Here is a 57,671-nt window from a genome sequence, read left to right as displayed (position 1 = left end):
CAGGTAACGCCAACCGATAAAACTTATTAAAGGAAATTTTTAGGGCCTTGGGGATGGGTTCAAAACTTGAAAGAACAGCATTTTGTTGTTTTGATGCAGAAAATTCATAGCTGATGCCAAAAAACATTTTCGGGACTTACGCACTAGAAATGGAAGAAACCAGGTTTTTTTACGAAAATATTCGCTGGGACTCTTTAATATCGGTAAAAACCCGGTTTCTGGGCCCCATGCGTAAGTCCTACTTTTTTTGCGTTCAAATCTTAGGAATTAGTTGTTACTGGTAATTCGATTCCCTCGGAGTTAAATAGGAGTTTGCCCTCGCAGGGAACTAAAGTCTGGCAAAAAAACTTTTTACACCGATTGTGTTCATCAGCAATCACCACTCGCGCCTCGTGCCCGGTGCGGAATACCTCAGCGCGATCGCATTCTTCATAGGCAGCAATAATCACAAAATCTCCCGGATCGCACAAATGAGATGCTGCACCGTTCAGACAAATGGTACCACTTCCCGGCTCTCCTGGCAACACATAGGTTGACAAGCGGTTCCCATTGCTAACATTCCAAATTTCCACCTCCTGTAAAGGCAGAATTCCCACCTTATCGATCAATTCATTGTCAATGGTGACGCTGCCTACATAATTAACATTTGCATCCGTTACGCGCACTCCATGTAGCTTAGCGTGCATCAGTCTAATTCTAGCCATTGTTTTTTTCCTGTATATCTCAATAGAATGACAATACGGTTCAGTTAACACTATTTACTGCCCGGATATCCTTGCAGCATCCCCCGAATCGTTGCGGGGACGAAAGACAATACTCTTGTCCCCCCCTTTTTAAGGGGGGCTAGGGGGGATCAGTCTTAACTGAACCGTCTTGAATACAATGATGGTTTTTACAGCACTTTTTCAAACAGCACAGCTTCTGTATGAGGAGCAGAAACATTAGAAAAAACGCGCCTGCCCTCAAATTCAAAAGACTCGTACTGCACGGCATATCTTCGTTGATATTCCAACTCTTGAGCAATATAGGCCGTAACCGAATGCGTACAAGTTGTGACAGCACGCTGGTAATTCAAACTTGCTGCTACTTCAAGTACCTTCTTTTCCAAAGCTAAGGCAATAGCAGTACCATCTACATCAGAAGACGTACCTGTCATAAATACATGGACAATCTCTCCTACTTGCATCTCCCCGTAACTTTTGATATACATTTTATCTAAAGAATCCAATAGCGCAAAAATTGGATTCAAGAACTCAGGTATTTCAAATTCCCCCGCCAGGGAACTAGCAAAATCTTCACTCAAACAAAATCCAATCACATTTCCAGAAAGCCGATGGAACGCGACAAAGGATAAACTTTCTGAGAGGCTGTTGCTACAAACTTTTTCCGAAAATATCTTGAACTCTTCTTTCTGAATACCCAAGCTAATTCCCAAGGGTTCTCTGGATGTGAAGGATTCGCTGACTAATGCCACAGTTTGTTCTAAATATTTCTCCTCAAACGGAACGATTTCAACATCACTCAAGCGCACCTCAACCACTGGAAAAGACTTGAACTGTTTTGATTTATCAAAAAGCCTTGCTAAAGATCCGAGGGATGGCTCATTGACAAAGTTGGAAAGGGGAATGCTTACCCCAAATTCTTGCTTCAGTTTTACGAGGAAAGATACAACAGACAAAGAGTCTCCACCTAGCTCAAAGAAATCATCGTCTCTGCTGACGGGAGAAATAAGAAACATCTGCTGCCAAATGTCTGCTAGTAACTTTTCTGTTTCGGTTTGAGGCAGCTTTTCCGAATCGATGACTCTGAAGCTCCACCCACTCATGCCAGATAAGGTTTGGCGATCGACTTTACCGTTGGGAGTCAGGGGTAGTTCATCTACAGCAACGATTCTCGCTGGCACCATATAATGGGGCAGCTTGGAGACGGCGTGCTGTTTCATTGCATCGACATTAACTGTGGAAGGAACAACAAACGCGACTAGCTGTTTTGTTTCCTGTGCCGCCTCGTTTTCTTGAACGATAACGGTGACATTGGAGATTTCTGAGTGGAAATGCGTCAAGACTTTTTCAATCTCCTCTAGTTCTACTCGAAATCCCCGAATTTTTACCTGGTTGTCAACCCGACCAACATAATACAGTAGGTCATTATTTTCTCTGGTTACTAAATCTCCTGTTTTAAATAGAATACCTTTGCCAGAAAACGGATTGGGGATGAATCGCGCTTTGGTTTCTTCAGGCTTGTTGTGATATCCGCGTGCTAGCACTGCACCTCCTATCCACAATTCGCCTACCTCGCCTGGGGCAACTGGCTGTAAATTTTCATCCAAGATATAAATCTCGGCATTGAGGATGGGTTGACCGATCGGCACATCCCGTTCTAAATTTCCTATATCTCCGGCAAACTCCGCCCAAGTAACGTCACCTGCTACCTCGGTACTCCCGTAGAGGTTCAGCAAAATCCCGTCAGGCACGCTGGCTCTGAATTTCTGCAACAGATTTCGTGTCAATCGCTCTCCGCTTACCGTCCAAATTTTGAGGCAGGGGAGAGCTTCTCCCAAATCTGGGCGCGTGTTGAGCAGCGCTTGTAGCAAGGATGGCACGAGGATGATGCGAGTCACTTTTGCATCCTGAAGGAAGCCAATCATTTCTTGAGGGTTGGCACTGCAAGACTGAGGAAGAATGACGACTTTTACTCCTCTGAGCAATGCCCCAAAAATCTCCCAAACCGAATCCACGAAGTTGAGGGTGGTTTTGTGGCAGCACACTTCGCCAGAGCTAAAAGGATACTGATTCCACATCCAAATACAGCGATTAACAGTGGCTCGGTGAATTCCACAAACGCCTTTGGGGGTGCCAGTGCTGCCGGAGGTGTACAAAATGTACATTAAGGCATCCGGGGTGACGGGAATGTCTGGGTTGCTGCTTTCTTGTTGCGATAGAGATTCGTCGTCTACCAGGAGAATCCGCCCGTCAAAAGGGGGAAGGGTATTCAGAAGAGACTTTTCTGTTATCAGAAATTCACACCCAGAATCTTCAATAATGTACTGTTTTCTGGCTTCTGGGAAGTCTGGATCTACGGGGACATAAGCCCCGCCTGCTTTTAAGATTCCCAGAATGGCGACTGCTGCTTTGGGCGATCGTTGCAAGCAGATGCCAACTGGGGTTTCTAAGCCCACCCCAAGCGATCGCAGCGCATTTGCCAATTGATTTGCTCGATCGTTCACTACTGAGTAGGTGAGCTTTGTCTCCTCCATTACAAGAGCGATTTTTTCCGGGGTTTTGGAAGCCTGTTCTTGGAAGAGATGGTGAATGCACTGGTTTAATAGATTGTCCATATTTTCTGTATTTTTCTAGCCTAATATAATTAGGATTAGGAGATTTTTATTTATGAAATTTCAGTTGAGTATATGTAGCAAGCGAAGCGATCGCAAATAATGCCATTACCTCAGACATGACATTAACGGTATGTCCATCAAAGAAAAAGCCAACCATGAAACTTGCCAACGCACCGCCTAACATATCTAGAAATCCGATTGCGGCGGCAGCACTACCTGCAATATCTTCTACTGAGTCAAGGGCAGCATGGATAGCATTGGGTGCAATTAACCCATAACAAAAGGTGTTAATTATGAGCAGAGGTAATAGTGTGAGTAACTGAGCAGCACCAGTCACCGAAACTAAGACAAGTGCCATAGCTGAAGTAGCAGCAATTACTAACCCAAAGCCCAGCAATTGTGCTGATCGTACACCACGAGAGTTCAATACTCCACTTAGGAAAGACCCAGCTAAAATACTAATAGCCGTTGATGCAAATAGCAACCCATAAGTTGTTGTTGAGATCCCCATAACATTGAGCATTACAAGTGATGAACCTGCAACGTAGGCAAACATACATCCAAAACTGAGCGCATTGACAAGAGCATATCCAATGCAAACTCGGTTACTAAGAACACGCAGATAATTTCCGATCAGTCGATGTGGTTTGAGAGCATTTACATCCAGACATTTAATTGACTCGTCAAATCCGATCGCAATAGCCAACATAAGTATCACTCCTACGACAGCTAATACCCCATAGATAGCTCGCCAATTAGCGATCGCCAATACTCCCCCACCAATTGTTGGTGCGATTATTGGTGCTATGTTGATTACTAGGTTAATGTAGGAGAGTTGGGTGCCAGCAGTAGCACCTTCAAACAGATCGTGAACCATTGCCAACATCAATGTCATACCAACACCAGCACCAGCACCCTGAAGGTAGCGCCAAGCCACGAGGGCATTAATTGATGGGGCGATCGCACAAGCAACACTAGCAAACGCAAAGAGTCCACAGCCGATTAGTAAGATGGGTTTACGCCCGTAGCGATCGGAAAGTGGACCAAAGACAAGTTGCGATGTAGCATAGCCAGCCATAAATAGACTGAGTGTTAGTCCTACAGCCGCAGGAGAGGCATTTAGCGAGATGCCAATTGCAGGAAATGCTGGTAATCCCATATCTATTGATAGCGGTAGCATTGCAGCCAGCACGCCAAGAATTATGGTGAAGCCTACAGAGTTAGGTTTAAACTCCATACATAACCTTTGTTGTTACCAAGTCAAGTATTTGCCAAATACTGTCTATCCAATCTAGATGTTCGGGTTTCATTAAACAAGACCGCAGACAGGTAATAGAGTCTCGATCCCAATTGATTCCTTCCCCAGTCTCTAAAAATAAATCTTTCGATACATTAGCTAAAGCTAGGTGGAGATTTTCCTCTCCTGCTACTTGAAAAATCTCCTTTGCTAGTCGTGAAGATTCACTCGCACTCTCAGATTTTACAGCCCAAACAACAATGTCCAGTTGCGGGCAGAAAGCCACGATAAATCGCGAATCATTTTGGATTTTCTCAAAAAGAGTAAGTGCTGCTTTGCGTGACTTACTCAAAGAAGTAGCAAACTCACCGCCTGGAATTAGAGGGAGTAAACGTTGAGTGGCCCAGAGTGCTACCGCCGATGAACCCGGCCTTGAACATTCGAGGCTAATTTCACCTAAATGGAATTCCTCAGAACTAAAGTAAGTGTAGGGTGAATCATGTTTATAAAGCTTCCCAACAGAGGTATCTTTGAAAAGAATGCACCCACAACCGTAAGGTTGGAGTCCATGTTTATGGGGATCGATCACAATGGAATCAACCTGTTTGAGACAGTCATAAGCCGCTCTGGTTTCGGCATCAAGATTATCTGCCAAGATAAAGTAACCGCCGTAGGCGGTATCTGCATGGATGCGGAACCCATATTCAGCCTGAAGTTCGAGAATCTCAGGTAGGGGATCGACAGCACCCATTCCCGTCGTCCCCATCGTCACAACCACCGTGCCAATATCATCTTGGAGGAGCAGTGTTTTCAAGGCTGCTACATCCATCCGGGCGCGACTGTCACACCTAACAGATTGAAAGGGAATGCGAAGTACACCGCAAATTCTGGAATGCGTGTAATGTGCCTGATTAGAGGCGACAACTTTTTTGTTTGGTTGTAAATTTCCTGCCGCCCATAATCCCTCTAAATTCGCCATTGTCCCGCCACCGCACAGATGTCCTAAATGGGTTTCCCAACCGAACATTTTGGCAATTTCTGCCACGGCTTCTTTTTCCATTGCCGAACTTGCCCGTCCACCATCAAGGGCATGATTGTTGGGATTGATCCAAAGGGATAACGTGTAAGCAAGACGGGCAATTTCTGTGGGTGGTTTGAGCATTTGCCCAGCGTAGAGGGGATGGGGATAGGGATAATTGTCTTGCATCCTCTCTGCGACTTCCAACAGCACGGTTCGCATAGCATCTAAGTTAGGAGAATGTTCAATTTCTGGCAATGTTTGAAATCCGAGTTCTAATCGTTCCAGTGCCTCTTGGAGTAAAACCCAGCTTTTCTTTTCTAAGGTCATTTTCCGCTCCTCTGGTTATATTTGAGTGCAACAGCTAACTTTAAAAAATAGTTGATTGTTGTTTTCTGCGCTCAATCCTAATGTTTGATTATACATACTTTTTTTGAAAAAGTATAGATTCTTTTGCGCTTATTTTAAGCTTGATGAAATGGACATTTTCCCGAAAAATGCTTCTGGGGATCTAGCAGCTTTAAACGACTTTGCTCAAATTTTTCTAAGTTGGCTACAGCATTATTACTATTTAAATGTGAAGCTGTCAGTGCTCCGATTTCACCTCCTCCAAATTTCGTACAAACGCTTTTATGTCCCGCTGAGAGACCTTGTTGATAAGCCCGGACAAATTCTGCGTACTCCGCCTCAAGGATGGCGGGCAGGGTGGGCAAGATGGGAGAGAGTTGTTTCTTCCAGATGACATTCACCAGATAATCGTGTTCCCACATCATTATTCCACTTAAAGGCTCTGACTCTACTAGGGACTGAGGGTTTCCCGGAGTCATGGTGGGGCGAACCTCACTTTCATATATCTGTCTGCTAAAACTTCCCGCGAGCTTCATCGCTGCTCCCGATGCCCACATTAAGTCAGCAGCAGTCTGCAATTCAATCTTGGCTGTGTCCATGTTTCCAGTTTGGACGGCATCTACAAAGCGCTTCAGGCAGACAATTAGGGCTTGACAAAAAACTAAAAATACCCAATGACTTTTCTGCCAAACTTCCAAGGGGCTCATGTTCTCGGGTCCCCGATAGTCAGCCGTTGAACAGTTGGTGTCACTCTTCTCAATTCCCTGAACAACGGGCAAGTTGAAAACCCTTAATAATAGGTCTGCATAAGTTTGAAAACCTACTTTCAGAAGTTTGACCTCTGTCGGATCGAGAGGCCAGATTTTGTCGATCTCCAAGAACCCCAAATAAGCTCGCAGCACGCTGGCAACAATTAACTTAGCTGGTTCCTTTGCCTCGACGTGGAATACTTCCATGTAACGATCAAATTCTTGGATTTTATGATGCTTGAGGGCAGTAGATGTTGGGAAGTCTTCCTCAATGAAAACTGTTTCGATTGGGCCGAGTTGCTGCCAAGCTGAATGAATAATAGCCATAGCCTGCTGCGAATTATCCACGACCAAAGTCTCTCCCAAGAGATGCAGTAGGAAGTGTAGCTGAGTTTTTACAGGTTGATTTAATTGATAATAATTTATTAGTTTAGGTGGGCAAAGTAAATAAAAATTTCCCCCAGATATTCCTGTTTCGGGGTAATTTTTACTGGGTTGCTTTTTGACAACGTGCTGGTCAAACTTCTGGGAGCTGTCTTGGGTTGACAAAGCACTCATGTTACCTACCTAATTATATTGATTTTTTTGAGGGAAAGCTGTTGATACTAATTATTTCCGGCGGCGCAACTTTCGTCCAGCAGCCAGCATAGCACCTCCCGCCATCAAACCTCCGACCGTCATCGGTTCTGGAACCGGCTCAGCTTCTACCGCCCCGACAGAATTGTTTTTCATCAATACAGCCACCGATTCGGGAACCGTATCAGTTTTTATCGTTCCCACAGAACCGCCTTTAATAAATACAGCAGAATCTAAATTACCGTCGCCGATATCTTTAATGCGGATGCTGAGAACATTCGTCTGATTTTGCTTCAGCAGACCCTCAAAACCTAAAATTTTAGTAAAACCGTCTAGCTTAATGATGTTAGCAGCAATACCTGTCAAACTTGGGTTGTTAATATAGTCTGAATGATCTGTAGAGCGATTATTTTGCTCGGGAACAAGATTATTAATCGTAACTTCTTTCCCGTCGCTCAATTTTGCCAAATTATGACCATTCAGTAACAGTTCAAAATCGTCATTGTATTCAGAACCGCCGAACTCAGGAAACTCCTCTGAACCAAATACATACTCAAAGAACAATTTTTCAGCAGTGTCGTCAGCAAAAAATCTGAGGTCTAGCTGAGTTAAATCCCCAGCTTCGCCCTTTACTCCAAAGTCCGTGTTTAAATCGCTGCCGTTGGTCATTACGTTATCTTTCCGATTCTGACCCGGTATATCGGTGACTTTGCCAGTGCTGAGAACAACGCCTGACTGCAAACCAAAAGGGTCATTAGTAAAAGTACCAAAAGCAGCCTGATTCCCCGTAACTGAAACAGAGAAATTACTCAATCCTGCTGTGTTATTTCCCAACAAATTCTTTTTCAAAGTCTCAGTGTTATTAGTTGCCCCTACGGAAAATGCCATTGCTGGGGCTGCCAACAAGCTCATAGCAGTAGTCAATGTAGCAGTTAAGGTAGCAATTTTGTGAGAAGTTATCATAATCTTTTTGTTGAAAACACAAAGCTGATTCAATGCACAACTTCAGTTTCACATGATATAAGCATCAATGTCTAGTGCCTTTACAATGACTTTACATATACGTAAACTTACGGCGTGGGTGGTTAATAGTTTTGGTATTTCTTAGCAATTAGTCAATCAATAAACCTCAGGGCAAAAATACCAATGCCAAAATACACGTACACAGACTAATAATTTCAGGACTTACGCACAGCATACCGAAGAAACCGGGTTTTTATACGGTTGGCGATCGCCCTTCACAAAAGATTTTGCGGAAAAACCCCGGTTTCTGCGTAAGTCCGCAATTTATATCAAGTCGGGTCGATCGACCTCACTTGATATCACAACTAATGACTGATGACAAAGTTCGCGAGCGGGGACAGCACTAATGACTAATGACCGATCGCTAAAACCCCCTTGCTTCTCCTTCCCCGCGCGGATCGGCAGCCCCTTCCAACCAACCGTCATCAGTCTGGACGATCGCATTCGCATTTCCCCAGCCGGATCGTTCGACAATCTGGTGTCCCCGCCTGCGCAACTCCTCAAGCGTCCCAGCCTCAAAACCTCCGCGTTCCACCATCAGGCGATCGGGCTCCCACTGATGGTGCACCCGAGGCGCAGACACAGCATCGCCGACATTCATGTCGTAAACCAACACGTTGAGGACAATTTGCAGCACCGTGGTAATAATCGTGCTGCCTCCAGGAGCCCCCGCAGCGAGGCGAAATTTGCCATTTTCCGAAACAATCACCGGTGTCATGCTCGATAAAGGAGTCTTCCCCGGGGCGATCGCATTTGCCTCACCGCCCACCAAACCAAACAAATTCGGCACTCCCGGCGCAGCAGCAAAATCGTCCATCTCGTTGTTGAGCAAAATTCCCGTACCCGCCGCCACAACCCCAGCCCCAAAACCGCCATTCACCGTAAACGTCAAACTAACAACATTGCGCTCTTTGTCAACTACCGTCAGGTGCGTAGTTTCCGGCGACTCCTGCACAAAGCGGCTCAAAGTTTCAGCGTCAACAGCTTTTACCTCGCCCGAAGGTTTGGCTTTTGACATTTGGATTTGCGATCGGCGCAATTTGGCATAGCTACGGCTAGTCAGAGCTTTGACGGGCACATTGACAAAATCTGGATCGCCCAAATGCTCAGCCCTGTCAGCGTATGCAATCCTCATCGATTCCGCCAGCAAGTGTAGCGCATCTGAACTTTGCCTCCCCAACTTTTTGAGATCCGTCTCTCCGAGAATATTTAAGATTTGCAATAAATGAACGCCGCCGGAAGAAGGAGGCGACATCGCACAAATTTCGTAAGCCCGAAAGTTACCGCAAACCGGATTTCGCCAAATCGGCGTATAGTTTTTGAGGTCTTCGAGAGTGATGATGCCGCCGTTTTTAGCCATGTCGGTGGCGATCGCCCGCGCAATATCCCCGGTATAAAAACTTTGGGGATTTTGTGCAATCTGCCGCAAAGTCCGCGCCAAATCCCGCTGAACCAGCAATTCCCCAGGCTGGTATAAAATGCCACCGCGAGTAAAAACCTCCCGCGCCGATCGGTTTTTGGCGATCGCATCCTTTCGTTGCAGGGTAGCCTTGGTGAAGCGCGAACTTACCGGAAAGCCTTTTTCTGCCAGGGCGATCGCCGGAGCCACCACAGCCGCCCAAGGCAACTTACCGTACTCGCGGTGCACCGTATAAAGTCCAGCCACAGTGCCCGGAATGCCAGCCGCCAAATGCCCGTCCAGACTTGCCCTTGGGCGCACCTTGCCTTGCTTGTCAAGGTACATATCGCGCGTGGCTCGTTTGGGCGATCGTTCCCGGAAATCTAAGGCTTGCACAGTACCAGTTTCAGCCCGCCGCAGCAGCAAAAAACCTCCGCCACCAATACCCGCCGAAAAAGGCTCCACCACCGAAATCGCCAAAGCCGTAGCAGCGGCTGCATCCACCGCATTGCCTCCGTGTTGCAGCACGCTCAGCCCCGCGGCGCTCGCTAGGGGGTGAGCCGAAACTGCCATAGCCTGTTTGCTGCGCTGCTGCAGCAAGTTTGGTTGTAGCTGCTGGCGGCACCCACCTAACAGTAATACTGTTAGGAAACAAGTATAAATTTGCACTTTTTTGCTTAACTTTGAAAACATTTTGCCCCTGTTCTGTGAGTTGCTATTACAGTAAAAATTAAATGACATCATCCTAAAGACATAGATTCAATTTAATTGCGCTCAGAATCATTAGCAGCCACAAGTTTAATCACCCTCAAATATTTTCAGTACGGTAATTGTTAAATACACTACATTCTAATTCCAATTATCAGAAATATTGACCATTATCAAAAAAACTTATAGCTGAAAGTGTTGCAGCTAAGCGGGAAGAGTGCTAGTATGGCTGGATTAATTATTAAATTTTTATTAATGAATACTCGGGACAAAATTTTGGCTGATTTTAAGGCTTAAAGCCCGATCGGGCGGACGGCTGAATCTTTTTTTCAAGTCAGGGCGTGTAGCTAACTTTCAAAAAAAGCCGAATCCTTGAACTTAAAGGCCAAAAAGCGTTAGTGAACTGTTCACCCCACTGTCCGGAGTGTTGGTTAATCGGAATCTATTGAAGCAAACAATCATCTCAAATAAAGATCTCCATCAAGCTTTATGAACGCAAACAATATCGGCGCATTCATCCCCGGATTTAACACCCAAAACCTCAAGACTAGAGATATCGCAGGTGCGATCGACAACAAGTTAAACACAGAAAAAGTCAAATTTGCTTCGCCCGCACTTGTCACACCCAGGATTGTCAGAAAAGCAGCAGCGCCTGCCATTAGCCCAAACTATTCCGCCGAAAAAGTTAGCATCATCATGCCGGCATTCAACGCCAAAGACACGATCGGCGAAGCGATCGCCTCCGCACTCCAGGGGACTCACCGGAATATAGAAATCCTAGTGATTGACGACGGTTCCACCGACGGCACCGACAAAATAGTTACTGACATGGCGGGGCAAGATCCGCGAATTAAGTATTACAAAAATCCGAAAAACCTAGGAGCTTACAAATCTAGAAATTTAATGCTCGAAGCAGCAAGCGGAAAATTTATCGCATTTTTAGACAGTGACGACACCTGGGAACCAAACAAACTAGAAGAATGTTTGAATCTCCTCAAAAAACACCCAGAAGTTAAATCAGTCGGTCACGCCCTCCGCTATCTCAACAAGGAAGGCGAGAAGGTCAGCTACATTCCCACATATCCCACAAATCGGGAAGAATTGCAGAATGTTCAAGAAAACGGCGCGCTTCCTTGGGTTTTTCCTACAGCTTTAGTAGTAGAACGAGAAGCTATCCTAGAAATCGGAGGATTTTTAGACGACTGGAAAGTAGGTGCAGATACCGAACTGATGGCCAGACTAGCTCAAAAGCACGGGATGCTAAGCACAAAGATGCCCTTAGGAAACTACCGAGTTTTGGGCAATTCGTTAACCGATAAATATTGGTTGAACAAGCGTCTAGCGATAGATTGCGTTAAAGAAAACCAGCAGCGCAGAATTCGCGGTCAATCAGAGTTAACCTTGACCCAATACCAAGAAATCTTTTTCCAAAATCTGTCGCCGTTGAAAAAACTCAATAAGTTAAGAGAGATTGTGGCAACTCGCTTCATGAGAAAAGCCGGAGAAAGCTGGTTAAATCGTGAGATTTTGCCTACTCTAATTTACGGAATTGCCACAACAGTGCTGAACCCTCAAGCCACCGTACACAAAATTCAGTGGATGAGATATCAGAAGCGATTAAATCAAGAATTTAACTAATTGGCTGTTGGCCTGCTACACATAGCCGACCGGACGCTGCCGCTTTCTGCGAGTAGCTAAACAGTTAACTGGACTAATGCATAAATTATGCTTGCAGGGTGGGCAATGCCCACCTATTGATTGACAACTCGACTCGCACAGATTCTGCTTGTCGTATAAAAAATTGGTTCTTTGCACAGGTCCTCTAAAAATGCGATCGCCCTGGCGAAAGCCCTCAGATGACGCAACAGAGGGCAATCAGTCAAAAAAATTAGCCGTCAAATCTGCTGCGATCCGCATCCTGACGGTTCTCCCCCCCTGGGGTCGATCGCACTCGGGCTTCCAGCCTGTTATATTGGCTGTACGTAGGTAAACGAGAGTGCAACTTTTAAATCAAGAGCCAAGCAAGTAGCGGAAAACACGGCAACAATCCCAATTCTCGCCCTATTCCCTACCCAACTCTGTCTCTCTTCTTTCCCCCCAAGGCAAGGAGTTTGATATAGGAAGTTAATTTGCTGAATTTCCTGTAACAAAAATTAATAAAGCTGTATCATGCTTTCCGTAAAGCATCTTTGATTATCTGTAGATGCATACGATCGGAAACAGCATCCCATTTTTGCCCTTGCTGGCATACCCGCCCGGGAGTGGAAGCTGGAATCATCCAAGCGATAACAACATTCTGCCTTGGAACTTAACAGCCCGCACATAGCCCGCTTTCATCGCACTCGATCGCAGTCGGTGCGTTTCACAGCCTGAAATTTTCAGTTTCAGCGTCCAACCTGTACTTTCTGAGTATTCCAATTCAGGGGTCATATGTGGCGAAGACTATACTTCGGCGAACAACTACTAAACCACACCTAATTCAAGTTATGAACAGCCCAAAAGTCAGTGTAATCATTCCTGCATTCAATGCAGCCGAAACTCTGGCCGAGGCCGTTGCTTCCGTAGTTAATGGCAGCCACAAGCATCTAGAAATTTTAATTGTTGATGACTGCTCTACTGACGCTACTGCCAAAGTTGGTGCTAGGCTGGCCAAGCAAGATTCGAGAATTAAGTTCTGTAGAAATACCCAAAATTATGGGGTTTCTAAGTCGAGAAATTTAATGATCAAGCGGGCAACCGGCAAGTATGTAGCGTTTCTAGACAGCGATGATACCTGGGAGCCCAACAAGCTAGAAGTTTGTTTGAAGATGCTCGCAGACAATCCTGAAGTCAAAGCTGTTGCTCATGCCTTGCGGTATTTAGACAAGCGCGGCAACAAGTTGAGTTACGTTCCCACCTATCCTACAACTAAAGCAGAAATGCAGGCGATTAAGGAGACAGGTGAAAGTCCTTGGGTTTTCCCATCTTCTGTGGTAGTTGAGCGCTTCATTCTTCTCAAAGAAGGCGGCTTTGCAGAAGATTGGCAGGTAGGAGAAGATACAGAGTTATTCACCAAAATTGCTCAAAAGCACGGCTTGCTAGCGACGACAGCACCTTTGGGAAATTATCGAATTAGAGAAAACTCTCTCACAGATAAGCACTGGCTGAAAAAGCGCATAGCTTCTGAGTGTGTCAAGGAAAACCAACTCCGGCGCTTGCGGGGAGAAAAAGAGTTATCGCTCAACGAGTACGAACAGTTGTGCTTTAACAATTTGCCCTTTTTGCCAAGGCTCAACAAATTCCGAGAAGTTTTGGCACTGCACTACATGAGAAAGGTGGGACAAAGTTGGTTAAATCGGGAGGTTTTGCAGACTCTGATTTATGGCATCGCTACCACAGCCCTCAACCCTCAAGCTACTCTGAACAAGTGGAAATGGATGAAGTCTCACGAGCATTTGAGTCATCAAACGACATCCGGCATCCGTCATTCGGCACCAGAATTCAACCCCCAGCGATCGTCTGAAGTCAGCGGGTTCTCCTAAAAAGTCTTGTATTTGTATGCAAGTTTTAGTCCATCCAATACGGTTCAGATCAGACCGTATTGGAGATAAAACCCTCTGAAAAATAGATACGGATTGCTCTCCCGTCGCGCCATCACAAAAAAGCGTTAACAATCGCCTATTGTGTTATATTAAACCGCCACCCTCAACCCGATCGAGCGGGAAATAGCAGCCTGCGTCCGCCGTGCTATTTGCTGCCAAAACACTTACAATAAATAAGGTGTAAGTAAAAAGTCAAGTTTTTTGAATAAAAAAATGGGTAGGAAACCTATTTGTTAGGCAGAAAGTAAAAGCAAAAATTTAACAAAAATTATGCTTTTTACCTTCTACCTGATACCTTCAGATAACGATCGCCTTTTTACTTTGTACTTGATTGAATTTATGGACTGGCAAGAAATTTCTGGTAACTGGGTATTAATTCCCTCGAAACCGCTCGCGATCGTACATTTTCTCGGCGGTGCATTTGTGGCGAGTGCACCGCAACTCACCTATCGCTGGCTGTTAGAGGCTTTGGGGAATCAAGGATATGTGGTAGTAGCAACGCCTTTTGTGAATACTTTGGATCACATGGCGATCGCCCGCGATGTCCTCAACAAATTTGAAAATGCCCTCGATAGGTTGCGCGCCACTAAATTGCTCAAATCTTCGTATCTCCCCGTCTACGGTATGGGGCACAGCATGGGATGCAAACTGCACTTGCTCATCGGTTCGGTGTTTGACGTAGAAAGGGCAGGCAATATTCTGATCTCTTTCAACAATTATGCAGCATCCGAAGCCATCCCGATCGTCGAGCAAATTTCCCCCGTCTTTAACGTAGAGTTTACCCCTTCCCCGCAAGACACCAATCGCCTCATCCAAGATAGCTATCAAATCCGGCGCAATCTGTTAGTCAAATTTAACGGCGACAACATCGACCAAACCCTGCTGTTGACCGGTCTGCTAAAACCGAGATTTCCCGACATGATTACAGTTCAGACTCTAGCCGGCAACCATCAAACGCCCTTAGGTCAAGATGTTAGCTGGCCTGTCGGTCAAATTTTTACACCCTTCGACGCTCTTGGCCAGTGGGTAAAACAAGAAGTGTATCGAGAATTAAATCAATTAAAACGGACAATCCTGCTGTGGCTCAACCCTCTGTCCCGCGTTTAAAAGCTGCGATCGCCCGTTAACCTGTAAGTTACTCCGGCCCTAGTTGCAAAATATCAGATGCATCGTTCGCCGTTGGGATAGGAGTATAATTTTTGATGATCGACAGACAGTTCCGACCAGCAGTTCTGGTATAACTGAGACTGTCTGCGATGTCTTTCATCAACTTGAGACCCCGCCCGCCCGAAGCTTCTGGATCGATTTCTGACATATCTCTAATTTTTTGGTCTAAATCAAAGGGAGGGCCCGAATCCCAAATTTTCATCTCTACAGATTCAGTACACACCACCACCTCAATGTCAACCGGCAAATCCGGCTGCTTTCCACCGTGGGCGTGACGCACCGCATTTGTAAAGCCCTCAGCCAAAGCCAACTGACAGCGTATCCACACACTTGTGGGAATTCGCTGTTCGTACAATTGTGCAAACCACGACAAAACTGGGTCTAAAGCACTCAGACCAGTATTGATTTGAATATCCGCTTTCTTGAGGACTCGCAACTTTTCGGAACCTTTTAATTCAATCACGCTCTGCCACTGAAATTATAGTTCCATAAAATAGAGGCAAATATTGTCTTGCCTGTACTTTACGTTTTTAACTTTTTTCCCAAAAAGCCGGGAACTGCTAGGGGCAACATCACCCATGGCAGTTATTCACCGGCAGCGTCATTTTCCACTAATAGGGGCAGCAGGCCATGTAAAAACAGCCAAAATTGAATGGGAGTTAGATTATACTAGCTTTTGCTGCTAGGAAAATAAATGTCAAATCGAGTAATTAGCTGTTTATGATACCAGAAGCGCCACCCCGATGTCAATTCGCGCCAGCAGTTCAAAAAAGTCCATAAAAGTTTATATTCTGAGTATAAACTGGGTGAGTTCGACTTCGCCAAAATTTGGCTCAAATTTAAAGGTAAATTGAACTCGATGGCTGGCAGGCAAAAGCATTTACCTGGCAAGCGATGTTATTAGACTATACTCAATCTCAGACAATCGCGCTGACAGGATATATTTTTAATGACCCCCAGACCTTGAAAGACTTGTACTACCTGAGTGCCCATGTTTCAAATTCTGGTTATTGACGATGATACGGCTGTTCAAGAACTACTGAGAAGAACCCTGAAAAAACAGGGTTACGAAGTGACAGTAGCAAGTAATGGCGAAGACGGCGTAGCCCAGGCGCAAAAAATGCGTCCGGCCTTGATAATTTGCGATTGGATCATGCCGCGCTTGACCGGCATAGATGTTTGTCGTCGAGTTAAGGCAGATCCGGAGCTGGCAACTACGCAATTCTTTTTGTTGACTTCTTTGGGTTCGATCGCCGATCGAGTCAAAGGGCTCGACGCCGGTGCCGACGATTTTATCTCCAAGCCGATCGAACTCAACGAGTTACAGGCGAGAGTACGCGCCGGATTGCGGCTGCACCAACTCAGCCGAGACTTAAAAATTGCCAAGCAAAGCCTGGAAGCAGAGCTAGCCGAAGCAGCCGAGTACGTGCAATCGCTGCTGCCAGATCCGATGACGGAACCTGTCAGCATCGAGGCAAAATTCATTCCCTCCCGGCAGTTGGGAGGAGATTGCTTCGACTACAACTGGCTGGATGCCGATTATTTGGCAATTTACTTGCTCGACGTAGCCGGTCACGGTTTGCGGGCGGCGCTGCCTTCTGTGGCGGTGCTGAATTTGCTGCGATCGCGCGCGCTCCCCAACATTGACTACTACAAACCCAGCGACGTTTTGCGGGCCCTCAACACCACCTTCCAGATGAGCTACCAAAATGACAAGTATTTCACCATCTGGTACGGCGTTTACAACCGCATTACTCGCCAGCTCACTTACGCCAGCGCCGGCCATCCCCCAGCGGTGTTGATTTCCCAGTCGCCTGCTTCCACTGCTAAAATCAAGCGATTAAAAACCCCCGGAATGCCGGTCGGGATGTTCCCCGACGCCCCCTATATGGATAATTGCTGCGATGTCGAGGATTTAAGCACTCTCTACATCTTTAGCGACGGGGTATACGAGATTCACCAACCTGACGGCAATATCTGGGGGCTAGACCCTTTCATCGACCTGCTAGCATCTTACAACGGTGCAACTGCCGACCAGTTAGAACTCGTTTTGAACTACATTCAAAAGTTGAACGCTAAAGCAGTTTTTGATGATGATTGGTCTTTACTCAAGATCAACTTTGGCTAGCTGACCTCTTGCATCACATTTGCAACCAAATGGCAAGAAGGCAGCAGCCAAAAGAGTTAGTTAGTTGAGAGAATTTTGCTATTAAAAGCATCCCGGGTCGGAAAGATCTCGAAAACTCGATCCATGCTGGTGAGTTCAAATAAAATGCGGATTTGCTCGTTGATAGAACAGACGACTAATTGACTCCCAGCGGCCCGGACTGTTTTGAGCGCCAATACTAAAGCGCCCAAACCAGAACTATCCATAAAAGTCACATCTTGGAAGTCGATCAATACCACATCGGCTCCCGCTTCCACTAGGTCGCTAATCTCTTGGCGGAATTGACTTGCCTTGGTGCCGTCTAAAATGCCAGAGGGCTGAATAATTTTAACTACAGGACTCATATTTTGCGGTGGGAATGTCAGAATTTCTAAGCCAGACTAGGCTAGTATAGCTGCGAGATGGACTCCGATCCAAATCAGAGAGGAGGAAAGCCCTCTGGGCGGAAAAATAGTTTTGAGTGCGCTCCCTTGTTTTCGGAGCCGATCGCAACACTTGCCTGACTCGCCGCGCACAGGGGCGAGTTATTTATGAGATGGGGAAAATATTTTTTGTGCCGAATGCCGAATGCTGAATGCCGAATGCCATTAATCAAACAGAGCTAACTTTGGCGCGGTAGAGGAGTTTGTCGCCTTGTCTGTAGCCTGTGTAGCGGACTTTGACGGGAGTTCCTGGCTGGGCTGTTCCTTCCAGGAGTTGATGTTGTTGCGGGTTGTAGGGAATCTCTGCTCCGACAGGGGCGATCGACTCTATCCCCCAATGCTCCAATAACTGCTCGACGGGGCGCAGCAACGGCAGCAGTTTCTGGGCCCGCAAGTTATGATTTTCCTGAGCTTTGCTCGCAGCAGTCGGCCACTGCAACATCCAAGATTCTAAAATTTGCACGCTGGAGAGCTGGAATTCCTGCATCAAAGATTCTCGCTGCTGTGCGATCGAAGCTTGGAGGCGCTGATATTCTTGTTCTAAGGCTGTGGGTGCTGCCTTTTCTAACTCTACAAAGTCGGGCGCCAAGGTTGCGAGCAGTTCGGTTAAGGAAATTTGCAAAGCTTGACTAATTTTGAGCAGGATGTCGGCTCGGGTTTTCAAAGCTAAGCCGCGACGCAGGCGGATGACCTGAATTTCGGGAACTCCTGCTTTTTGGCTGAGTTCTCGATCGCTCGAAATCCCGGCTTGTTGCATCAGGCGTTGCAGTTGAGAAGCATAATCTGGAATATTAGCTGCCACGAAAAATTGATCCAAATTAATAAATGGACATATTCTCGATCGTAAACTGTTGGGAGCTTTAAGGAAATACATCTTTGGGGCGGGCTAGGAGCAACGGCCCACAAAAGTTGTGGCACAGGCATCTTTGGGGCGGGCCCTCTTGGCCCACCCCACAAAAGTTGTGGCACAGGCCAGAAAGCCTGTGGCGGGCCAAGAGGGCCCACCCCACAAAAGTTGTGGCAGGGCCCACCCCACAAAAGTTGTGGCTATTTGAGGGCAACTTTCTGGGCGACGGCTGTTGCAGTTGTCGCAGAGCCTTGCAAATGCGCTTCTAGGAACCACAAACGCTTGTCAATAGCCCGCGAAATTTCGGTGTACAAGTCGGCTGTATCGGCGTCGCCGAGTTCTGCTGCTTTGTCGATCGCCACTCGCAGGTGTTGGGCGTAGGGTGCGTAGCGATCGGCCAAAGCCGTCACGTATTCTTTCCCCTCTAAAATGTCGAAGGGAAATTCTGGCAAAATCGAATCTGCGGCGGCTGTGCGGGCTGTTCCGACAGCCAAACCGCCCAAGGCTGTGGCTCGTTCGGCAACTAAATCAATGTATTCTTCTAGTTCCCCCGCCATTTCGTCAAACAGCAAGTGCAACTGGTAGAAGTCCATGCCTTTGACGTTCCAGTGAGCTTGCTTGACTTGAGTTTTTAAGTCCAGAGTCGTGGCTAGCGTGGCGTTGAGCAGCCCGACTACTTGAGAGCGGGTGGCGGCTGACATATCGATGCGCGTCGGGTAAAGGTGTTGTTTGTGGTTGTTGGCAGTCATAGGTTTTTAGGTTGTTAGTGGTGATTGTCGATCGAACATCTGAGACTGTTTTGACTGTTTTGGGCGATCGAATATTTGCCTGTCGTGAATTGCTCAGGCTAGGTGCATCTGCAACACAGCACGGGGAGCTCGGCGTATTTTACAGGGGATAGTTTCTAAACCGAGACGCTGACAAGCTTCGTACCGGTGGCAGCCAGAAAATCCGTAATACTGGCCATCTACTTCTAGCACGTCGATGGGTTCGTTTAAACCTACCTCGCGGATGGATTCCATGAGGGCGGCTACTTTACTTTGGTCGTTGACTCGCGGCAGGGGGCGACGAATCTGGTTGAGGGGTATGGCTTCGATCCTCATGGCGGCTCTCTGTTTTGCTTCTTATTAAATCATACTCGTAATGACTTCGACTTGGCAAGCAAAATCAGGATCGCCACGATTTAGAACTCATTCGGCTGCACCGCGTTGTTGAGCTGTGTGCTACAGGAGACTCACCGAGTACGCTCGGATTGCTGTATCCACTTTCGCAATTGCTAACCCGTTTTGTAATGCCTGACAAATCAGCATTCGATCGAAGGGATCGCGGTGAAGCGGTGGCAATTGAGCCAGTTGAGCAACGCTCTTTTCATCAACGGCAAGGCTGACGATTTGATGCAAATCACGCTGTTTGGGCAAATAGGTTTCAGGTGGCTCCGGCAACGGCAATTTGCCCAACTGGTACTTGATGATTGACTCCCAGACTGAAACCACACTCAAGTAAACCTCACGATCCGTGTTACGAATTGCATCTCGAATATCTGCTGATAATCGACTATCGCCACTGATAAACCAGAGGAAGATGTGTGTATCTAGCAGAATTTTCATTTGCCCTCGAACGCACTCAAAATCTCTTCCGGCAAAGGTGCATCAAAATCATCAGGCACAGTGAACTCGCCAGCACACAAGCCAAATGGTCGTAGCTGCTTACCGCTCGACGAGATGGGTCTCAGTTCAGCGATCGGCTTATCTGCTTGAAGAATCACAAAAGTTTCACCTGCCTCCACTTGACGCAGATATTTTGAAGGATTGCGCTGAATTTCATCAACTGTCACGCTTAACATAAAAATGCCTTAGTGTAAGCTCAATGGACTAACGTGTTAGACTAATTTACGAATATGTTTGAGTCATATTTGAGATAAAAGCTTCAAGCTCACCTACAGAATATTGACTTAACCCCTTGGTATACAGGTAATTTGTAAACGCGATCGATAGATGGGCAAAGCAAAACTTTGGTTTATAATGTCGTTCTAAGTCTTTCCGTTTCTTTTTACGCTCTGCCTTCGGTAGATTGTAGGTCTCGCTACGAAACTTGAGAACTTGATACTCATACTCTGCCTCTGACTGAATGAGAATATTTGAATCTCGTCGCAATTGCTCAGTAAACTTGAATTTCCTTTGAAATAGTTCGTCTTGCACCCGCGCATCATCGCCAACAAATTCAGACAGCACATCGATAACTGCCCATCGAGTCATGTAAACCGGGCTAGTCACCATAGACTCAAGAAGTGCCCAGAAGTTTTCGGTTCCGAGCCAACCCATCTCACCAATTAGTCTCGGCAACAGGATTGGATTGATGTCTCGTAATGCACTAAATGCTTGATTCAGCATCGGGAGACTGCTATAGCTGCAAGTCTGACCCAAGGTATAAACGACTTCCTGACAAATAAAAAGGTTTGGAGAAAAAAGAAGCTGCTCGAGAGTTTTGACGATCGAAGACTCTGAATAACCTTGACAAAACTTTTCACAATCAGGATTAGGAGAGCCAAAAAGAACTAAATCTCGAATAAAGAGACAAGTTAAACTAACTGTTTCATAGTTCTCTGATTGCAAAAGTTCATTGATGATATTGCAAAGTTCTGCCGAAGATACAGAATTAATAATTGTAGCTAAATAATCGATGCTTCCAAGGTGATTGATATAGTATAAAAGGCTAGTTGCTATCATTTTTATTTGTTTTACTGTTGCCTTCTGCTAATTTTCGTGATTGGTCTGAAGTTATTTCGTAAAACCAAACCTTTCCCTTACCACTGAGACTCAATCCTATCCATTCAATCCAGCAATAATATTGACGCTCATGGCCAAAATAGCAGTGTTAAAAAAAAACGACAGCACGCTGTGAAAAAGCACCAGAAATCTCATGGAACGAGAAGTCGTCTGCACGTCGGCGACTTGGCAAGTCATCCCAATCCCAAACGAGAAATATAAAAAATCTTTGTAGTCTGGTTCGTCGTCCCCCGGAAAATCCAAACCCCCCGCCTGCGAGTAGTTGCCGTGCTGTTTGCTGCGATTTTTGTAAAAGCTGCGGGCGTAGTGCATCGTGAAGATAGTGTGTACCTGCATCCATGAGCCAACAATTGTCAGCACAGAAAGCGCCAAGTGCAGCAATAGCAAATTTGGGGGCAGGCCTTTGGTATCCCGCAGCAGGAAGAAGATGGCTAAAAAGCTAGCAAAAGCGGCTGCCGTAATTGTACTTAAGATTGTTAAGCGGCCGGCGTCTAACTGCTGAGCGTTGTGGCGCATCAGTTCGGGAGTGCCTTTGAGCATCAGTATCCAAGTCAAAATCAGGAAATTGACCGCGCCCGCGTTCCAAATGCACAGCGTCCGAGTCAGGAGGAGATAGTCAGGTGGCAGGAAAAAAGCAACTGCTATGGCGAACAGAACAGAGGCAAACAGGCGGTGTCGGACGCTCCACGCCCAGTGCATTTGAGATTGGGAAACATTTCTCACAGTAATCTAGCCTAAGTTAGCCACAGTAAGGGTTAGAAAATCCTAACTACTGCTATTTTGACAGGAAGTTCCCAAAAATAATCTATTGGTAACACGCAACACGGGCAGGATTTTTCATGCCTTTCGATAGATCGATCGACCTCAACGCTCTAGGTACAGTGGAAAAAAAGATAAATTACGGTTTGACATTATGGCATCCTCCCAACCCCTCAAAGGCATTGAATTGATCGACTGCGCCAAAGCCAACGCCCAACAAGGAATCACCACAGCCGCGCAGCTTTGCGGCTACGGAGGCGACCTCAACACCTTCGAGCGGGAACTGAAACAGGCTTGCCAAAACATCGGCGTCGAAGTCAAGGAGTTGAGCGACTTGATTACGGATCAGCAGACGATCAAACAAGGAATGGGCATTGAAATCGCTCCAGACACTCCCTCAGAACTCTAGCCTCAACCTCCAGCCCACCAGGAAAGAGAGCTAAAACCGCGCCGACAAGAGTATTGTCAGCCTGCAAGCTGAGGCAGGCTAGAATGTCTTGCATGGGAGCTTCCGACTCTGGGCGGGAGTCGCGTTTCCTCCCGCGAAGAGGGTGCTTTCTGGAGGGGGCTGAGATTGTTAGGAGGACTGTCGTGTCAGATCAGCAAGACCGAATAATGCGTTTGTTTATAGAGGAGGCTAAGGAGCACCTCGATACTCTAGAAAATGGTTTAGTGGATTTGAAGTCCACGATGAAAGACCCCGAAATGGTCCAAGAGATGTTTCGAGCCGCCCATTCGGTCAAAGGAGGGGCGGCTATGCTCAGCTTGGATAGTATTAAAACAACCGCTCACCGCTTGGAAGATTGTTTTAAAGTGCTCAAGGACGGGCCCGTCAAGCAGGTTGACCAAACGGCAGAATCCCTATTTTTAAAGGGAGTTGATACGCTTAAAGACTTGCTGGCGCGACTGGAAGGGCCTTTTGGCTTGAGGAATGAAGAGGGAGAAAAACTCGTCCAGCAGGTGATGCCAGTTTTTGCTCAACTGGAAACTCATCTCAACAACTTGGCGGCGGGCAAAGTTCAGGCGGTTGCTGCTGCTGGATCTCGTGCGCCCGCTGCTGCTCCAACAGCGGGCGCTGTGCCGGCGAATTTTGCTGTGGAAGTGATGGTTTTACTTAAAGAGATGTTGCAGGTGTTCAAGCAGAAAGAATCTGCTGCTAGTCGCGAGCAGTTGGCGGCTGTGTGCGTTCGCCTCTATAAGTTGGGAGCTAAATTTGAGTCTTGGCAAAATTTAGTTAAAACAGCTAGAGGGGCGATCGTTAATCCCAAAAACTCTTATAAAGTCTTAGCTCCGCTGGTTATCAAAGAACTCAAGGATGCTGGGGATTTGGTGCAAGCGGGGAAAGTTAAGACGATCGCTCCGAGTAAAAATTTGCTACTCTTGGCAGCAAGCCCAAAAGCAGCAGAGGTAAGCGCGCCAGCAGCCCCAGCAGCCGCGTCCAAGGAAGTAGCACTTCCCGCCGAACCGAAGGCGGTAGTCAAGCTTTTGCTCAAAACCTTCAACAAAAAGCAACTCTCGGAAATCGCCAAGTTACTGGTTCACGCCATCAAATCCTCGAACTAAAACTTGTTGCAGTAGAAGATAGAGTTAAAGCAATAATTGTGATGGGAGAATTTTATGGTGCGTGCCCTCCGCCTGAGTTGAGCAGCAACTCGAAAAAATTCACTCTCTTCGAGATTTTTGCCCTCTAACTTCTACTGTTCGGCAACCCTGCGTTAGAATTAAGGGATATAGGATCGGCGTGCAATATTGTACCAGAATAAAAAATCGATCAGGCTTTAGAAGGCGGTAGCTGTGAAACCAATTCGTTCATTAGAAGATGCTTTAAACCGCTGTCAGGCGATGGGAATGCGCTTGAGCCGCCAGCGTCGATTTATTCTAGAACTTTTGTGGGATGCAAAAGAACACCTCTCGGCTCGCGAAATTTACGATCGCCTGAACCAACAAGCGCATTCGATCGGTCATACTTCTGTTTATCAAAATCTAGAAGCTTTGTCGAGAGAAGGGATTATTGAGTGCATAGAACGATCGGAGGGACGCTTGTACGGGAATGTCAGCGACTCTCACTCTCACGTTAATTGTCTGGATACGGCTCAGATTCTTGACGTTCATGTGGAACTGCCGATCGACTTGATTGAACAAATCCAACAGCAAACAGGTGTCAAAATTGTAGACTACCGGATAGATTTCTACGGATACCGCTCGGCTGGGTCAGCTACGGAAGCATCGAGTGCCAGCGATACGCCAAAAGCTTCGTAACCGATGAGCCAGCCGCTGTTATCAGCACAACAAATATTTTGGCTGGGGATGCTGGCGGTATAAAATGATTCAAGTATTGAGGGCGCTCGCTCGGGCACAGATGGTCGTCGCGCGCCGCAATTCGGCAGAGTAAAGAACACTGAAACTCGATCGGCAAGTTGGGCGATCGGGGAATAAAATTTAGAACTCAGCCAAAAAATCAGTTCTACCCGCTACACGTAAAAGTTTAGACAAAATCAGGCTTTAGTACCCGCTTGATTTTTTAGTCCGCAGGCGAGTGGACGAAAGTTTGTGTAGGATAGGTTTCAACCGCGCCCGTCCGATCGAGGGAATTTCTGACCCAAATTTAGTATCAGACCTGAGTTTAACCACCCCCAAATTTATCTGCTGAGTCAAATATAAAGGGAGCATCTCATTTTTGTAAAAAGCATTTTTTTGCTTGAGTGCGAGCATGAGCTCGATCTGGCACGATAAAAGCTTGCGCACAGATGCTCCCAATCTAAAATCTCAAATCGAAAAATGGAAAATCGCTCGACTGACCGGGCTTTATACTGTTTTTTCTGCTAAACTGCACCCGGAAGCTGTGAATAATTGTTTGATAACTGGTATGATTTACGTGCTTATTGAGCCTAAAATGCTCGGAAGCAACCAGTGGGGCCAGACACGAACCTCACTATAAAACGCCGAAGAGGGAAAGATTGCCAGTACCTTGAAGGAAGTTCTCGATCTCCTTAACAGGAGTTGAGAAGCTCACATCGCAATCGATGATTTGATGTGGGAGTGTCACGCAGAGAGCGCATTACAGGACAGGCTGAAGTAATGGCGAGACGACAATCTGACCAATTCCACACACCACCCAAATACAACCCATCCCCCAAACCGACGGCACAGTTGAGTGCAGAGGCGACAGGCGATGCGAGTTCCTCCCTTACGGCGTCGCCGAGGGAGGGGAAAAGAACTTTTTGGCAGTGGCAACTGATCTGGCTGAGTCTCCTGGTGGGATTTGGAGTAACGGGTGCCGCCGCATTTCTGTGGTTGCTGACGATGCCACCCCCACCCAATTGCCAGCAACTGTCGCCGCTGGCGGCGGACGGAGAGCGACTTTACTGCGCTCAACAAGCAGCTAAGTCTGGCAAGCTAGATCAGCTAGAATCGGCGATGGCACTGGTGCAGGCTTGGCCGAAAGAACACCCGCTATATTCGCAGGGTCAACATTTGATCGGGGAATGGTCGAAAGCTATTCTGGCATTTGCCAAGGCGAAAATTGAGCTGGGCGATTTGAAGGGCGCTCTGGAGATTGTGGCGAAAATTCCGAAAACCAGTCCGTCTTACCCAGAGGTACAGGAGGCTGTGACTGCTTGGGAAAAAAATTGGCAGGAGGGCCAAAAACTCTACGATACAGCCCTAGCAGCTTTGAAAAGTGAGGATTTGAGGAAGGCGTGGGATTACGCTCAAGCTCTGTTCAAGCTGGAAAATATTTTCTGGAGTCAGAAGCGCTACAACGAGCTGATAGGGCAGATTTCTTTGGAAAGAAACGGCTGGCAGCGCTTGCAAGAGGCGAGAGATTTGGCGCAGGAGGGAACTCCGCAGAAGTTCGCTGAGGCGATCGTCCTGGCTCGCAAAATAGACCCGCAGCTTTTTGCCCGCGCTAAAGCTGAAAAGGAAATTGAGGGCTGGAGCCGCACTTTGCTGGTAATGGCGACTAAGCGGTTGGGGGCGAAAGACCTGCCGGGGGCGATCGAGGCTGCTTCTGTGGTGCCGCAGGATTCGCCTCTGTTTGCGGAAGCTCAAGATTTGATGCAGTTGGGTAGAGCTCAGGCGGTGATGTGGAACCAGTCGGTATCAACACCGCTGGCGCAACACATTTTTACGTTGCTCGAAGGGCAGGGTGCTGCTAGCAAAATTGCTCCGGGCCGCCCTCTGTACAAGCAGGCTCAAGTTCAAATTGAAAGTTTACAGGTGCAGTTTCAAGATTTGGTGCGGCTGCAAATGGCGAGCACGATCGCTAGTTTCGGTCAGATAGGGGCGTTTCAGGTAGCGATCGAGCAAGCGCAAAAGATCGGGCCGAAGCAGCCGCGGCGGGTTCACGCTCAAACTTTGGTGGCTACTTGGCGCCGGGAAATTCAGCGAATCGAAGACAAATCTTTGGTGACTCTGGCGAAGCAGTTGGCAGAAGCGGGAACGGTTGAAGGACTCAAAGGTGGCATCGGCCAGGTACTGCTGATCTCTCAAAACCGCCCCCGCAGGGTAGAGGCGCAAACTCTCTTGGCTCAGTGGACTAAACGCATAGAAGTTATTCAAGATCAGCCTTTTTTGGATGAAGCTATCGCCCTGGCGAAGGAAGGAAAACTTAGCGCGGCTATTGATAAAGCTTCGGAAATTAAGAGCGGTAGGACTCTGTACGCCAAAGCTCAGGATAATGTCTATCAGTGGGTGAGCGAACTGCAAGTTGCTCGAGACAGACCGATTCTGGATCGAGCTGCGGAATTGGCTTCTGGCGGTAGTCTCTCGGCGGCGATCGATATGGCTTCCCAAATCGGTTACGGTAGGGCGCTGCATTCAGAGGCGGCAGGTGCGATCGGGCGCTGGAGTGCCGAACTGAGAGCCAACACTGCACCGCCACCGGCGGCGGCGGAACCGGCTCGCGAGTACGCGCCGGCTCCGCGACAGGAGGAGTACGCGCCGGCTCCGCGACAGGAGGAGTACGCCCCAGCTCCGCGACAGGAGGAGTACGCCCCAGCTCCGGAACCTTACTATCCGCCCGCAAGACAAGAAGCCCCGGCTCCAGCTCCTGAGCCTTACTATCCGCCCGCCCGGGAGCCGGAGCCTTACTATCCGCCCGCCCGGGAGCCGGAGCCTTACTATCCGCCCGCCCGGGAGCCGGAACCTTACTATCCGCCCGCCCGGGAGCCGGAACCTTACTATCCGCCCGCGAGACAAGAGGCCCCGGCCCCGGCTCCGGCTCCGGCTCCGGAACCGGCGCCGCCCTCGATTCCTGAATCGGCTGGGCCTCCTGATGCTAATTTGATCCCCGAGTAATTGGGTTTTAGCTGAGGCGCCTCTAAAATCTCACATCTAAAATTTAAAATCGAGTGAGTAAATTCCAACTGCTGTCGATCGATCGCGACCCCATTTTCCGGCTGGGGCTGCTAGTCGCGATCGAGCAGTATCCAGACTTGCAAGTTGTCGCAGACGTATCAACGGGAACCGAAGCCTTGCAGGTTTTAGAAACTCGCTCGATCGACTCTGGAAGAGCCAAGAAGCCCGCAGATTTGATAATTTTGGGTTTTGAGAGCGTAAATTTGCGATCGGCTCAAATCGAAGCGCTGGCAGTTTGTCGCGAACTCAAAAGTTTGTACCCCAACCAGCCGCTGTTGCTGCTAGGCGGGCCGCTGACACCGGAGCTGTGGGCACAGGTACAAGCTGCGGGGGCGAATGGCTATTGTCCTAAAGGTAGAGATATTTCCCAGACAATCGAAGCTATTCGCGCGGTGGCATCGGGAAGCACTTATTGGCCAGCGGATGCGGCAGCTAACTCGGAAATAGAACTAGATTCAACGGCGGTTCAAACAATAGAAAACTCCCCAGAAAATGCAGAGGATAATGCTGATTGTCAGACAGTTGATACGCCAGTACACCAAAAAATTATGGCTTATTTTTGTCGGTCTGGATTGCAGGAAATAGATGCGGCTTTGGCGGTTGTCAAAGCTGATTTGCAACAGGTGAGAGTAGCCGATCCGACTGATTTGTCTTCTATTTTAGATGGGGTTGTACTCAGGGGGAAGCGCCGAGAATTGCTGGCTGCTCGCTGGATAGTCAGTCAGTTATTGTTTGAAGGAATGGCCCAGAAGGAAGAAGGAAGAAGAGAAATGGAAGTCGGAAGAAAGAAGGAAGAAGGAAGAGGGGACAAGGCAGAGGGAACAAGGCAGAGGGGACAAGGCAGAGGGGACAGTTTGTTGAATAATTCTCAGTTGCAAGTGGCGAATTCTCAAGTTTCGGGTGAGTCTTTGGCGGTTGCAAGTGATTGGCAAGGAAGTTTGTTTGACTCGGTGGCGGCTAAATTGCAGTTGGATTGGGTGAATTTGACGGGCGTGCCTTTGGAAATCGATATTTTGCGATCGACAAAACAGCGCGAATTGATGATTTCCATCCTGCGGAAGTTACGGGAGTTGCTGGAGGAATTGCGCTTTTCGCAAGTGCAGCCAACTCAATTGTCAGAAAAAATGCCTGCTATTTTGCGGGATTTGTGGGAAGCGACAATCATAGATTTTTTGGGCAGATACTATACGCTGCCAATGGGAGAAAATCTGGTTGTTGACAGCAGTCAAACAAGTTTGAAACTGCCAGAAATTCAAGGGGAAATCGCTGCTAATTTATTGGGAGGCAGCGGCGTAGAAGTGGTGCCGGTGCTGCTGGCAGATGAAACAGCAGTTGCCACGGAAATCCTTGAGAAAATTCCGATGACAGTTGATTTATTTGCACATTTGCTATTTGAAATTCCGCTCACAGTTGACAATATTTCTTGTGTGGCTGGCAGCCCGCAAGCGATGCAGCGAGCTGAAGCTTTGTTAGAAAATTTGGCAATTCAAGTTGCTAGCGGAGTGGTGCAGCCTCTGCTCAATAATTTTGCGGATATTGAGGAAATAAAGCAAAGTTTTTACGATGGCAAGTTGATTTCGACACGAGAAATTGAGCGGTTTCGGAATAACTTATCGTGGAGATATCGCTGGGATAGCTATTTTGTGGAACCGAAAGCTATTTTTGAAAGCAGGTTTTGGCTGTTTGTTTTGCGAGATTCTGGAATTAAGAGAATTTCTATTTATGCTCCGAGAAATCTGGAGTTAGCACAGCTTTCTGGGTGGCAGTTGGCTTTAACTTTGCTGCTGGAAACTCGGGATGCGATCGCACCTAGAGTTCGGGCAGTTATTTCGCTGTTGGGCACTGCTGTTGTTTACATTTTGACGCAGGTTATAGGGCGGGGAATTGGTTTGATCGGGCGGGGAATTATTCAGGGAATTGGTAATTCTTTACAGGATACCAAGTTTGGTAAAAATGGCTGAAATCCTGCGAAAAAATCAACGCTCACAAGGTTCGTAGTGAGGACTTTAGTCCGCAAAAAAGCAGGACTGAAGTCCTCACTACAAACCCGTTCGTAGTGAGGACTTTAGTCCGCAAAAAAGCAGGACTGAAGTCCTCACTACAAACCCGTTCGTAGTGAGGACTTTAGTCCGCAAAAAAGCAGGACTGAAGTCCTCACTACGAACCAGCTATATTGAGTCATCTATCGGTACGAGGTAATTGGTGGTATTATAGATAATGACTTAATTCTATAAGGTTGACTTTTTATGAGTATTATGATAGCGATCGAGGCCGATCGCATAAACAGTTTAGATTTGTCTCCGGTGCGGACTGTGATTGAACAGTGGCTGGCCTCCGGAGCGATCGCCCAAAACGAACAACAGGTACAATTTGAAATTGAGTATCCGCGCGAAGAATTAGATCCGCGAGAAATATCGGAACTTCCAGAAGTGCGGCTGTGGTTTATTCGCTTGGATGCTTGTTATCCTTGGCTGCCATTTTTGCTGGATTGGAAAGCCGGAGAATTGGCCCGGTATGCCGCGATGTTAGTGCCGCACCAATTCCACCGCACCCAAGGCATTCAGTACAATCCTGAAGCTTTGGAAATGTTTTTGATGAGCAAAATTTTTGTGTTGACTGATTGGTTGAACCAGCAGGGAATTCCTAGTAAATCGAAGTTGATGGCAATGTCGCAGATGTTTGGTTACGATTTGGATGATGCTTTTTTTGATGTCATCGTGCCACACAAATAACACCTTGTGCATCTGATTAACATCATCCTAATTGGGGAGATAACTCTATACCTTAAGAGTTACGCACAAAGGTAGAAACCCGGTTTATGACTGGATGCTGCGTTGCTAAACCCAAGATTTGTTCCGAGAAACCGGGTTTCTTGAGTTCCATAAGGATTATCGTCAGCGTGATGGCTAGAAACCCGGTTTCTTCTATTGTAGGGCGAACCAGAAAGCCCGCCCTCGAAGCTCTAAGAGACCTGCATAAATGCTTAATCAATCTTAACAGCAGCCGCAAGACGGCTTTAATACAATGTTTCAAGCAACTCGCCCAGCAATTTTGTTGCTTGACTTGACACTTTTCTGAAAATTTAGAGTTAGTTTAGATAGATATAAGTAGGTGAGAACGTTCTTAGTTGCTGAAACCCATGCGGTCGATTGCGACTTGCTTCTTGCTTCTTCCTTCTTGCTTCTTCCTTCTACAACGATCGCCCGATTCAATCGATCGAGGAAATATCCCATGAAAACAGATTACCTCATCGTCGGTAGTGGTTTATCAGCACTGGTTTTCGGAGCCTTGATGGCAAACTCCGGCAAAACCGTGCACATCCTGGAAGCTCACGAGCACCCCGGAGGCTTTGGCCACACCTTTACAATGGCCAAAAAATACACGTTTAATGCCCAATTCCACTACGTTTGGGACTGCGGCGAAGGACATACCGTCAATCGAGTCCTCAAAAAACTCAATCTCGATCGCGATGTCACCTTTGAGCGCTACGATCCGAATGGCTTCGACCACATGAGAATGCCTGGATATGCCCTAGATATTCCCTCAGAAGCAGAGGAACTGATCCGGCGATTGTCGGCGCTGTTTCCCGAAGCCAGCGACAGAATTCGCAAATTCGTCAACGAAGTCGAAAAAACTGGCGAGGGACTCAGAAAACTCGCCCCTCCCGTCAAACCAATTGAATTAATCAAAAATTTCGGTGACGTATTCTGCGCCGTCCAACACCTCAACAGCACACTGCAAGACGTTTTCGATAAATTCCAACTCCCGCAAGCCGCCCAAACTCTATTAGCGCTGCAATGGCCGGACTTTTTGCTCCCTCCGAACCAGCTTTCTTTCTATGCTTGGATTGCCTTATTTCGAGGCTATCAAGAAGGTGCATTTTACCCGACGCAGCATTTTGAAGATGTCATCAATTCTTTAGTTAAAGTCATTGAATCCAACGGCGGGAAAGTTCTGCTCAACCATGAAGTCACGAATTTCAGGCTGACAGATAGAACCGTCACGGGAGTTGAAGCGATGGATTTGACAACGCATCAAACCCATGAATTCACGGGCGACACGGTGATTTGCAACCTCGACCCGAAAAGAGCGGCCAAGATGATTGGAGAGGAACTGTTCTCGAAAACAGTGCGGCGGAAACTCGATTATGAGTATTCTGCATCCAACTACATGGTGTACTGCGTTGTCAAAGATATCGACCTGCGAGACTACGGCTTTGGCAAATGGAATACGTTTCATTCCGAACATTTGGATCTGAATGAAGCTTTTGCTCAAATGTACGATAAAAATGATTTTTCTCGTCCGAGTTTTGCGATTACCACTCCGACTTTTTTGACGGAATCGCGGGGGGATTGTCCCGAAAATTGTCAAATTGTGGAATTTCTAACTGTTGCTAACTACAGTTATTTTAAACAACTTTGGGAGACCGACCGCAAAGCTTACAGGCAGAAAAAACAAGAGATTTTGGACTCAATTTTAGACGTAGTTGAAAAACACTATGTTCCTGATTTCCGCAAACACATGGTGTTTCATATTACCGGAAGTCCTACGACTAACGAGCGCTTCTGTTGGTGTCCTAACGGCAATTCCTACGGTTCTACCCTGACGCCGAAAAACATGGGGGTCGATCGGCTAAATCACGAAACATCCCTCAACAATTTCTATTTTTGCAACGCTTCCTCGGGCTATCCAGGCTTTGCGCCGACATTTTGGACGGGGGCGCTGCTTTATCAACGTTTGTCCGGTGATGCGATTTTAGGGTGAGGAATCACCATTAAATAACTGCGATATTTCGTGGCTTGGGTTGAGGTTTGGGCGATCGAAAATTGGTTGATATCTATGAGGAGACGGCAGTGCATTTTGCCGTGTCAACTTAACGTCAAAGTTAGTGCAGGTTGGCTGTCTGACGATTAAGGCCAGATCCCCCCTAACCCCCCTTCTTAAGGGGGGGACAAGAAGTTATCAAAGTCAACCCCTACTCCCCTTCTTAAGGGGCGAATAAGAATCTTATCAAAGTCAACCCCTACTCCCCTTCTTAAGGGGGATTTAGGGGGATATGGTCTCGGCAATCAACGAAAAATACAAAGGTTTTTCGCCTTAAGTTAACACCAATAAACACTGCGTTGTCCTACCCGGAATCCAAGCATTCAATTAATAACAATCCAACTATCAATTTAGGAGTTAACCATGAAAATTGCAATTGTTGGGGGCGGAGCTAGCGGTATGGCGACAGCCTACTGGCTTAACAAACAGGGACACCACGTCACTGTGTTGGAAAGTCAACCGATTTTAGGTGGACACATTCGCACGCTCAATAAAAATGTTTTACCAAATCAATCTGAGTGCAATGAAATATTAGAAAATGGTGTCCTGGAATTTCCAACGGTGTTTTACAATTTCATTGATTTAATGAAGGAATTAGGTGTTGAATTAGAACCAGTGCAAATTGGTTCAGCTCTGTTTTTTAAAGATGGCGGTCACTTTTTATCGGCGGTTGCTATTCAAAAAAATTTCACGGGAATCCGACGCCTGATTGAGTATTTGCGGCTCGACAGTCTCTACGCTCGTTCGGCGGGATTTATTTTAAAACTGCGGTTTGCTAAACAGCACGATTTCTATGATATGCCGCTTTCTCAGAGTTTGAAAAGGTCGTGTGTCCGCAATGATTGGCTAAAGTTGCTCACGATGTACAGCTATTCTATACCGTTTGAATTGCTCGACGATTTTCCAGCGGAATTGGCGATGCCGGTGCTGCGGGAATATGCTTCGGTGAATTGGGTGAGAATTAAAGGCGGGGTTTATTCTTACATTGAAAAGATTCTGGAGCGGTTTAAAGGCGATATACTGCTGAATGTGGAGATTGCCAAGATTTTTAGAAGTGCTGATGCTGTAAAAATTGTGCTGGCGAATGGGGAGATTTTCGAGTTTGATAAGGTGGTTTTTGCGATGCCGCCAGACCAAGTGATGAGGCTGTTGGCTGACCCGACGGAGGCGGAAACGAAGCGGTTTGCGGCCTGGAAACCCAATTATGCCACGACTGTGCTGCATTCGGATACTTCGATGTACGATCGCTACGGTATCCGCAAGTTGTCAGAATTCGATTTTTTCGAGACGGACAAGGGATGGGGCTACAATGCTAGCTTGAATCAGCTTTGCGGTATCACATCGGCGCGAGAGTACAGTTTAGCGTTTCGACTTGAGGAGGCGATCGCCAAACAGCACATTATTCACATTCAAAAACATCACACACCGCTGTATACTGTCGAGTCTTTTCGATACCGAGACGAAGTTATCGAGACTAACGGCGAGAACAATACCTATCATGCGGGAGCTTATTTGGGGGATGGCTTGCACGAAGGAGCGATTACCTCTGCTTTGCGAGTCGCGAAATTAATCGGGTAAGCTCAATAATCAGGTGAAAAACTCGGGAAAATAGCGGTAAATTGCTTGTCGGTACAGCACTCTCACAAAAGTAATTAATTAATAATGTCTGCATCAAAAGTTAAACCAATGCGAGAGTGATTTTTGCCGAATGCTTACGCTGCGACACAACCCGTCGCAGTTAAGTAGACACCATACCTCACAGGCGCGGCCATTGTCGATCCGCCAGCTAACTGAGTACCCTCAAAGTTGGCTCCGATGAATGTTGCGCCGCTCAAGTCGGCTTCGCTCAAGTCTGCATAGCACAGCCTAGCCCAATTGAGGTTTGCTTGCACCAAAGAAACTCCCACCAGATTTGCTCTGGTTAAATCTGCTCCCGTCAACTTGACACCCCGCAACTGAGCACCGCTGAGATTGGCTGCTACCAAATTCGAGGCTTCCAAGTTTACCCCGTTGAGTTTGGCTTCGCTGAGGTTGACACCATTGAGATCCGTCCTGCTGAGGTCGATGCCGTTGACATAAGCTTTCCTCAGAATGATGCCTGTTAGTTCAGCGGCAAAGAGCTTTGCACCGCTGAGTTTTGCACCTCCGCAGTTAGCCCAGTTGAGGTTTGCTCCCGTGAGGTTAGCGCCCCGCAGGTTGACGAATTGCAAGTCAGCCGCACACAAATTAGCATTCCAGAGGATGGCGCCCCGCAGGTTGCTACCGATGAGTTGGGCGCCGCTCAACTTAGCCCTGGGAAGTTTTGCTTTAACGAGGAAAGCTCCGCTGAGATTGGCTTTCGTGAGATCTGCGTCGGCTAGTCTGACTTGGCCCATTTTGGCAAAACTCAGATTGGCCCTGCAAAGGTTTGCGCCGTTGAGATCTGCTTTGGTAAGATGCGATCTACTCAGGTTAGCTCCCGACAGGTTAGCCCTCGAAAGGTTTACTCCGTCCAAGATAGCTCCGCTGAGGTTGGCTCCGCCCAAATCGGCGCCAGCAAAGTCTCTGTTACCATTTTCGTAGTCTTTGAGCAGCTCGGTTACTTCCATAGCGGTCAGATTCCTAATAGCGAAAATTTATCTAGAAATACTCACTCTTGATAAAGATTTTATATCGAATGGAGCGGAGGCGATCGCACTTTCAAGAAAGCTGAAAATTAACTTTATATTTTTCAAGATACTTAGTTCTTTTTGCAACACAGAGGACTGTTTTTGACGGTCAACCGTAGAATCAGGGCTTCAGGGGGATCGGTACGAAGGCAACGGGGGGCGAGGCACACGATAGGCTTTCGGGTCAATCAAGGGTTTCAGACTGCGACCTGAAAACAGTCCGGTTCAAATTAATTTTCGACCTTGTAGCGATGAGGGATTTATGGATATGCCTAACGGTAGATGCTATTTGTTCAAAACCTAGTCGATCATCTACCCAAGATTATCAAAAACTCACAGAAAGTCAGATCGTGTCCGCTCAAAAGACATCAGTCAAATAGGTTCGATCGTTCGGACTTCAGTCCTAAGCATTTTCTGAGGGCTGAAGCCCTGACTACGAACTCATTTTATTATTAAGGGTAATTGACCGGATACGCTCTAAAATCCGTTTGAGGCAACCCGCTCTAATTGCGGTTAGGCAGATGTTTAAATCTATGTTATGCTGAGGAAAAATGGAGGAATAATTATGTCAAAAGAAAGAAAAAGCAACAAAGAAGTCAAAAAGCCCAAAAAACAACCTGACGGTGTTGCTAAGCCGAAGGATGACAAAAAAAATTATGGTAGTACAGACGGCCGCAAGTAGAGATAGCTGCCCCTCTCGGGAGCGCTATTAATGCTGTTCAATGTTCATTACTATAGTTTTTTCACATCCAAATATCCCTGTTTGGGATGAGCCTAAAACCAGTTTATTATATCATGTCGGCTCGAAGGACCACAATCATAAAATTGGTTTGATCGTTCGGACTTTAGTCCTCCTCTGATGAGGAATAAAGTCCGAAGGATCAAACCAATTTTATTATGGGTAATTGAGCGAGATGATATTATATTTAGGGTAGATGAAGTGCTCAACCAAAAGTATAATCAAATCTGTTTTTAGCGATGAATAGGAAATATTCCGTCGCGATCGCATTTAACACCGTATTTTAATAAATTGTTGGATAACAATACTCCGGACTGTTTTTTGGACAGCGACTAAAACCCGCATTCTACCGTTAATATTTCACAGAGTGCGGAAGCTGGAACCCTAATTCTACAGTTGGTGATTGAAAACTGTCCGGACTATTGGGATAAAAAATATAGATCGATCGCCAAATAGGATCACAGCGAGATCTCAGTCACAGCAATATTACCGCCAAAACAGACATCAACATCAGTCCCCGGCGCTCGAACGCGCGAGCCATACTCTCCCACATAATAAAAGTATTCTCCCTCTTGGCGGTAAACCACAGGCAGCGGCTGAGTTGAAGGCTGGCAAAACACTATTTCCGGTTCCGCACTTCCCGGTGCTAAATGCGGAAAATTCACATTCCAGAAACACCCCGGCTTTGATTCCCGACTCAACAAATCGGCCAACACTCGCGATGTCCAGCGAGTCGCGACATCCCAGTCAATTTCCAGCGGCCTTTTAATTCTATGGGAAATTGCGATGCCAGGAATACCGTGCATCGCTGCTTCCCGCACCGCAGCCACCGTACCGGAAATGTACACGTCAACGCCCAAATTGCCGCCGGCGTTAATCCCGGAAAGCACCAAATCCGGCTGGGGACAAACGTGATTGAGAGCAATCCGCACGCAGTCTGCCGGTGTTCCTCCTACAGCATATTCGACGGACGATCGGCGATCGACATGAATCGGACTGTGAGCCGTCACCTGATGCCCGCAGCCGGACAATTGTCCTTGAGGGGCAACCACAATCGTCTTGCCCTCTACAGCCTGCAAAAGTGCCTGAATCCCCGGAGCATCGATGCCGTCGTCGTTGGTTAAAATTATTGTCATTATGAAGATTCAACTTTTATTACAAGATTTTTTGCTCAAAATACGGTTGTTTTTATACACCTCTAAAGTTCCAGAGTTCGGGCTATCCAACGTGCCATCCCACACCCAATATTCATAATTGTCCTTCCGAAACTTATAGACTTTCACACCTTCTGTCGCTTTCACAGTTCCTTTACCCAAATTTAAATTACCCTTGGAGCTAGTGGCACGATATAGCAGTTCGCGGGAAGTTTTTTTCTGCCAAATATTGATGTTATAACCGCCTTGACATTTTGTACTGAGAATGAGTTCGGCAGTAGAATCAGCAGAGGCTTTTAAGGAAAAATTAGCTAACACACAGATTGGCAGAGCCAAAAGTAACGCGGATTTTGCAAGTAGTTTTTTCATGTTTTCCTTAGGGTTCAAATTGTGTGTTTTTTTCAAACTTCTACCCTATCCCAAATGTGAGTTATTGATCCGCTCTAAATTACTAAATTACTTAAAATGGCGATCGCTCACGAATCAGCGCGCCACATTTTAGCCCAGTCGCACCTTGATATGTCAGCTAAAGGGACTTGTTAGGCTTGCCCCAGTGCAGCATTCATGACATCAGTGTCGATGTCAACCTCTGAGCGTATAATTTTTTCCTCGGCTCTCCCGGATGCTTGGTGTTAAAAGTAGCAAATGATACCAAGTATCTAAGGCTGAACGTTGAAATTCTCGATCGTGCTAAATTATTAGCTTGCGTTATCACCATAAGTACGAGAGAGCCGATAATAAGTTAATGTGATTCAAATTGCGCTTTGACGCAGGGGATGGCAGAATTGAGCTGAAATCTTTATCAAAGATAGTATCTAAGTTACAGTCCTCATTTCCCATTCATAAATCAAATACTCATCTACACTGTTACCATTATTACATTTTAACTCAGGAGAGCTACATGAGCCAACCAACTCAGAGCAACACCAAAGCAGGCTGTCCCCCAGTTCCCCAGTCGATTATGACCGCCAGTCGGGAAGAACTAGATAACGTCGAACTGGAGATTTTTGAAGGCCACTTACCAGACGACGTACAGGGTCACATCTTTTTCGTTGGGCCAGTGGGCACCGTGGAATCAGGCGGTCTCCCCTTTAAAGACGGAGACTCATTCTTAAATGGCGACGGCATGGTTTACCGACTTGATTTCGCTCAAAAAGGTCAAGTAACTGTGAAGACACAAATTGCCAAGCCGCTAGATTACTATTTTGACGAGGCAACTAAGGGCACTAAGTTGGGATTTCGCAATCATGGCATCTTAAGGTTTTCCTTAATTCTGGGCGCTCGCAATGAGTTGAATACAGCGTTTCTGCCGGTAAAATTCTCTCAAGACGAATCTGAGCGACTGCTAGTAACTTATGACGCGGGTCGTCCTTATGAAATTAATACAGATACCCTTGAGGTGAGGACTCCAGTCGGGTCAAATCAAGAGTGGCGCCCTGAAATTAATCTGCCCTATCTCTTTCCACCCATTTTTAGTACCGCACATCCTGCATTTGATACTTACACCCACGAGATGTTTGCGGTCAATTACGGCAGATCGTTAGAAAATTTTATTGATACCATTCCTTTCCTTGAGGAAGTAGACAAACTTTTTCCAGAAGTCCGTCAATTTTGGGAACAATTTAAAGGTTTAGAAGATTTCGTCTATCTGATTCGTTGGGATGGCGTAAATCCTTTAGAGCGGTGGACGCTTGTCAACCCCGATGGTTCGCCCGTCAGCATTAAGCAAACTATCCATCAGATTGGAGTAACCAAAGATTATGTGGTTCTGATGGATACATCCTTCAGTACTGGACTCGCGCAAATACTCAACAATCCTTTTCCAGACAACAAGGAGCGAGAAAGAATTCTCAGACAGTTGCTGGAAAGTCCGCCATCACCCGATTCTATCCTCTATATTGTGAGCCGCAGTGACCTGGCAAAGGGACAACGCCCTGTTATGAATGAACCGGAAGTTAAAGTTGTCGTGCGGAAAGTGGTGATTCCCCTCGAAGCTGCTCACTTTCTAGTTAACTATGACAATCCTGACGACGAAATTACGCTCCACATCTCTCATATTTGTGCTTGGGATGTTGCTGAATGGCTCCGCACCTATGACATTTCCGCCTATCCCCCTCACGATCCCGTATCTTCTCCCTGGCCTGGGATGGAACTCAATCTGATGGATATCAGCCGCCTGGGACGCTATGTAATTGACGGCAAAAGCCAGGAGGAAACACCCATTAAGTCAAAAGTTATTTCAGATCGAAAGTTCACCTGGGGTCCATCTTTATACACCTATCTTGACAGACTCCCTTCCGGTATGACTCCTGGACAGCTAGATAATATTTACTGGAGTTCTTTTGGACTCTGGAAAGACCTGATGACCCAGTTCATGTGCTACCTCTTCCAGGACTATAAGTATCAGCAAGTGTCACAATCAAATATGTTAAGCCTTGCTGAACAGGGTATACCACCTTGTTTGTTCCGACTGCAAACAAGCTCGATGGAAATTGCCGATCAATACCCGTTTCCTCCTGGCTATATGGTGAGTTCGCCACAGTTTATGCCGCGCCGTGGTAATCAAGGTAGTTCAACAGACGGTTATATTACTTGTAACGTTTTCACACCAGAAAGAAATGAAATCTGGATTTTCAATGCTAATGCTTTGTGGAAGGGAGCAATATGCAAGCTTTACCATGAATCGCTCAACTTTGCATTTACATTGCATACAGCTTGGTTACCGAAAATAGGGTCTAGATTAGCTGAATACAAAATCTCGCTTAAAGAAGATTACGGGGACTTAGCAAAGAACTTCCATTCTCATCCGGAATTCGAGAAAGAGATTCAGGAGTTGTTTGCTAAAGAGTTGTACCCGCGCTTTGAAACCGAGTAAAAACTTAATTTCAGCCAGATTGATTGATAATCTGGCTGAGATTCGGCATCTTTAATGGTTCAGGGTTTGGACAAGAGTTAAACAAGGAAGATAAAAAATGGTTGTCCTTTCACAATATGAAATCATAGAAAAGATTTACGAAGGATTAAGGACAGTTGTATATCGAGGGGAAAAAGACGAGGACAGACAACCAGTTATCATTAAAGTCATCAAAGACGATTATCCTAGTCTTGAACAAATCACCAATTTAAGGCAAGAATTTTTACTGACTCAAAATTTAGATTGTGAAGGAATTGTCAAAACCTACAGCTTAGAAAAATATCAGAATAGTTTGGCTCTAATCTTAGAAGATTTTGGCGGTCAATCACTTGCTAAGTTTATAGCAGCTAATAAACTGTCAATAACCGAGTTTCTAAGAGGCGCAATCGCTATAGCCGAATCTTTGATTTATCTCCATCAAATACCGATTATTCACAAAGATATTAAACCTTCAAATATAATTATCAATCCAGCTACTGGAAAACTGAAACTAACTGACTTTAGTATTGCTTCGCGGTTGGAATTAAAGAGCCAAACAATTAGCAATCTCAACTTGCTAGAAGGGACTCTCGCTTATCTATCTCCCGAACAAACGGGAAGGATGAATCGAGCAATTGACTACCGCACCGACTTCTATTCGTTGGGAGCAACTTTCTATGAAATGCTAACCAACCAGTTGCCATTTACTACCACCGATCCGATGGAGTTGGTTTACTGTCATATTGCCAAACAACCTGTCCCACCCAAAGAGGTAGCAGAAATTCCCCAAGCAGTTTCAGATATTGTGATGAAACTGTTAGCAAAAAATGCTGAAGACCGATATCAAAGTGCTGCGGGATTAAAATTTGACCTGGAAACTTGTTTGCAGCAATTGCAGACTAATGGTCAGATAGAAAACTTTCCCATCGGTCAACGCGATCGCGGCAACCAATTACTCATTCCCCAGAAGCTTTATGGCAGAGAAACCGAAGTCCAAACCCTTCTAGATGCCTTTGAGCGAGTCAGCCTCGGTGCCACCGAGATGATGTTGGTTTCCGGTTATTCCGGGATTGGTAAAACTTCAATTGTCAATGAAGTTCATAAACCAATTGTAGCAGCAAGGGGGTATTTTATTGCGGGTAAATTTGACCAATTTAAGCGCAATATTCCCTATGCAGCTTTAATCCAAGCATTTCAAGAATTAGTTCGTCAGCTATTAACCGAAAGTTCCGAACAGATTGCTGTTTGGAAAGAAAACTTATTAAAAGCGCTAGATACTAACAGTCAAGTTATTATTGATGTTATCCCCGAAGTCGAATTAATTATCGGTAAACAGCCTGAAGTTTCTCAACTAGGGTCATCGGAATCACAAAACAGATTTAATCGGGTATTTCAACAATTTATTCGAGTTTTTTGTCAACCAGAACATCCGCTAGTCATCTTCCTCGACGATTTACAGTGGGCAGATTCGGCATCTCTAAAGTTAATCCAACTCTTGGTAACCGATCCCGATAACAAATATTTGTTGACGATTGGAGCTTATCGAGATAACGAAGTCAGTCCCGTTCATCCTTTAATTCAGACAATAGAAAAAATTCAAGAAACTGAAACGGTGGTGAATAATATCACCATTCAAGCGCTGGCTTTGGATAGCGTCAACCAATTAATCGCCGACACTTTCGATGCCAGCGTAAACTTAGACAAAATTAAAGTTTTTGCTAAATTACTTTTTAATAAAACCCAAGGCAATCCGTTTTTCTTAACGCAGCTACTCAAAACCCTGTACTCGGAAAATCTGCTGGTTTATCAAGTAGATACAGACCGCTGGGAGTGGAATATTCAACAAATCCAAGCAATTGGCATCGCAGATTTCAATATTGTTGAACTGATTGCCCGAAATATTCGCAAACTCCCAGAAACAACCCAGAAAGCATTAAAACTAGCGGCTTGTATCGGCAACCAATTTAACTTAGAAGTTTTATCAATAGTCAACGAAGAATCAAACTTAACGACTGCTGCTCATTTGTGGGAAGCAATGCAAGCTGGTTTGATTCTGCCGCTGTCTGAAAATTACAAAATTCCTCTAGTATTGGCCCAGGAAGAGTTGGCCTCTGTACGGGATATCAAAGTTGAATACAAATTTTTGCACGATCGAGTGCAGCAAGCAGCCTATTCTTTGATTCCAGAATCGGAGAAAAAAGCCACTCACCTGAAAATTGGTCAACTGTTGCTGAATAATACAACACCTCAAGAGCGAAAAGATAATATCTTTGCTTTGGTTAACCAACTGAATTTTGGGACAGATTTACTAACTACTCAGTCAGAAAAAGATGAGCTAGCTGAATTAAACCTGATCGCCGGACAGAAAGCAAAGGCAGCGACTGCGTATGAAGTCGCTGTTAATTATTTGAATGTAGGTTTGGATCTCCTGAGTCAAGATAGCTGGGAAAGTCGATACGAGCTGACATTTGCTCTGTATCTGGAAGCGACGGAAGCCGAATATCTCAATGCTAATTTAGAAATAGCCAAAATTTTATGCGATCGCGCTCTGCAAACTGCCAAAACCACCCTCGAAAAAGTCAAATTATACGATCTAAAAATTAGATTTGACATTGCTAAAAACCAGATTCAATCTGCGTTAGATACGGGGCTGCAAGTTCTAGAAATGCTAGGAGTGTCCCTATATGAATCAGCTCCGCAAAACTTAAATTTTGAGGAGTTAACTAACCTGCCAAGAATGACCGATCCCTACAAGCTAGCGGCAATGCAAATTTTAATTCTTATATGGCCTCCTGCTTGTTTTGGATCGAGCGTGTTCGCGCTACCGATTCTATATACTATGATTAAAATCTCTATTCAGTACGGGAATTCGTCCGTTTCTATTTATGCCTATGCTACTTATGGTTCGCTCATATCTTGGCTAATACCAGATATAGATTCTGCCTATCAACTTGGTCAAATATCTTTGCAGTTATTGGAGCGGTTAAAGGCAAAAGAGTTTTTATCTAAAGTATTCGTTAGTATTTTTATAAGTAGTCACCATCTAAAAAAGCCTCTAGTAACCACTATAGAACCCCTGCTGCAAGCAATTAATAGCGGCTTAGAAGTGGGTGATATAGAATATGCTTGTCATGCTGCTGATTACTACTGTTCGCATCTATTTTTTAAGGGAGAACATCTCGATTACGTGCAAGAGCGACAAAAACACTATAGCGATTTAACAGCTAAGCTTTCCCAAGAACATCAGCTTTATCTGATCGAAATCATTGGTCAATTAGTGGCAAATCTTATGGGTCAAGCAGACAATAAATTGCTATTAGTTGGCGATCGGTTAAATGAAAAAGAAATAATTGTATATTTTCAAAGTATTAATAATACAATTGCCTTATTTAGAGTATTTTTTGCTAAAACCATGCTTTGCTATTTATTTAAAGATTATGCAATAGCTATAGAGCATGGTGTTACGGGAGTCAATTATTCAACAATGCTCCACAGTAACTTTAGCTTTACCGAACATATTTTTTACTATTCTTTGGCTCTTTTAGCTCAGTATTTTCAGGAAACTGAGGAAAAGCAGCAACAATACTTGAAGCAAGTAGAAGAAAATCAACAAAAGATGAAATATTGGGCGCAACATTGCCCAATGAATTACCAGCATAAGTATGACTTAGTAGAAGCAGAAAAATCCCGCGTATTGGGGCAATCTTTCTCAGCAATGGAATATTACGACCAGGCGATAGATGGAGCCAAGGAAAATGGATATGTGCAGGATGAAGCCCTGGCTAATGAACTAGCAGCAGAATTTTATTTAGCTTTAGGTCGTCAGAAACTAGCACGTACCTATCTAATTGACGCTTACTATGCTTACATCCGCTGGGGAGCGAACGCAAAAGTTAAGGATTTAGAAGAGCGCCATGCTGAATTACTCGCACCTATTGTCGGTAGGAAAAAGAGCCTTCCGAGTGGAATAAACGAAACGATTGTTCAGACCAGAACCACTGTCACTTCTACCAGTTCAGGTGCTGCAAAAGATCTGGATTTATCAACAATTATTAAAGCCTCCCAAGCGCTCTCAGGTAAAGTTCATCTGGATGAATTGCTCTCGAATTTGATGCAAGTTTTGCTGGAAAACGCCGGAGCAGAAAAGTTTTATTTCATCATACCTGACCCAGCAGGCGAGTGGAAAATTGAAGCTCAATGTACGGGTGAACGATGTCAATTAATATCCAAGTCAGCGACTGAAAATCAAGTGATTCCTATCTCGCTGGTTAATTATGTAGAACGCACGCAAGAAACTCTTGCGATTGATGATGCAACGACTGAAACCAGGTTTGCCTCTGACCCGTATATTATTCAGCAGCGACCTAAATCTATCTTGTGTAGCCCCCTGATTAATCAAGGTAAGTTGGTAGGCATCTTATACCTAGAAAATAATTTAACAGCGGGGGCTTTTACGCGCGATCGCTTAGAAGTCCTCAACATCATTTCCGCCCAAGCTGCGATCTCCATCGAAAATGCCCGTCTCTATCAAACTTTAGAAGAAAAGGTGCAAGAACGCACTGCCCAACTCGCCCAAGCAAACCAGGAAATTAGCGGACTCAATGACAAACTTAAAGCCGAAAACCTCCGCCTCAGTGCCGAACTAGAAGTCACCAAACGACTGCAACAAATGATTTTGCCCAAACAATCAGAACTAGATAAAATTAAAGGATTAGAAATAGCTGGATATATGCAACCTGCCGATGAAGTTGGTGGCGACTACTACGACGTGCTAACCCAAAATGATCGGGTGAAAATTAGTATCGGCGATGTTACGGGACATGGTTTAGAAAGTGGCGTATTAATGATTATGGCGCAAACCGCCGTCCGCACTCTCCAACAAATGAACGAAACCGATCCGGTGAAGTTTCTTGATGTGTTAAACCGCACCCTTTATGCCAATATCGAGCGCATCGACTCGTCTAAAAACATGACCTTGGCTTTGTTAGATTATCAAGACAGTAACCTTACCCTCAGCGGTCAACATGAAGAAATAATTGTAGTCCGTACTGATGGTAACATCGAACGGATCGATACAATGGATCTCGGTTTTCCTGTGGGATTAGAGGAAGATATTGCTGATTTTGTTTCCCAAGTTCAAGTGCATCTTAATCCAGGGGATGTAGTAGTGCTTTACACTGATGGAATTACCGAAGCTGTAAATATAAATAAAGTGTATTACGGCATAGAAAGATTGTGCCAAGTGACCCAAGAAAATCGCCACAAAACGGCTGAAGAAATTCGACAAGCAGTAATCGATAATCTGCGGCAACATATTGACAAACATAAAGTTTTTGACGACATTACGTTGGTAGTCCTAAAACAGAAATAACGCAAGTTGGTAATGGGTAATTGGTAATTGATAATTGGTAAATTGTTTGAGCGTCCGACGATCGCAACCGAGTTCACGCCCAACAATTTTAGAAATGGTGCGCGGGATCAGGAAAGTGCGATCGCAAGCTGGGCGCCACGCCTGTGCTAATACTATTTATCTAAAATTGTGCAACACTCGAAGACCCCCCCTAGCCCAATACGGTTTACTTAAGACTGATCCCCCCTAACCCCCCGAACCAAGGGGAGTAGGGGGTGGGACAAGAGAGTCCTTAAAGTCCCCCTTCTTAAGGGGGATGCGAGGGGGATCTCCGGGTATAAGGAATCTTAAGTGAACCGTATTGCCCCCTAGCCCCCCCGGGCTTCGGGGGGGGACAAGAATTTTGACCCCCCCCTAGCCCCCCCGGGCTTCGGGGGGGAACAAGAATACTGTTATTTCGTTGAAAATTGGTATAAATTGGGCGATCGGCGAATTTACCCGAAACATCCACCTAAAATCCAAAAATCCCCAAAAACATCAACCAACTTATGGTAAAGTTTTGTGTCGATTGCTTTGCGTCAAGGCAATCTTCTGCAAGTTCAGTTAAACGCGCTCACAGCTATGTTTCTTTGGCCAACTCTACCCTTAGCTCAAGCAATCCCGAAACCTCCGAGCCAACAAGTCATCCAAATCCAGCGAGAAGTCCCGCTACCGGAAAACGAACTGGATTTACCACCACAACCGCAGACAACCGCCCCGCTGAACACTGTCATGGTGCCCCAGCAAGTGCGCGTTTTGCCCGGAAAACTCGACAGCATCCCCGTTTTCAACAGCAACAGCCCCGAAGTTGTACAAACCGAAGGCATTTTGCTCTCCACATTTCCCGAGGAAGCCAAACAAGTACCTTCTGCACACTTAAACTTTGCCTTCAACGGCCGATTTGACATCTTCGCCCACCACATCGCCAAGGCAAAAAATCGCGACCAAACTCGCACCTTATTTCAAGGCATAATTGTTCACAATCCCAACTCGGAACCTGTTACTTTAAATATCCTGCAAGGAGCGACTTATTTAACTCGGCCGGATGCTTTGTTTGTCGATTTGCCGTCGTATTTAGAAAATCGATTCGGTACTGTGTTTGCGGGGCCTGGCAGCCGCATCACCAGCGATGTGTTGCGGGGGCACAGACAAGCCATTTTGCCGGCTGCGATCGAGATTCCGGCTCTGCAGAGCCGAATGCTGATGAATTTGCCGATACCTGTGGGGACTGTGACGCCTGCTTCCAACGGGCGATCGACCTTGATGCGAATGTCGAGCAGCAATTCGGTTTATGTTGCTTCTTTGGCAATGTTTGCTCCCCAAACTAAAGATGGCATCGAACAATATCCGACATTAGAACAGTGGGAAAATATTTTAACTACCAAAGGTTTAGCGGGGCCGAGAGATTTAGCACCAACTCCCACAGGCGAAAACCCCGAGCAAAAAATTTACGGGCGCGTCTCGGGAGTAGCGGAAGGTTCTCAATGGCAAGCTAAAATTACTGACAGTTCGAGAACTGATTATTTAACCATTCCCAAACGCGGCGAAGAATTTTCCTATGCCTTGAGCACTACGGATACGGGTACTTTTGGCACGGGTCAAATTCAAAGTGCTAAAATGTTAGCGCGCTATCCCGATACTGCTTATTTTGCTCACGGCAATTACGGAATTCAATACAGTTTGAGTTTTCCGCTTTATAACAAATCTCGCGATTTTCAATCTGTGAGTATTAAGATGCAAACACCGATTAAGGCAAATACAGAATCGGCGGGATTGATGTTTTACGATCCTCCCGAAAATCGGATATTTTTCCGAGGTACGGTGCGGGTAATGTTTAATGATGATGGGGGGAAGACTTTGACGCGCTACATTCACATCGTGCAGCGCCGGGGACAGCAGGGTGAACCTTTGGTGAATGTGAACATGAAGCCGGGGGAAAAGCGTTTGGTGCAGGTGGATTTTCTGTATCCGCCGGATGCGACGCCGCCGCAAGTGCTGACAGTGCGATCGAGTAATTAGTTGATTGTTGAGGGTTGACTGTTGAAAGTTTCTAAATTGCGATCGCCTCTGATGATTCTCATAATTTAAATAGCATTGTTCTGAGCCTTATTTATGGATACCGTCGTCGATCGATCAAAACTTGACGCTCAAGTATGCGATTTGGAGCATTGATTTTGAGTAATCTTGCAGTAGCTTGACCAATCTGAGTGATGCCTGCTATTCTGGCATCATTCAGAACAAAATGTTCGTCCCATACCTGACGGCGTGGATTAAATAAAGGGACAATTTCGTCATTTACTGGGTCTATAGTAGCTAAATCAGAACCTTTGTGGCGGTTACAAGATAGACAAGAAAAAGCGAGATTTTCAGCACGGGTTTTACCTCCGTGTTTTAAAGCAACGATCTGGTCTACTTCATGGCTGTAGATTGAAACATCTTGATGAATCTGACAATATTCACAGTGTCCAGAAGCTCTTTCAATAACTAATCTGCGGAGTTCCGCAGAAATGGAAGTAGAAGTCATTTATCCAATTTCCGAATAGGCTCTTGCTTTTAGTAAAATCATCAGATGTTCTAGCTGCTCGTAAACATCTAATTCTGCTATTTCCATTTCATTTAGGGTCGATTCGCGGTTTTTGTCAAGCAAAATTTGCAGGCGTGTCTGAGCCTGTTGTGAAACCTTGAAATTAACAATCTCTTGTGGAATTGGACTCTTTATCAAAAAATCTAGAACTTCTTGATAAACTGCGGGAATATCGCCACTATGAGTGTTGATTTCCGGCTCGATAGTTGTGGGATTTTTCGTTATTTCTAGAATTTGCCAAAGCAATTCTGGCAATCGATTTTGCAAAGGTTCTAGACGTTGAGCCAATTCGTCGGGAATTTGAAGGGTAATTGTTGCCATTTTTTTTACTCACTGACGCTCTAATCTAATCCTAGCACAATAGACGATGGGAATTAGAATTATACAGTGTCGTTATTGGATAGCGGTGGAATTTCATCAGCAGTTAAAGTCACGATTTTACCGTCACGCCAGATACTAATTGATTGTCCCAGTCTGCGGTGCTTTTCTATTGCTTCGGCAATTGCTGCTTTGACACCTGCGTCAATGCGATCGGATAATTTGACAAACTTTTCTTGAGTCATGTTACTAATTTATAATACGATTCCAAGTTTCACTGTCAGAGATGAGGGTTCCCTCTTCTGCACTACCTTCAGCAATTATTCGGATAGTATCTCTAGAATTATCATAGACTATCCAGCGATCGCACAATGGTAAATATAATGAAGTTAAGTTTCTGCGTCCGCGATCGTATCGCCTGCGGATGACATCTTCTGGAATAGAATGTCCGCCACTTTCGACCCTACGCTGCACCCGTTCAATTGCGAGTTCTGGAGATTGTTCATGGGGGCCTAGAAACCGGGTTTTTTACCGAATCTACTGGCTGAAACGCATATTTTCGTAAAAACCCGGTTTCTTTGGTTGGAGTGCGTAATTCCTAAAGAGTCTGATAAAGTTCGCAGTCTTTGTATCATTAAGCGTCCTGCGAGGATGGCGACTGACTCTGGATTGAATTGAGACATTCCGGCGGCGATCGCATCTGCATTCACATATTCAAAACATTCTAAGAAATAGGGTAATAATCTCAGAGAGACGGTAGTTTTTCCTGAACCGTTAGGCCCGCCTATAATGTAAAGATTCGGCATAATTGCAGTTCAACTTTTATTCATACTCTTCTAACTCAAATTTAATAAATCGCAAGCATTAGCGGTTACTGGTTGGCAATTATACCGATCGAGCTTGGTGAAATTTGGCTTTGATTTGAGCGATCGCCGTTTCACCATCCACTCCTTCACCGCGATCGAGTTGTGCGGCGGCGATGTCGATTTTGGCGCAAACTTCTTCTACCCAGCGATCGTATCGATCGCGTTTTTCCAGAAGTCGCAGCGCGTCAGCAATGATTTCAGTAACGTTGGTATAGCGCCCGCTGGCGAGTTGGGCGAGTATGAGTTATTCTTGTTCGGGGGTGAGGGTGATACTCATAGGTAAAGATTAGGTTGGCTAGCGATTAATCGGGTATTGTTAACGATCGAGTTTTGCTCAATAGCTTGCGTTGAGTCAGGCATTCTGCACGATTAACTTGCAATAAATACACACTTACTCGACCGATCGCAGTTAGAGGTTCGATCGTACCACTTTCAGTTTGAAGTTGAAAATGGTCTGCCCAACGATCTTTTCGAGGGTTGTAAAGTCGAACCACTTCACGTGTTTCTGGATCGATCGAAGCAATGTCGCTGCCTTTATTTTTGTTACAAAGCGAGCAAGACAAAGCCAGATTGCTTTCAACTGTTTCGCCCCTGTGTTTTTCTGCGATGATATGGTCTACTTGATGAGACGAGAGGGCGAGTTTTTCTGGAATTAAACAATATTCGCAGCATCCGTTGGCGCGATCGCATACCGTTCGTCGCAGACTAGCTGAAACGTAGGTTTTACTCATGCAGCCTCGCTCAATTTCAGCAGGGCTTGCGCTTTGGCAATGCGTACTAAATGTTCTACAAATTCGTATTGCTGCCACAAACGCTGCTCGATCGGCGTGAGTCCTTCTGTGCGATTTTTCTCTAATAAATTATCGATTTCCGCTTGCAGAGACTCGGACAAATGCAGGGCTAATATTTCTTGTGGTGATGGTAAACTTGCTATAAATTCTAAGAGCTGCCTGAGTCCAGAAAATCCGTTTGCTGGATTGGCTTCGACTTCCCTCAATCCCAGCATCAAAATTTGTGGTAACTCATCTTTGAGAGGCTCTAGCCGCAGTGCTAGTTCGTCGGGAATTTGAAGGTTAATTGTTGCCATTTTTTTTAGTTACTGACACTATCATTGAATAATAGCACGATCGAAGTATGATTCGCGATCGCCCTAGGTCTCGGCTGTTTATTTTAAGCTAGAATTAATTAAGTGTTGTTTTTCCGTTGGGTTTGCGTTAGAATATAATAAGGAGGTTAAACTATGCAAAGTACAAATAAAAAATTTAGGTTGCAAAATGGTGCAAGCTGGACATCGTTTGAAAAGTTTCGTTTAAAGGGCGCAGAAGCACTAAGTTCGATCGCGAATGGTGTCATTGCTACTCTTCAAACAAAAACAGGACAGTACCGTATTATTGAGGAACGCGATTTTCAAGCAATGTATGGACTAGCCCGTGATGTCGAGAGGCTGAGGGGAGGATTGCGTGTTGTGGTTTTGGCTGTACGTGCGGCACAAAAACACCCCGATCCAGAGAATCTCAATCTACTTGCGGAAGCGGTTGCGATGCTGGGAGATTTACCCGAGCTTCCCAGTCGCAATAGTTTCGATCGATTAGTTCCAGAGAATTTTGATTTGGATGAGGATGATGAAGTGATGCTCGATCCCGATGAAATCGATCGTCTGAAAGCAATCGGAGAGTGCGATCGACAATAGGATAGAGAGAGGGTGATGGCTGCTGCAAATAATGAGCCTAACAATCTGGCAACTCTTGAAAATCAGCTACGCGAACTTTCTCACGACGATCGAGTTTTCACAATTATTCAAGACTTTGCCACTCGACTCGGTAAGACAAAATACCGTCAGAAAGTTTTCGGGGCCGAGGGAGCACTGGTGCGTCAGCCAATTGAGTATGGGGATATGTTAGCAAGAGGTTTGATTGGGGACGATGATGATGCTTTCGCTCTTTTGCAGGGAGATATTGTTAGTAGTGATGCTGGTTACTTCATGGGAGAACGCATTACTAACATGAAGTTTGCTGTCGCAAGCTCAACCTGTGACCTTGTTCGGGGTCGCCGCGATTATGCGTCGCTGCTGCGATTGCAACCAATTTTTTCTGACGATCCTGATGCAAAACAACTCCTTGGTGAACTGCTAAAGTTCAAATCGACTAAGCGAATGTATCTTCCACCATTACCAGGGGACTCTCGCAATGTAGTGGCCAATGCTGTAGTATTTGATGGAATTATACAGATACGTCTTGATGATTTGCTGTTAGCAACGCGGCACGCCAGCCTAAGTCTTGTCGGCTGGAGAATATTTGGTTCTCTTGTTCGGACAATTATGGTGCGAGCAGGCGCTAGTGAAACAGAAATGAGAGCGAAAGCCTAACGGCAACGTGGAATGTAGGATAATTTTTCAGGGGATTTTTACAACAGTGAGGTAGAAAATTTTATCAGTGTAAAAACTTACCAATTCTAAATTTATTTTGGCGTAAAAATTCAGAGTGCGATCGCCCTACGTCTCGGCTGTCACCTGGGCGATCGCAAGTTTTCGCTGCTTTACTCAACTGTGCTGGCTGGCGTTGCAGCCACAGCCTAATTAGTATTGTCGTTGTTTAAGTCAAAGTTTTGTATTGAGAGTTCTGAATCTGGTGAGGTCGGTATTCGCAAGTTTATCAAAAATACTATTTGATTGTTATCTATATTTATATTGGTTACATTAACAATACAATTTTCGGGTAATAAATCTTTGACTGGGAATTTAGCAGACGACTGAGTTTTATATCCAGCATCCTCAAGCCATTCAGCAATATTTCTCCAGTTTTCTATCTTTTCAATGCCTTTACCCACAAAGGCTTTAACGTATTTATAAATAGAGGCACACAGGTCAGTTTCAACACCCTTGGGATTCTTTTGCAGCTTTTCGGCGATTTCAGCGGGACTGTAGCCGCAAAGCAACCCCCGCAGGTGGAGCTTTTCGACGGGGGTGAGAGGCTTTCCCTTAACGGCGGCCAAGTCTGCGTACAGGGTTTTTAAGTCCCAGCGGCTTTCTGCTTCGACGAAGCGATCGTTTGTGGATGCCATAAATAGGTGTGTGTGAAGTTCCTGATGGAAGTCTAACATAATTCCTGATGTATGTCAGTTTACGACCAGTGTTATTTAGCTTAATATACTTGAAAGCTCAACTGTAAACCGTGCAATTTACAAGTCAAAAAGTTTGTGGCTGGGCTTTTGAGTGATTACTGATGGCAGTTAGCGACCCGACAGGGGAGTAGGGCTGAATTTTGGTAAATTTCTCGCTTTGACTCTAGTTTCGGGTGCGATCGGTAATTTTTTTAATTTATTTTCTGGGTTTTTGCATAATTTTCTGAATTTGCCCAGATATATAAACAGGAGGCTGCAACAGGCGCTGTTGGGAAGCATCTTAATTTTCTGGGTTTTTGCATAATTTTTTGGATTTTCCCAGATATATAAGTAGGAGGCTGCGACAGGCGCTGTTGGGAAGCATCTTGTGTTTGTGAGTGCGATCGATAGCTAAGGATATTTGTAAACTTTTGTAACTAATCCAGCAACTTTTGCAAAAAAGTTAGGCTTCTAGCCTGATAGACAAATAGAGGCAATTGATGCGAACTCGGATTTTATCATTTTTATTTCTTAACTCGCTTTCTCTGTCAGTAAACAAGACAAAGGTTTAGCAAGCATGGCTGACGATCCTAATGGTCCTTGGGAATGCACAGGCAATCCACCAGGGTCACACACAAAAATAGAAAATTACGGAGATACCTGCCTTCTGTGTTCCAAACATCGTCCTGGCTTAAAACCTCCTAATGGTAAGGGAGGGATCGAAGGAATTCCCTGGCGTGCGATCGCAGCAGCCGTTGTGTTGGCTGTTTTGGGGATTGCAGTTTGGCTGTGGATATCTAAACCGCGTCCAAAACCAGAAGAAGTAGTTCAGAGTGCTTCACCGACGACATCACCGACAGCATCACCGACAACCACACCCCCACCTGTCTCACTTCCAGCATCAGCACCCGAACGTTATAGCAACGGAGAACGTCGCCTATTTCTCGGCAAACCAAATGCTGATGGCGATCGAGGTACTCAAGCGTTTAAAGCTTCTAATTACAGCCAAGCCAGCGAATTTTTTGAAAAGGCCGCGCAGGGCGATCGCAATTCTCCAGAACTCCAAATTTATTTCAACAACGCCAAAGCGCGCCTAGCAGCTTCTCCTTTCGCGTTAGCAGTAGTTGTACCAGTGGAAGGAGGTACAGCCTCAGCAGAGGAAATGTTGCGAGGTGTGGCAGATGCTCAAACTAAATTTAATGATGCCGGAGGATTAGACAAGCGGTTGCTAGAAATTTTCATTGCCAACGACGGTAACGACCCTCCTATATCTGCTGGAGTTGCCCAAGAATTAGCAAAAAATTCCAACATTTTAGGCGTTATCGGGCACAATGCCAGCGATGCCAGCAAAGCAGCCTTGGTTGAGTATGAAAAAGCTGGCATCCCAATGGTATCTCCTACGAGTACCAGTACCACTTTATCAGGCAGCAACTTCTTCAGGACAGTGCCTTCTGACGCTGTATCTGGTAGAAAATTAGCTGACTATGCTTGGAATACTTTACGAATAGATAAAGTAGCAATTTTTTACAATCCCAAAAGTACCTACAGCAGTAGTTTACAGCAAGCATTTGAAGCAAATTTCAAACAGCCTGGAGGTATTGTTGTACGGTCAATTGACATGAGCAACCCAGCTTTCAAACCACAGGACGAAATTAAGGCACTTCAGGGCCAAGTCAATGCAATTGTTTTGTTACCAAATACGCAGTTTACTACTGTTGCCATTGCCTTGGCCGTAGCCAACAGTCAACTGCCAGCAGGACAGCAGATGAAGCTATTAGGTGGTGATGCTTTGTATACTTCAACAACTTTGACATCAGGGGGAAATGCTGTGGAAGGTTTAATTTTAGCTGTACCTTGGTTTGCTCAAACACCTTACGCACAAACAGCGGAAAAGAGATGGCTGGGACAGGTTAGCTGGCGCACTGCTACTAGCTTTGATGCAACTCAGGCTTTGATTAAAGCCCTGTCTAGCAGTCCTTCTCGATCGACAGTGCTTCAGAATCTCAAATCTATCAATATTTCGCCGGCTGAGACTTCAGGTTCGGTACTAATGTTTGAACAAACTGGCGATCGGCTTGGCGAACCAATTTTAGTTCAAACCACCAAAGGTAGCGGTGGTCCGTCAGGTACTCCATTTACTTTTAAACCCATTCAATAATAGGAGGTTGGGCAGTCTATGACATTACATACCAATCAACCTCCTTGGCGCTATGCAATTTTCCAGTTTTTTGCTGGCTTAACTGCATTGTTTCTACTCTTAGGATTGTTAACTACGCAGTTAGGTTGGTTTCCTCAGTTGGTTTCAGTTCAGATTGCCCTCGACCTCAGCGGTAGTACCTACCAGAACGACATTAAACTTTTTCGATCGCAGGGAAGTATTATGCAGCAAGAAATTGATGCTGTCAAAGCTTATGTAGACAAAAACGCTAGCTTGCCCAAACCCAACTTATTATCTCTATCTGGTTTTGCCGACAAAGTAGTGCCAATCACCTCCAATTTCTCTAGCAACAGAGACGAAATTTACCAAGCGATCGAGCGAGTTATTCAACCGTCTATCGCACAGCAGCTAGGGGGAGGAACCAACATTAGTTTAGCCGTAGAAAACGGATTATCTCAGTTAAATACCCAGAAAGCAAGATGCCAACAAATGTTAGTCATCACAGATGGAGTATTTGAGATTGACACTCAGAAAGTATCAGAAGCTAGTAAAAATGGCGTTAAATTAAACTTTTTAGTGGTCGGCCAACCCCTGACTTCAAAAATAGATACGTGGGCACGAAAAACAGGTGGTATAGCTTTTTCAGCTAGCCCAAGCAATATCTCGCAATTACTAGCAGGTCAGGTATTTAACCGATTCAATACCAGCCCATTAATTCCAATATTTCTGGGTTTGGCTTGGATGTCATTTATGTGGATGATGCTGCTGCCAATAGATAGGTTCCTTGAAAAATATCTAAGGATTCGTGTTGACATATCAGGTCAAATAGCCCTATTTAACGCTGCTTTTTGGACTTTGGCAACTCCGGCATTATTGTTACTAGCAGGATTAGTCAACCCGTTTCATCAGTGTTAGATTACGAAACTTAATTCCCAGAGCCAAATTTTTTAGAGTTAATTACTGATTTTGAGGACAATTTTATGCCAATTGCACAAGAAGAACTCCGAACAATTGTTCCTACACTGATTATTGGGGTAGGGGGTACAGGACTTGAAGTAATTGCCAGACTTCGCCGATTAGTAACTGAGTCCTATGGTAGCTTGGATAAATTGCCTATCCTTGGATTTCTCCACATTGATACAGATCAAAGCTACAAAATTTCCAATCCCGTAATGGCGGGGCCACCTCTAGAAGCATCTGAAAAGTATTGGTCGCGAGTCAAATTAGAAGATGCTGAAGAAATTACTAATTCTCCTAATAGCTATTCCTGGTTTCATGAATGGCTTCCCCCTGAACTCATCTCAAAGCCAGGCCTTTTAGCCAGTGAAGAAGGAGCAGGTCAGATTCGTGCTTGCGGTCGATTCTCTTTCTTTTTTAACCGTGACAGAATTCGAGAAAAGTGTGCAGAAGCAAGGCGCAGAATTCAGGGTCACGAGCAAACCATGATTGGAAATTACAATCTGACAGTTCAACCTAAACTCAATATCTTCGTAATTGGTTCCATCTCAGGCGGTACTGGTAGCGGAATGTTAATCGATTTGGGATACTCGCTGCGGGAATGGTTCAGAGGGGAAAATGGTTTAGAAACAACAGCAATTATTCCTTCTACCGATGCCTTTTCTGGCATCGCTTCGGGGTTGCGAATCAAAGAAAATGGTTATGCTGCTTTGATGGAGTTCAATTATTTCTCTGACACTAATACCACTTATAGTGTACTATATGGCCCCACGGAAAATTCCCGATTAGAAGAGCGCCGTCCTCCCTATGATTATACTTACATCGTCGGTACTAACAATGAGCTGGTGACGTTAAAGGCGGATACAGTTCGGGAGATGATGGCTCAGAATATCTTTCTAGACTTAGTTTCTGATTACTCGCCCTATAAGCGTTCAATTCGGGATAATACTAAGCGCCTAATCGGCGGAAGAAATGACCAACCAATCAACAACAAAGCCGAACCTTTGGGTCGCAGCTATCCCCTAAATTTTATGAGTTTCGGGATAGCTAGTATCGAAATTCCTATTCATCAAATTCGCAACTACCTATCTGCGTTATTAGCTGCTGACTTGTACAAATGGTGGCTAAATTCTGAAGTGCTACTACCTAGTGATATGGAACTAGATATTGAGCGAGAGTTGAAAGCGATTAAATTGCTAAATAGGGAGCTAAGAGCCGAGATTTTACTTGCTCAGGACGGTCGTCCCTATCAACAGATTATTCAGCAATGGTTGAAAAGTGTAACTGAAGAAATTATCAAGGAAAATCGGCTCCAGTGTACTTCCCAGTTGCCAAACCCTCCTTTTTTCGCAGAAGAAACAGGGAAAATTTTGGAGTTTATTGACGGCTATCTCCAACCGAAAGTGGAACAATACCGTTTGGATCATTTACGTAACGATCAAAAGAGACGAGGTGAGTTTATCCAGCGGATGTATAATAACGAGAATCAGTTCGTTAATTCTGCTGCTATCGCTCTCCAAGAAAAACTTTATTCCTATCTGGTAGACCGCGACCGAGGGCCTAATTTTCTTAAAGTTATGCTGGAGCTAATAGAATGTAATTTCAATACTCAAATCGAACAGTTAGAGCGGGAAGCTGAAAAAACGTGGGAAGTAGTCGAAAAAGTTGGACTTGATGAGTATGCTGCTGCACTCTCTAAAATTAATGAATTCCGCACTCGCTGGATGGCGACTAAACAAGACTGGATAAATAAGCAATGCGATGAAGCTTTCAAAGGTTTAGGAAAATCGCTGCAAGCTGGTTTAGAGCGGGAGTCCCGGCTAATTGCTGCTAAAGTTTTGCGTAGCCTTTTGGGTACTGTGAATCAATTGAAGAGTCAATTAAACCGCTGGATTATGCGTATGGAGCAATCAGAAGCTAAGTTTCGAGAGTATGCAAAACAAGAGGCAAACCAAGTAGATGCTCTTGAATTTGTTGGCTTGAAGCTATTTCAGCCACAGGAGCTAAACGAACTGTATGCCGACTTTATAGCAATTACTGGTGGCCGAGATGTGCTGTCCCAGCAAATGACTGAGCAAGTTTTGGCTCGCAGCAACCAGAGCAAGTTTTGGAGTCAATCACCCCATGCAGCGACTACATTTCGCTTGTTAGATGTACAAAAAATAGCGGAGGTTCAGTATTCAGAGTTGGAGGAAGTTGTAGATAAGACAACCGGGCGATTTATTAAGGAAGCGCCACCCCAAAGCAGGCTTTACTCGGATATGGATGCTTGCACTCGTTTTATGAAGTTGTATCCTGAAGAACGCGAACAGCAAACTCAGATTGAGTTGCTATTTAATCGCTCTAAACCTTTGGTACGTCTTGACAGAAATATACCCTTGGGCAGGTTTGATTACATTACTATTCCCCAAGCTGGCGTCATCGGTGGAGAGAATGCGAGCGAACCAGCAGCCCAGCGCCAAGTAAGAATTCTGCAAAGATATTTTACCGAAATTATTGGGTCTAAAGCCCCGTCCTTCTAGGACGGCTTTTTCTTAGTGAGCGACCGTATAAACTCTCT

The 57,671-nt window shown here is 45.5% G+C and carries 50 protein-coding genes (1 of these 50 running past the window's edge); 20 read left to right on the top strand and 30 right to left on the bottom strand.

Annotation, left to right across the window (positions count from 1 at the left end):
* The 8 genes from QUB64_RS23360 to ggt form a co-directional block, all read right to left on the bottom strand.
* Nucleotides 1-127, bottom strand: the 5' portion of a protein-coding gene (locus QUB64_RS23360; protein ID WP_333275572.1) for a hypothetical protein. It extends 98 nt beyond the left edge of the window; the window shows 127 of its 225 coding nt (coding positions 1-127); the start codon lies at nucleotides 125-127; its stop codon lies beyond the left edge, outside the window.
* A 133-nt stretch (nucleotides 128-260) separates the two neighbouring features.
* Entirely contained in the window at nucleotides 261-704 is a 444-nt protein-coding gene (panD, locus tag QUB64_RS23355) for an aspartate 1-decarboxylase (protein ID WP_333275574.1), read from the bottom strand.
* A 188-nt stretch (nucleotides 705-892) separates the two neighbouring features.
* Entirely contained in the window at nucleotides 893-3,337 is a 2,445-nt protein-coding gene (locus tag QUB64_RS23350) for a non-ribosomal peptide synthetase (RefSeq protein WP_333275577.1), read from the bottom strand.
* 46 nt (nucleotides 3,338-3,383) lie between these two features.
* Nucleotides 3,384-4,574 (bottom strand): multidrug effflux MFS transporter, encoded by a 1,191-nt coding sequence (locus tag QUB64_RS23345; RefSeq protein ID WP_333275579.1) that lies wholly within the window; start codon nucleotides 4,572-4,574, stop codon nucleotides 3,384-3,386.
* A complete protein-coding gene (locus QUB64_RS23340) occupies nucleotides 4,564-5,922 on the bottom strand; it encodes a pyridoxal phosphate-dependent decarboxylase family protein (protein ID WP_333275581.1) in 1,359 nt (452 codons plus the stop codon). The genes QUB64_RS23345 and QUB64_RS23340 overlap by 11 nt, the downstream gene beginning before the upstream one ends.
* Before the next feature lie 134 nt (nucleotides 5,923-6,056).
* Complete coding sequence (locus tag QUB64_RS23335; RefSeq protein WP_333275583.1) at nucleotides 6,057-7,016, bottom strand: hypothetical protein; 960 nt, start codon at nucleotides 7,014-7,016, stop codon at nucleotides 6,057-6,059.
* A gap of 282 nt (nucleotides 7,017-7,298) precedes the next feature.
* Nucleotides 7,299-8,228, bottom strand: a complete 930-nt coding sequence (locus QUB64_RS23330) for a choice-of-anchor L family PEP-CTERM protein (protein ID WP_333275585.1) — start codon at nucleotides 8,226-8,228, stop codon at nucleotides 7,299-7,301.
* Between the two features lie 424 nt (nucleotides 8,229-8,652).
* On the bottom strand, nucleotides 8,653-10,380 hold the full coding sequence (gene ggt / locus QUB64_RS23325; RefSeq protein WP_333275587.1) for a gamma-glutamyltransferase: 1,728 nt from the start codon (nucleotides 10,378-10,380) through the stop codon (nucleotides 8,653-8,655).
* 504 nt (nucleotides 10,381-10,884) lie between these two features.
* Here ggt and QUB64_RS23320 point away from each other — a divergent pair.
* The 3 genes from QUB64_RS23320 (at nucleotide 10,885) to QUB64_RS23310 (ending at nucleotide 15,083) form a co-directional block, all read left to right on the top strand.
* A complete protein-coding gene (locus QUB64_RS23320) occupies nucleotides 10,885-12,033 on the top strand; it encodes a glycosyltransferase family 2 protein (RefSeq protein WP_333275590.1) in 1,149 nt (382 codons plus the stop codon).
* 848 nt (nucleotides 12,034-12,881) lie between these two features.
* On the top strand, nucleotides 12,882-13,916 hold the full coding sequence (locus QUB64_RS23315) for a glycosyltransferase family 2 protein (protein ID WP_333275592.1): 1,035 nt from the start codon (nucleotides 12,882-12,884) through the stop codon (nucleotides 13,914-13,916).
* A gap of 399 nt (nucleotides 13,917-14,315) precedes the next feature.
* Nucleotides 14,316-15,083, top strand: coding sequence for a DUF1350 family protein (locus QUB64_RS23310; protein ID WP_333275670.1), 768 nt, complete (start codon nucleotides 14,316-14,318; stop codon nucleotides 15,081-15,083).
* A 28-nt stretch (nucleotides 15,084-15,111) separates the two neighbouring features.
* Here the strand turns inward: QUB64_RS23310 and QUB64_RS23305 are convergent, their stop codons facing one another.
* Nucleotides 15,112-15,606: an ATP-binding protein gene (locus QUB64_RS23305; protein WP_333275594.1), complete on the bottom strand. Its 495-nt coding sequence runs from the start codon at nucleotides 15,604-15,606 to the stop codon at nucleotides 15,112-15,114.
* 528 nt (nucleotides 15,607-16,134) lie between these two features.
* Here QUB64_RS23305 and QUB64_RS23300 point away from each other — a divergent pair.
* Entirely contained in the window at nucleotides 16,135-17,271 is a 1,137-nt protein-coding gene (locus tag QUB64_RS23300) for a PP2C family protein-serine/threonine phosphatase (protein ID WP_333275596.1), read from the top strand.
* Nucleotides 17,272-17,327: 56 nt separating this feature from the next.
* Here the strand turns inward: QUB64_RS23300 and QUB64_RS23295 are convergent, their stop codons facing one another.
* The 8 genes from QUB64_RS23295 to QUB64_RS23260 all read right to left on the bottom strand — a co-directional run bounded on the left by QUB64_RS23295 (nucleotide 17,328) and on the right by QUB64_RS23260 (nucleotide 22,088).
* Nucleotides 17,328-17,654, bottom strand: a complete 327-nt coding sequence (locus QUB64_RS23295; protein WP_293148351.1) for an STAS domain-containing protein — start codon at nucleotides 17,652-17,654, stop codon at nucleotides 17,328-17,330.
* A 247-nt stretch (nucleotides 17,655-17,901) separates the two neighbouring features.
* Nucleotides 17,902-18,606: a helix-turn-helix domain-containing protein gene (locus QUB64_RS23290; RefSeq protein ID WP_333275599.1), complete on the bottom strand. Its 705-nt coding sequence runs from the start codon at nucleotides 18,604-18,606 to the stop codon at nucleotides 17,902-17,904.
* A gap of 173 nt (nucleotides 18,607-18,779) precedes the next feature.
* A complete protein-coding gene (gene dps, locus QUB64_RS23285; protein WP_333275601.1) occupies nucleotides 18,780-19,328 on the bottom strand; it encodes a DNA starvation/stationary phase protection protein Dps in 549 nt (182 codons plus the stop codon).
* Nucleotides 19,329-19,421: 93 nt separating this feature from the next.
* Nucleotides 19,422-19,682, bottom strand: coding sequence for a sulfiredoxin (locus QUB64_RS23280; RefSeq protein ID WP_333275603.1), 261 nt, complete (start codon nucleotides 19,680-19,682; stop codon nucleotides 19,422-19,424).
* Nucleotides 19,683-19,802: 120 nt separating this feature from the next.
* Entirely contained in the window at nucleotides 19,803-20,186 is a 384-nt protein-coding gene (locus QUB64_RS23275; RefSeq protein ID WP_333275605.1) for a type II toxin-antitoxin system VapC family toxin, read from the bottom strand.
* A complete protein-coding gene (locus tag QUB64_RS23270; protein ID WP_333275607.1) occupies nucleotides 20,183-20,422 on the bottom strand; it encodes a type II toxin-antitoxin system Phd/YefM family antitoxin in 240 nt (79 codons plus the stop codon). Before QUB64_RS23270 ends, QUB64_RS23275 begins: the two co-directional genes overlap by 4 nt.
* 46 nt (nucleotides 20,423-20,468) lie before the next feature.
* Nucleotides 20,469-21,305, bottom strand: coding sequence for a HEAT repeat domain-containing protein (locus QUB64_RS23265; RefSeq protein WP_333275610.1), 837 nt, complete (start codon nucleotides 21,303-21,305; stop codon nucleotides 20,469-20,471).
* Between the two features lie 96 nt (nucleotides 21,306-21,401).
* Complete coding sequence (locus QUB64_RS23260; protein WP_333275613.1) at nucleotides 21,402-22,088, bottom strand: DUF1345 domain-containing protein; 687 nt, start codon at nucleotides 22,086-22,088, stop codon at nucleotides 21,402-21,404.
* A 190-nt stretch (nucleotides 22,089-22,278) separates the two neighbouring features.
* On the opposite strand from QUB64_RS23260, the gene QUB64_RS23255 reads away from it, so the two are divergent.
* The 6 genes from QUB64_RS23255 (at nucleotide 22,279) to QUB64_RS23230 (ending at nucleotide 30,214) form a co-directional block, all read left to right on the top strand.
* Nucleotides 22,279-22,533 (top strand): hypothetical protein, encoded by a 255-nt coding sequence (locus QUB64_RS23255; protein ID WP_333275615.1) that lies wholly within the window; start codon nucleotides 22,279-22,281, stop codon nucleotides 22,531-22,533.
* An 83-nt stretch (nucleotides 22,534-22,616) separates the two neighbouring features.
* On the top strand, nucleotides 22,617-23,687 hold the full coding sequence (locus QUB64_RS23250) for an Hpt domain-containing protein (RefSeq protein WP_333275617.1): 1,071 nt from the start codon (nucleotides 22,617-22,619) through the stop codon (nucleotides 23,685-23,687).
* 231 nt (nucleotides 23,688-23,918) lie between these two features.
* Nucleotides 23,919-24,383 (top strand): Fur family transcriptional regulator, encoded by a 465-nt coding sequence (locus tag QUB64_RS23245; RefSeq protein WP_333275619.1) that lies wholly within the window; start codon nucleotides 23,919-23,921, stop codon nucleotides 24,381-24,383.
* A 780-nt stretch (nucleotides 24,384-25,163) separates the two neighbouring features.
* Complete coding sequence (locus tag QUB64_RS23240; RefSeq protein WP_333275621.1) at nucleotides 25,164-27,422, top strand: hypothetical protein; 2,259 nt, start codon at nucleotides 25,164-25,166, stop codon at nucleotides 27,420-27,422.
* A 53-nt stretch (nucleotides 27,423-27,475) separates the two neighbouring features.
* Nucleotides 27,476-29,443, top strand: a complete 1,968-nt coding sequence (locus QUB64_RS23235) for a DUF3685 domain-containing protein (protein ID WP_333275623.1) — start codon at nucleotides 27,476-27,478, stop codon at nucleotides 29,441-29,443.
* A gap of 285 nt (nucleotides 29,444-29,728) precedes the next feature.
* Nucleotides 29,729-30,214 (top strand): CRR6 family NdhI maturation factor, encoded by a 486-nt coding sequence (locus tag QUB64_RS23230; protein WP_333275625.1) that lies wholly within the window; start codon nucleotides 29,729-29,731, stop codon nucleotides 30,212-30,214.
* Nucleotides 30,215-30,511: 297 nt separating this feature from the next.
* On the opposite strand, the gene QUB64_RS23225 is transcribed toward QUB64_RS23230, so the two are convergent.
* The gene (locus QUB64_RS23225; RefSeq protein ID WP_333275627.1) at nucleotides 30,512-30,715 is read right to left on the bottom strand and encodes a hypothetical protein; all 204 of its coding nucleotides are present in this window, start codon (nucleotides 30,713-30,715) and stop codon (nucleotides 30,512-30,514) included.
* Here QUB64_RS23225 and QUB64_RS23220 point away from each other — a divergent pair.
* On the top strand, nucleotides 30,714-32,246 hold the full coding sequence (locus QUB64_RS23220; RefSeq protein WP_333275629.1) for a phytoene desaturase family protein: 1,533 nt from the start codon (nucleotides 30,714-30,716) through the stop codon (nucleotides 32,244-32,246). The two genes, QUB64_RS23225 and QUB64_RS23220, sit on opposite strands and share 2 nt — an antisense overlap.
* Nucleotides 32,247-32,669: 423 nt before the next feature.
* Complete coding sequence (locus tag QUB64_RS23215; protein ID WP_333275631.1) at nucleotides 32,670-33,884, top strand: FAD-dependent oxidoreductase; 1,215 nt, start codon at nucleotides 32,670-32,672, stop codon at nucleotides 33,882-33,884.
* Between the two features lie 134 nt (nucleotides 33,885-34,018).
* On the opposite strand, the gene QUB64_RS23210 is transcribed toward QUB64_RS23215, so the two are convergent.
* From QUB64_RS23210 to QUB64_RS23200, 3 genes are all read right to left on the bottom strand, one after another.
* A complete protein-coding gene (locus QUB64_RS23210; RefSeq protein WP_333275633.1) occupies nucleotides 34,019-34,894 on the bottom strand; it encodes a pentapeptide repeat-containing protein in 876 nt (291 codons plus the stop codon).
* A gap of 1,257 nt (nucleotides 34,895-36,151) precedes the next feature.
* Nucleotides 36,152-36,829, bottom strand: coding sequence for a 5'/3'-nucleotidase SurE (gene surE, locus QUB64_RS23205; protein ID WP_333275635.1), 678 nt, complete (start codon nucleotides 36,827-36,829; stop codon nucleotides 36,152-36,154).
* Between the two features lie 9 nt (nucleotides 36,830-36,838).
* A complete protein-coding gene (locus QUB64_RS23200; RefSeq protein ID WP_333325650.1) occupies nucleotides 36,839-37,216 on the bottom strand; it encodes a hypothetical protein in 378 nt (125 codons plus the stop codon).
* A 592-nt stretch (nucleotides 37,217-37,808) separates the two neighbouring features.
* Between QUB64_RS23200 and QUB64_RS23195 the strand changes: the two genes are divergently transcribed.
* The 3 genes from QUB64_RS23195 (at nucleotide 37,809) to QUB64_RS23185 (ending at nucleotide 47,148) form a co-directional block, all read left to right on the top strand.
* A complete protein-coding gene (locus QUB64_RS23195; protein ID WP_333275639.1) occupies nucleotides 37,809-39,722 on the top strand; it encodes a carotenoid oxygenase family protein in 1,914 nt (637 codons plus the stop codon).
* Between the two features lie 97 nt (nucleotides 39,723-39,819).
* Nucleotides 39,820-45,111 (top strand): AAA family ATPase, encoded by a 5,292-nt coding sequence (locus QUB64_RS23190; protein WP_333275641.1) that lies wholly within the window; start codon nucleotides 39,820-39,822, stop codon nucleotides 45,109-45,111.
* A gap of 600 nt (nucleotides 45,112-45,711) precedes the next feature.
* Nucleotides 45,712-47,148 carry a DUF3370 domain-containing protein gene (locus QUB64_RS23185; protein WP_333275672.1) on the top strand — a complete coding sequence of 479 codons (1,437 nt, stop codon included), beginning with the start codon at nucleotides 45,712-45,714 and terminating at the stop codon, nucleotides 47,146-47,148.
* 91 nt (nucleotides 47,149-47,239) lie between these two features.
* On the opposite strand, the gene QUB64_RS23180 is transcribed toward QUB64_RS23185, so the two are convergent.
* The 8 genes from QUB64_RS23180 to QUB64_RS23145 form a co-directional block, all read right to left on the bottom strand.
* Complete coding sequence (locus tag QUB64_RS23180; RefSeq protein ID WP_333275643.1) at nucleotides 47,240-47,653, bottom strand: HNH endonuclease; 414 nt, start codon at nucleotides 47,651-47,653, stop codon at nucleotides 47,240-47,242.
* Nucleotides 47,654-48,034: a hypothetical protein gene (locus QUB64_RS23175; protein WP_333275645.1), complete on the bottom strand. Its 381-nt coding sequence runs from the start codon at nucleotides 48,032-48,034 to the stop codon at nucleotides 47,654-47,656.
* A 59-nt stretch (nucleotides 48,035-48,093) separates the two neighbouring features.
* On the bottom strand, nucleotides 48,094-48,276 hold the full coding sequence (locus tag QUB64_RS23170) for a hypothetical protein (protein WP_333275647.1): 183 nt from the start codon (nucleotides 48,274-48,276) through the stop codon (nucleotides 48,094-48,096).
* Between the two features lie 4 nt (nucleotides 48,277-48,280).
* Nucleotides 48,281-48,505 (bottom strand): hypothetical protein, encoded by a 225-nt coding sequence (locus QUB64_RS23165; RefSeq protein WP_333275649.1) that lies wholly within the window; start codon nucleotides 48,503-48,505, stop codon nucleotides 48,281-48,283.
* Nucleotides 48,506-48,543: 38 nt separating this feature from the next.
* Entirely contained in the window at nucleotides 48,544-48,837 is a 294-nt protein-coding gene (locus QUB64_RS23160) for a hypothetical protein (protein WP_333275651.1), read from the bottom strand.
* A gap of 79 nt (nucleotides 48,838-48,916) precedes the next feature.
* Nucleotides 48,917-49,138: a ribbon-helix-helix domain-containing protein gene (locus tag QUB64_RS33050; RefSeq protein ID WP_369124815.1), complete on the bottom strand. Its 222-nt coding sequence runs from the start codon at nucleotides 49,136-49,138 to the stop codon at nucleotides 48,917-48,919.
* A 61-nt stretch (nucleotides 49,139-49,199) separates the two neighbouring features.
* Nucleotides 49,200-49,628 (bottom strand): HNH endonuclease, encoded by a 429-nt coding sequence (locus QUB64_RS23150; protein WP_333275655.1) that lies wholly within the window; start codon nucleotides 49,626-49,628, stop codon nucleotides 49,200-49,202.
* Complete coding sequence (locus QUB64_RS23145; protein ID WP_333275657.1) at nucleotides 49,625-49,984, bottom strand: hypothetical protein; 360 nt, start codon at nucleotides 49,982-49,984, stop codon at nucleotides 49,625-49,627. The genes QUB64_RS23150 and QUB64_RS23145 overlap by 4 nt, the downstream gene beginning before the upstream one ends.
* A 153-nt stretch (nucleotides 49,985-50,137) precedes the next feature.
* Here QUB64_RS23145 and QUB64_RS23140 point away from each other — a divergent pair, with 153 nt between their 5' ends.
* Nucleotides 50,138-50,587 carry a hypothetical protein gene (locus QUB64_RS23140; RefSeq protein ID WP_333275659.1) on the top strand — a complete coding sequence of 150 codons (450 nt, stop codon included), beginning with the start codon at nucleotides 50,138-50,140 and terminating at the stop codon, nucleotides 50,585-50,587.
* Between the two features lie 15 nt (nucleotides 50,588-50,602).
* Nucleotides 50,603-51,262 carry a hypothetical protein gene (locus QUB64_RS23135; protein WP_333275660.1) on the top strand — a complete coding sequence of 220 codons (660 nt, stop codon included), beginning with the start codon at nucleotides 50,603-50,605 and terminating at the stop codon, nucleotides 51,260-51,262.
* A gap of 206 nt (nucleotides 51,263-51,468) precedes the next feature.
* On the opposite strand, the gene QUB64_RS23130 is transcribed toward QUB64_RS23135, so the two are convergent.
* Entirely contained in the window at nucleotides 51,469-51,996 is a 528-nt protein-coding gene (locus QUB64_RS23130) for a helix-turn-helix domain-containing protein (RefSeq protein WP_333275662.1), read from the bottom strand.
* Between the two features lie 577 nt (nucleotides 51,997-52,573).
* Here QUB64_RS23130 and QUB64_RS23125 point away from each other — a divergent pair.
* The 3 genes from QUB64_RS23125 (at nucleotide 52,574) to QUB64_RS23115 (ending at nucleotide 57,633) form a co-directional block, all read left to right on the top strand.
* Nucleotides 52,574-54,154, top strand: a complete 1,581-nt coding sequence (locus tag QUB64_RS23125) for an ABC transporter substrate-binding protein (RefSeq protein ID WP_333275664.1) — start codon at nucleotides 52,574-52,576, stop codon at nucleotides 54,152-54,154.
* 18 nt (nucleotides 54,155-54,172) lie between these two features.
* A complete protein-coding gene (locus QUB64_RS23120; protein ID WP_333275666.1) occupies nucleotides 54,173-55,069 on the top strand; it encodes a vWA domain-containing protein in 897 nt (298 codons plus the stop codon).
* A gap of 65 nt (nucleotides 55,070-55,134) precedes the next feature.
* Nucleotides 55,135-57,633 carry a tubulin-like doman-containing protein gene (locus QUB64_RS23115; protein ID WP_333275668.1) on the top strand — a complete coding sequence of 833 codons (2,499 nt, stop codon included), beginning with the start codon at nucleotides 55,135-55,137 and terminating at the stop codon, nucleotides 57,631-57,633.
* The last annotated feature ends 38 nt before the right edge of the window (nucleotides 57,634-57,671 follow it).

It is taken from the genome of Microcoleus sp. Aus8_D2, from assembly GCF_036702665.1.
Lineage (GTDB): Bacteria > Cyanobacteriota > Cyanobacteriia > Cyanobacteriales > Microcoleaceae > Microcoleus.
Note: the sequence above shows the minus strand (reverse complement) of the source record. Positions and strands in the feature narration are given on the sequence as shown.

Coding starts and splice junctions, on each gene's coding strand:
- panD (WP_333275574.1), bottom strand. CDS start 704: ATGGCTAGAATTAGACTGATGCACGCTAAGCTACATGGAGTGCGCGTA.
- QUB64_RS23350 (WP_333275577.1), bottom strand. CDS start 3,337: ATGGACAATCTATTAAACCAGTGCATTCACCATCTCTTCCAAGAACAG.
- QUB64_RS23345 (WP_333275579.1), bottom strand. CDS start 4,574: ATGGAGTTTAAACCTAACTCTGTAGGCTTCACCATAATTCTTGGCGTG.
- QUB64_RS23340 (WP_333275581.1), bottom strand. CDS start 5,922: ATGACCTTAGAAAAGAAAAGCTGGGTTTTACTCCAAGAGGCACTGGAA.
- QUB64_RS23335 (WP_333275583.1), bottom strand. CDS start 7,016: ATGGCTATTATTCATTCAGCTTGGCAGCAACTCGGCCCAATCGAAACA.
- QUB64_RS23330 (WP_333275585.1), bottom strand. CDS start 8,228: ATGATAACTTCTCACAAAATTGCTACCTTAACTGCTACATTGACTACT.
- ggt (WP_333275587.1), bottom strand. CDS start 10,380: ATGTTTTCAAAGTTAAGCAAAAAAGTGCAAATTTATACTTGTTTCCTA.
- QUB64_RS23320 (WP_333275590.1), top strand. CDS start 10,885: ATGAACGCAAACAATATCGGCGCATTCATCCCCGGATTTAACACCCAA.
- QUB64_RS23315 (WP_333275592.1), top strand. CDS start 12,882: ATGAACAGCCCAAAAGTCAGTGTAATCATTCCTGCATTCAATGCAGCC.
- QUB64_RS23310 (WP_333275670.1), top strand. CDS start 14,316: ATGGACTGGCAAGAAATTTCTGGTAACTGGGTATTAATTCCCTCGAAA.
- QUB64_RS23300 (WP_333275596.1), top strand. CDS start 16,135: ATGTTTCAAATTCTGGTTATTGACGATGATACGGCTGTTCAAGAACTA.
- QUB64_RS23295 (WP_293148351.1), bottom strand. CDS start 17,654: ATGAGTCCTGTAGTTAAAATTATTCAGCCCTCTGGCATTTTAGACGGC.
- QUB64_RS23290 (WP_333275599.1), bottom strand. CDS start 18,606: ATGTATTTCCTTAAAGCTCCCAACAGTTTACGATCGAGAATATGTCCA.
- dps (WP_333275601.1), bottom strand. CDS start 19,328: ATGACTGCCAACAACCACAAACAACACCTTTACCCGACGCGCATCGAT.
- QUB64_RS23280 (WP_333275603.1), bottom strand. CDS start 19,682: ATGAGGATCGAAGCCATACCCCTCAACCAGATTCGTCGCCCCCTGCCG.
- QUB64_RS23275 (WP_333275605.1), bottom strand. CDS start 20,186: ATGAAAATTCTGCTAGATACACACATCTTCCTCTGGTTTATCAGTGGC.
- QUB64_RS23270 (WP_333275607.1), bottom strand. CDS start 20,422: ATGTTAAGCGTGACAGTTGATGAAATTCAGCGCAATCCTTCAAAATAT.
- QUB64_RS23265 (WP_333275610.1), bottom strand. CDS start 21,305: ATGATAGCAACTAGCCTTTTATACTATATCAATCACCTTGGAAGCATC.
- QUB64_RS23255 (WP_333275615.1), top strand. CDS start 22,279: ATGGCATCCTCCCAACCCCTCAAAGGCATTGAATTGATCGACTGCGCC.
- QUB64_RS23250 (WP_333275617.1), top strand. CDS start 22,617: ATGTCTTGCATGGGAGCTTCCGACTCTGGGCGGGAGTCGCGTTTCCTC.
- QUB64_RS23230 (WP_333275625.1), top strand. CDS start 29,729: ATGAGTATTATGATAGCGATCGAGGCCGATCGCATAAACAGTTTAGAT.
- QUB64_RS23220 (WP_333275629.1), top strand. CDS start 30,714: ATGAAAACAGATTACCTCATCGTCGGTAGTGGTTTATCAGCACTGGTT.
- QUB64_RS23225 (WP_333275627.1), bottom strand. CDS start 30,715: ATGGGATATTTCCTCGATCGATTGAATCGGGCGATCGTTGTAGAAGGA.
- QUB64_RS23215 (WP_333275631.1), top strand. CDS start 32,670: ATGAAAATTGCAATTGTTGGGGGCGGAGCTAGCGGTATGGCGACAGCC.
- QUB64_RS23210 (WP_333275633.1), bottom strand. CDS start 34,894: ATGGAAGTAACCGAGCTGCTCAAAGACTACGAAAATGGTAACAGAGAC.
- surE (WP_333275635.1), bottom strand. CDS start 36,829: ATGACAATAATTTTAACCAACGACGACGGCATCGATGCTCCGGGGATT.
- QUB64_RS23200 (WP_333325650.1), bottom strand. CDS start 37,216: ATGAAAAAACTACTTGCAAAATCCGCGTTACTTTTGGCTCTGCCAATC.
- QUB64_RS23195 (WP_333275639.1), top strand. CDS start 37,809: ATGACCGCCAGTCGGGAAGAACTAGATAACGTCGAACTGGAGATTTTT.
- QUB64_RS23190 (WP_333275641.1), top strand. CDS start 39,820: ATGGTTGTCCTTTCACAATATGAAATCATAGAAAAGATTTACGAAGGA.
- QUB64_RS23185 (WP_333275672.1), top strand. CDS start 45,712: ATGTTTCTTTGGCCAACTCTACCCTTAGCTCAAGCAATCCCGAAACCT.
- QUB64_RS23180 (WP_333275643.1), bottom strand. CDS start 47,653: ATGACTTCTACTTCCATTTCTGCGGAACTCCGCAGATTAGTTATTGAA.
- QUB64_RS23175 (WP_333275645.1), bottom strand. CDS start 48,034: ATGGCAACAATTACCCTTCAAATTCCCGACGAATTGGCTCAACGTCTA.
- QUB64_RS23170 (WP_333275647.1), bottom strand. CDS start 48,276: ATGACTCAAGAAAAGTTTGTCAAATTATCCGATCGCATTGACGCAGGT.
- QUB64_RS23160 (WP_333275651.1), bottom strand. CDS start 48,837: ATGCCGAATCTTTACATTATAGGCGGGCCTAACGGTTCAGGAAAAACT.
- QUB64_RS23150 (WP_333275655.1), bottom strand. CDS start 49,628: ATGAGTAAAACCTACGTTTCAGCTAGTCTGCGACGAACGGTATGCGAT.
- QUB64_RS23145 (WP_333275657.1), bottom strand. CDS start 49,984: ATGGCAACAATTAACCTTCAAATTCCCGACGAACTAGCACTGCGGCTA.
- QUB64_RS23140 (WP_333275659.1), top strand. CDS start 50,138: ATGCAAAGTACAAATAAAAAATTTAGGTTGCAAAATGGTGCAAGCTGG.
- QUB64_RS23135 (WP_333275660.1), top strand. CDS start 50,603: ATGGCTGCTGCAAATAATGAGCCTAACAATCTGGCAACTCTTGAAAAT.
- QUB64_RS23130 (WP_333275662.1), bottom strand. CDS start 51,996: ATGTTAGACTTCCATCAGGAACTTCACACACACCTATTTATGGCATCC.
- QUB64_RS23125 (WP_333275664.1), top strand. CDS start 52,574: ATGGCTGACGATCCTAATGGTCCTTGGGAATGCACAGGCAATCCACCA.
- QUB64_RS23120 (WP_333275666.1), top strand. CDS start 54,173: ATGACATTACATACCAATCAACCTCCTTGGCGCTATGCAATTTTCCAG.
- QUB64_RS23115 (WP_333275668.1), top strand. CDS start 55,135: ATGCCAATTGCACAAGAAGAACTCCGAACAATTGTTCCTACACTGATT.